The sequence below is a fragment of the Paenibacillus sp. sgz302148 genome (assembly GCF_056120465.1).
In genome coordinates this window covers 115343-173013 of sequence record NZ_JBVYOJ010000007.1, presented here as the reverse complement: position 1 = coordinate 173013, position 57671 = coordinate 115343, and the positions used below count along the sequence as shown (strand labels likewise).

Genomic DNA, 57671 nt, shown 5'->3' with positions numbered 1-57671 from the left:
CGACCGATCGTTTCACCTGCGCGGAACGTTTTCTCAACAACGTTGCCGTTGCGCAGGTTTTTCAATTTGGAGCGCACGAATGCCGCGCCTTTGCCCGGTTTCACGTGCTGGAAGTCAAGAACGGTGAAGATATCGCCGTCTACCTCTACTGTCAAGCCTGTTTTAAAATCGTTTACTGAAACCAATGTAATGACCTCCTACATCATTTGCCAGAGAATCCGTTCTACGGCCTCTAGTTCAATTCGATTAGATTTTTGTCGGAATGCGTTAATATTTTAATCCCGGATTCCACGATGAGCACATCGTCCTCGATCCTTACGCCGCCGAATGCGGGCAAGTAAATGCCGGGTTCGATCGTGACCACCATGTCGGGCTTTAAAATCATATCACTGGAATGAGCCAGCCACGGGCCTTCATGAATATCTTGCCCGATGCCGTGCCCCGTGCTGTGACCAAAGTTATCGCCGTAACCGTAGCGGGTAATAATATCCCTAGTCAATGCGTCGGCTTCTTTGCCCGTCATGCCCGGCTTCAGATGCTCCAGCGCATAGAGCTGGGCCTCAAGAACGATATTGTATATTTCCTTCTGCTTCTCGCTTGCCTTGCCCAGTACGACGGTACGCGTAATATCGGAGCAATAGCCTTGATACAGCGCCCCGAAATCAAGCGTGACAAAATCGCCGGCTTGCATTACGCGTTCGCTGGCGACACCGTGCGGCAAAGCCGAACGTTCGCCGGAAGCGACGATGGTCGCAAACGACGTCGAGGTTGCGCCTTGCTTGCGCATGAACATTTCCAGCTCGAAGGCGACTGCGGCCTCAGTAACGCCGGGACGCATCACCGTCAAAATGTGGGAGAACGCCGCATCCGCAATGTTGGCGGCCGCTTGAATGATCTCGATTTCCTTGGCGTCCTTTACCACGCGCAGCTGCTCCACAATCCCCTTGACCGGTTTCAGCTCGATCCCGCTCAGCCCTTCTTGATAGGAAGCATAATTGCCGTAAGTCATAAAATCTTGTTCAAAAGAGAGAACGCGAATATGTAATTCGGTTAACAGCCTTTGGATCGTCACCGCAACTTTCGGATCGTGTTTCACGATTTCAAAGCCGATCGCTTGGCTCTCGGCTTGTTCCACATAACGGAAATCGGTCAGAAGCATCGCTTTGTCCGGCGTTACGATCACATAACCCGCGGAACCGGTGAAGCCGGTAATATACTTCCGATTGGTCGCCCCTGTAATCAGCAGCGCCTCAATCCCTTGTTCTCGAATCGATTGCTGCAGTTGAACGAGTCGGTTGTTCTCCATAAAATTCACTCCTATCGATGATGATACGATGGGTTCAAAATCGGCGTGCCGGCGCTGTTGCTCCGGTAAGCCGCAAAGTCGAACGACCGAATTATTGCTGCTGCAGATGACGGCACAGGGCAATCAATCCCAGCTCATAGCTGTCCGCGCCGAATCCGGAAATTTGGCCGATGACGACGGGAGCCGTCACGGAAGTATGACGGAAAGTTTCGCGCTTATGAATGTTGGATAAATGAACTTCTACGGTCGGAAGGTTAACGCTGCTGATCGCGTCGCGAATGGCATAACTATAATGGGTGAACGCCCCGGGGTTTATGACAATACCGTTCATTACGCCGAATGCCGCGTGGATCCGATCGATCAATGCGCCCTCGTGATTCGATTGAAAGAAATGCACCTCTACGCCAAGCTCTTCCGCTTTACGCTCCAGCATTTCATTGATCGCAACCATCGACATCGTACCGTAAACGCCAGGCTCGCGAATGCCGAGCATGTTTAAGTTCGGGCCGTGCAGCACTAATATTTTGTTCATGATCATACCACCTCAAGGATAAACGGCTTGCGCCGTCTATCGGTGCATTAAATAAAACCATGAAACATTGTACCATATCAAACGCCCGTTTGAGAAGCGCGAGTTGCCTTACTATCGTCGCGGTTCCCTTATGCGCTCGTCATTGAACTCGATCGCGACCGTATAACCGATAAAAATTCCCCATAACAGAAACAGGCATAGCTCCGTCCAGAACGTATCCCATCCGAGCAGCTCGATGCGCAGCGTCATGCCAAGCGGCGGCCCGATCAGCAAATAGATGACGCCCCACCAGAACAAACCGTAAATAACGCCAGGCCAAGGCCCTTTCGCCTTCTTAAACAAAAATGTATATAATAATGAAGCGATAATCGAGAATACGATAAAATACGCCCACCCGACAAATTGCCCGGGCATCGTTCGCAAGTACTCCGACGTATAAAACATGTCCGCAATGAATCCGGGCAGCACCTTCGTAAAATGAAACATATAACAAATCCATCGAACGGCCCCCCATAGCAGCCCGGCAAAAAATCCAAGCTGTACCGCGAATAAGAACGGATTCGTCCGACGAACGGTTTGCGTCTGCAGCTGTCCCGAATGCGCCCCCGCTCCGGACTTGGACCGGACGTTCATTTCCTGCCCGCCGTCTTGCCCTTCGACTTGCCATGCACCGCGGCCACCGGATTTCCCTGCTCCTTGTCCCGATTCATGTGCTTCACGACTCGACATACGCAACCAGCCTCCAGGTTTGCATTTTCCTTAGTATGCGCAGCACGCCTGAATGTAACCCATAAAATCGACTCAAGAGCGCACGACAGGTAGAAATCAAACGCAGAATCCGATACAATAGACATATATTCGGGATCATCCGTTACCAGCGGTCTCATTCGATTAATTTGATATAGGGATGGTGTTTTATTTGTCGCAAAAAACGGCCAGTGTTTACGGAGGTCAAGCCGTCATTGAAGGCGTGATGTTCGCCGGCAAAACGGTGAACGTAACGGCGGTGCGCCGCAAAAATGAAGAAATTACGTTCTATGAAGTACCTCGAAATGACAAGCCTTGGGTGACCGCGCTCAAAAAAATACCGCTGATTCGCGGCGTTGTCGGCATCGTGGAAGCTAGCGCCAAAGGCTCCATGCATTTGAATTACGCGATGGAGGCATACGCGGATGATATGGACGAACCGGCTGAGGAGAAAAAACCATCTTCCTCCAAGTTCAATTTGACGCTCATTCTCGGCATAGCGGTTGTCGGTATTCTTTCGTTTATTATTGGCAAGCTCGTCTTTACGCTTGTTCCGGTTTTTATTGAAGATTTGCTGTTCGGACGGGCATTTGACAATAAAATTTTGCATAACCTCATTGAAGGAGTCATCAAAATTATTTTTCTGTTGGCCTACTTATATGCCATATCGCAAACTCCGATTATCAAAAGGCTGTTCCAGTACCACGGCGCGGAGCATAAAGTGATCAGTGCTTATGAAGCCGGCATGGATTTAACGGTTAAGAACGTACAGCGCTTCAACACACTGCATTACCGTTGTGGCAGCAGCTTTATGATTTTGACGGTCATCATCGGCGTCATCGTATACTCTTTTGTCCCTTGGGATACTTTATGGGAACGTGTTTACCAACGCATATTGCTATTGCCGCTCGTCATCGGCGTATCGTACGAAGCGCTGCGCGCTACGAACGCGATGCGGGACATCCCTGTTCTGCGTTATCTCGGATACCCGGGACTATGGCTGCAGAAACTGACGACGAAAGAACCGACAGACGATCAAGTCGAAGTATCCATCGCCTCCTTCAATCGGATGCGCGAGCTGGATACCCAAAAAACGAGTGCATAACCATCCTTACGAGTAGCGGAGGAATGAAACATGAGGAGACAATTTCCGATTTTCGCTTACGTCATTTTTGCGCTTATCGCAATCGGAATTTTTGCATCCATCAGGCAATTGATCATTCCGATTATCGTGTTCGGGATCATTATTTTGCTTTACTTGTACCCGCCGAACAGATGGCGTTTCGGGTCTAACCAAAGCGGGACGAACAAACGGAAAACGAAAACGGCGAAGTTTCGCGTGATCAAAGGCAATAAAAAAGACGAGGACGATACGCCTCGTTATCATTGAGAAATCGATGAGAAAAAGGCATCCGGCGATGCCTTTTTCTTTTTTTATGCCAATGCTGAACCTGTACCTAATCTTCCATCTATTAACCGATACTCGCTTCATCAAGCCGAAATTTATGGAACTGATTCTCGTAAGCCGAATAGCTCCACCGGTCGAAAAACCGACTTGCCGCCACAAATCCGGAATCATACAATTTCATCGCCATATCGGGCGATATATCGAATTGCGTCGTGGATACACCAAGCGTCGGTATTTTAATCGTACGAAAACGGTTATGTTCTTCGATATACCGTTCGTCGTGCGCCGACATCATCGTTTCGAAAATCGCCTGCAGCATCGTAATCGGACCGCGAATCGGGTGCGGTTGATGCTCCCCGCGGCCTACCATCTGGAAGCCGACGGTCGGAATCATTTTTCCTTTGGACGTGCGAGGCTCTCGATCGAACAACCATAACGGAAAATTACTCAGCAGCCCTCCATCTACAATGTAAACAAACTGTTTGGAAAAAGGTTTTACGGCACCTTTCCCCATCCTGCCTGCATTGTTCTCCCGAATCATGACAGGATCGAAAAAATACGGAATGCTCGTGCTCATTCGAATCGCTTTTGCGACCTCGAACTTGTTCGGCTCGATGCCGTAATTCGAAATGTCTTGCGGCAGCACAAGCAGCTTGCCGTTGGAAATATCCGATGCGATAATTCGCAATTGATCCGGCTCTAAATCGCCGAATGTCCGAACTCCTTTCGCCTCCAATATTTGTTTGATCCAATGTTCCAGCGCTTCGCCCGAATACAGCCCTTTCTTCAGAAATAAACGGACTGCCGGGCCGATTAGCCCAATATTAAATATAGGCGCACGCTGCATAAATGAGGAAAATGGCGTTTGTTGAATAATTTTTTTCATTTCTTCCGCATTGTAGCCTGCGGCAATTAAAGATGCGACAATCGATCCGGAAGACGTTCCGGCTACCCGATGAAACTGGACGCCCTTCTGCTCTGCGCTGCGAACCGCTCCGACAAGGGAAATGCCTTTTACCCCACCTCCTTCAAATACGGCGTTGATCAACATGCGCGCATCAGCTCCCGGCACCTCGAATTGTGCATCCACTGATTATGTATGCGGCTACAGGTTGTCACTATGACACACATCCCCACAAAGTGGAGCTTAGCTTCGATGCGAATTCAGATACTTGGAAGTTTGTGAAGCAAACTTGCATCGGGAGCGTTACTCGGGGGCCCCGAAACACCATATACACAAAAAACGCACCGGCTTTCGCCGATGCGTCTTCGTTCGTTGATCCTATTCCATTTCCAATTCGCCGCGGATGCTCTGCAGCGTGTTGATTCGCTCCGGATCGCGCCGGAAATATTCGACCAATGTTTCGATGCAAGTGATCGAATCCCAACTGAGATGATGCTCGATCCCTTCGACATCCTTGTAAATATTATCGTTATGAACACCGATGATCGTCAAAAACTCCTCAAGCAGCTGATGGCGGTCAACAAGCCGTTTGCCCATTTTTTTGCCTTTGGAGGTTAAGACGAGACCGCGATATTTTTCATAAATCAAATAATTGTCTTTGTCGAGCTTCTGAATCATTTTTGTAACGGAAGAAGGATGAACCTCTAGCCCTTCAGCAATATCGGATACGCGTGCGTAACCTTTCTCGTCGATCAGCTTGTAGATTCGTTCTAGATAATCCTCCATGCTGGGGGTGGCCATCGATTCGATTTCCCTCCTTTTCCCTGCCGATTGTTTTTTACTTCTTGTATGATACACTGTTTCGTTTGGGCAAAGCAAGTTATTTCACGTTTTATTCACATCGTTCTGCCAAGCGGTTCAGTTGAATTTACCGGGAGTAGAGCGGACCGGGCAATACAAACTATACATATCAACTTTACAAGGAGGTTTATCCATCGATGGCCACAACGAGCGTGCTTACGCCTTCCAAGAATACGCTGCTGTTCATGCCTGAACTTGTTTACTTCGAGCCGGACGCGCTCCATTACCCGAAGGGCGAGCGTATTTTCGAATGGGTAAAGCAGCAAGGCATTCCTTATAAAATGACCACTTCGCACAATCGCATTACCGGATTGCCCGGTGAAACGGAGCTGGAACAATATAAAATCGCCAAACAAACGCTTGTCGTCGGCATCCGCAAAACGTTGAAATTCGATACGTCCAAGCCGTCGGCGGAATATGCGATTCCGATCGCAACCGGCTGCATGGCGCATTGCCATTATTGTTATTTGCAGACGACCCTTGGCGCTAAGCCTTACATACGGGTTTACGTCAATACCGATGAAATTATTGCCGCGGCCAAACGATACATCGACGAGCGCGCGCCGGAAATTACCCGCTTCGAGGCAGCCTGTACGTCAGATCCCGTTGGGATCGAGCACATTAGCGGCTCGCTTGCGGAACTGATCGAATTTATGGCAACTCAAGAGTACGGGAGATTGCGCTTCGTAACGAAGTTTCATCATGTGGACTCGCTGCTGCCATTGAAGCATAACGGGCATACCCGCTTTCGGTTCAGCGTGAACGCGGATTACGTTATCCGTCATTTCGAGCCCAAAACGTCGAGATTCGAGGAAAGAATCGAAGCGGCCGGCAAAGTGGCAAAGGCGGGTTACCCGCTCGGTTTTATTATCGCGCCGATTATTTGGCATGACGGCTGGGAAGAAGGGTATGCGGAGCTGCTGCGCAAGCTGTCTGTTGCGCTGCCCCCGGAGGCGGGCAAAGATTTGACCTTCGAGCTGATCCAGCACCGCTTTACGAAGACAGCGAAAACCGTGATCGAGCAGCGATATCCGAAGACGAAGCTGGAGATGGATATGGCGAAGCGCAAATACAAGTGGGGACGCTGGGGGCAAGGCAAATATGTATATCCGGACGAGCAGGCGCAGGCGCTGCGGGAGTGGATTACCGAGCAAATATTCGCCTATTTCCCCCAAGCGACGATCGATTATTTTACGTAACTAGAATTTAAGCCAATCCGGTGTTTTCGTATTCAGCCAAATCGTAATTTGCGTCATTTGATCGGTGAACAGCAGAATGCCCATAATGATCATCAGCGCTCCGCCGATCTTCATCATGATGGACGAGTAACGAAGTATCCATTTCGTCGAGCCGATAAAAAACGCAAGAACAAGGAATGGAACGGCAAATCCGATCGAATAAGCCGATATCATCTGCAGCCATATTCCCGGTTTCGTCGAAGCCAGCGTAATGATGGAACCGAGTATCGGCCCAACGCAAGGAGACCAGCCTGCGGCAAAACCGATGCCGAGAATGAGCGAACCGAGATAACCCGCAGGCTTCCATTTGATTTGCAGCTTCCGCTCGCGCATCATGAACTTCGGTTGGAAAATGCCTAGCAGGAACAAGCCCATCAGCATAATAAGGATAGCCGCTAACTGCCTGATCAAATCTTTGTAATCGATAAATACGTTGGCAAGTACACCGGCCCCGGCCCCTAACGCGAAAAATACGATGGAGAAGCCCAGCACGAAAAAGAACGAATGCGATAGCGTTCGGAACCGAATGGCTTTGGCATTCTCCTGGCTTTTCAGCTGACTGACGGAGATGCCTGTAATATACGATAGATAGGATGGGTATAAAGGTAGGCAGCACGGCGATATAAACGACGCGAGCCCGGCCCAAAACGCGATCCAAACGTTAACTTCCATGATAGCCTCCTCGTTTTTTGCGTTTGTATGCTATACTTTTAAACCACGTTTGGCGATCAACGTACCGATCAGGAATAAAATCAACAGCAAAACGATGGTTCCGCCCGGCGCCAAATTCCAAACCCCTGCAACCATCAGTCCCACGATGACTGCGGCTTCGGAGAAAATGACGGCCCAGACGACGGCGTTCCGGAAGCTTCTTGCAATCAGGAGACTGCATGCAACCGGGATCGTCAATAAAGCCGATACGAGCAAAGCGCCGACAATTTTGATCGCCACGCTGATGACAAGAGCGGTCAGCACCGTAATCATCGTGTTCAAATACCGGATCGGCAAGCCGCTTACTCCCGCCGCATCTTCATCGAAGGAAATCAGAAACAGCTCCTTGAAATGAAACAAAACGGCCGCGAGCACAATTACGGTAACGCCTCCGACGATCCATAAATCCGTCGCGTTCAGCGTATAGATGCTTCCGAACAAGTAGCTCATAACATTCATGTTAAAGCTCTTCCCGAGCGTAAATAGCAAAGATGCGAGCGCTACGCCGCCCGACATGATGATGGCGATGGATAGCTCCGCGTACGTCTTGTACGCTTTTCTCAGCTTCTCGATCGCAAAAGATGCGATCAAGGCGAACACAAGCCCTACTCCAAGCGGGTATACCTGGATCAGAAATCCGAGCGCAACCCCGGCGATTGAGACGTGGGCCAGCGTATCCCCGATCATCGACAGCCTGCGCAGAACAAGGAATATGCCCATAAGCGGGGCTGTAATCCCGATCAAGATGCCTCCGAGAATCGCCTTTTGAAAAAAACCGCTAAATAAAATGTCGAACAATTCCAACGGAACGGCTCCTTTCAACAATAAAACGGCAGCGCCGTTCGATTAATAAACCAAATGCGGCTCCAATTTTTCCCGCAAATCCCTTAAGCTATGCGTTAAGTTCGTTTCACCGCAATTTTCAAGATCGTGGGAATGCTTCACGAAAAATTTCAGCTTGCCGCTTTCCTGCAGCGGTTCGGAGCCGATATACGAGCGTATCATGTCCAAATCGTGCGATACGATCAGAAATGTAATGCGATGATGCTGATGCATATGCTTGATCATATGAAAAAAGCCCATCTGCGTTTCGATGTCGATGCCTACCGTAGGCTCGTCAAGGATGAGCAGATCCGGATTGTTGATCAGTGCACGCGCGAGAAATACGCGTTGCTGCTGCCCGCCTGACAGCTGGCCGATTCGCTTATCGGCCAAATCCTCAATGCCCATCGCATGCAGCGCGTCGATGCCCTTCTGGACATCTTCCTTGGACGACTTGCGGAACATCCGCTTGCGGCCGTATAGCCCGGATTGAACAACCTCTCTTACCGTAGCGGGAAACAAAGGGTTAAACGAGTTTTTCTGCGGCACATACCCGATCCGGTCCCAAGCACTGAACTCCCCGAGCGGCGTTCCGAACAAACGAATTTGTCCCGACGTCGGCCGAAGAAGCCCTACGATCATGCGCAGCAGCGTCGTTTTGCCCGCTCCGTTGGAGCCGACCAACCCGACGAAGTCGCGTTCCTTGATTCCGAAATTTAAATCGCGGATCACCTGTTGATTCTGATAAGAGAACGAAACGTGATCCATCGTTATGATATCGGCATGGCAGCTTGCATTGTTCGTCATTTGCCCGGACATTCGCTTCGTACCCCTTTACATTCATCCAAATTGCTTGTTCCTTCTTATTGTAATGCCTTCATTAAATTTTGCAAATTGCTTTCCATCAACGACACATAATCTTCACCCTTTTGCTCTTCTTCCCCGGTTAATCCTTCGATCGGGTTCAATACAAGCGTTTCGGCGCCGGTTTCTCCCGCAATCGTCTTGGCAATCGTATCCGAGACAAGCTCCTCGAAGAAAATGTATTTGACGTCATGTTCCTTGACGAATTTCGAAATGTTCACGATATCCTGAGATCGCGGCTCGGCGTCAGGCGACAATCCCATAATCGGCATTTGCGTTAACCCGTAATCGCGGCACAAATAACCGAACGCCTGGTGCGAAACGACGATTTCTTTGCGCGGTGCGCTTGCAATCGAAGAAGCGAACTTCTCGTCAAGCTGTTTTAGCTTATCCGCAAACACTTTGTAGTTTGCTTCATAATCGGACTTATGCGCGGCATCGACTTCGATCAAGCTGTTTTTGATATTTTCTGCCATGATCAGTGCCGACTTCGGGCTCACCCACGTATGGGGATCATAATCGCCATGATCGTGCTGCTCGCCGGCCGCTTCGTCGTGCCCCTCGTCGTGCCCTTCCCCATGGCCCTCCGCTTCCTCCGGGTTGCCGTGAATGAGCTCGATTCCTTTGCTCACCTCAACGGTGACCGGCTTCGACCCGGTGTCCAGTCCTTTAAGGAAATCGTCAACCCAGCCTTCCAGACCGGCGCCATTATATAAGAATAGCTGCGCTTTGGAAGCATTGTCGATATCAAGGCTTTTCGGCGTCCAATCATGCGGCTCGATACCGGCAGGAATCATGTTGATGACGTTGACGTGCTCCCCGCCTATATTTTTGGCAAAGTCATATAACGGATAAAAGCTCGTCACCACATTCACTTTGCCTTCGACAAGCGTCGAGCCTGGTTTACTGCCGCAGCCCGACGCCATCAAAACGATCATCGCGATCGTGACGCCAAGGATGAGAAGTTTAAAAGATGATGCAGTTCTGTTCAAGACAGGAGTATACTTATTCATAAGACCTGGTCCCTTCCTTTAATTCCATTTTCATGTAAATCGTAATTATACCTATTTACAACAAGGATTATACTTGTGCCCGATGAAAGCTGTCAATAAGAAATGTTAAACTTTCATGATGAAGGAGACTCCGCCTGTACATGTCCAAGGATCACCTGTTGCTAACCATCAAACAAACTCACGATGAAATCGTGCCTATATTGACTCGTTCCGGACAACTATTCACCGTGTTCGACAAGCAAGATTCGGGTTGTATTTCTTACGGTGTCCAAATCAATGCGACTTCAAAGCTGTTCGTCAAATATTCGGAGCGAACCGATGCAATCGCCTATTTACATCGATCGATCGCTTTTTATTCCGAGATTGAGCATCGCGACATTCCGAAGCTGCGCAATTATTTTCATACACCGAAGGGACTCGCCTTGGTCTTCGATTGGGCCCACGGCGAAGTCTTGGGATCGCCCGACTTCCCAGGTGAGGAAGGCCGAAACAGGCCGGAATCGCCATTCTATCGTTTTACTCGTCTATCCTTGGACCACATCATCAACGCATTAACAGCCGTATACGATGTCCATGCGTATTTGGAAGCGAAAGGTTACGTTGCCGTAGATTTTTATGATGGCAGCATGATATATGACTTTGACCGCCATTCGATTCATATTTGCGATTTTGACTACTACAGCAAAGGTTCTTTTGTGCTTGAAATGGATCGGCTTTATGGCTCCAGCCGTTTTATGGCACCCGAGGAATTCATCCGGGGCAGTACGATCGATAACCGGACCAATGTGTATACGATGGGCGCTGCCGCTTTTGTCTTCCTCGCGAATAACAGCCGCAGTTTTCGGGATTGGCGGGCATCCGAAGCTTTATTCGAAGTGGCGAGCAAAGCGGTTTCCGCCGATCGGAGCAGCCGGTTCGACTCGGTGCGAAGCTTCTATGAGGCTTGGCGGAACGCTATAGAGGCAAATAAGTAACGAAGTGATGCTCGCTGCAAAAGACAACAAAAGCCGCCCGTTAAGTCGGGCGGCTTTTTGCTTTATTATTTCACGATGGCGCCGTTCGGCATGCCTTCAGGCACGGTCGCAAGCGCCAGTTGATCGCCGTGCGAAGCGGCAAGAATCATGCCTTGCGACACTTCGCCGCGCAGCTTCGCCGGCTTCAAGTTCGTGACGCAAATGACTTTGCGTCCGACGAGCTCCTCCGGCGAATAAAACTTGGCGATGCCGGAGACGACCTGGCGGCGCTCGAAGCCGAGATCAAGCTGCAGCTTCAGCAGCTTGTCGGCACCTTTGACCGGCTCCGCCGCGACAACCTGCGCCACGCGCAGCTCGACCTTGGCGAAATCGTCGATGCCGATTTCCGCTGCGCGCTCCGCCGGCGCAGGAACTGCTGCCGCCGCTTGCGGCTCGGCCGCTTTGGCCGCATCCGGCGCCGTAGTCAGCGTGGCCGCCGCGCCACCCATCGATTCGACGATGTAGGCAATCTCCTGCTCGACGTCAAGACGCGGGAAGATCGGTTCACCCTTGCCTACTCTCGTACCGGCCGGAATCGCGCCGAACGTGCGCAAGCTGTCCCATGCCGTCAGTTCGCCTTCGGCAATACCGAGCTGAGCCCAGATTTTGTGCGGCGCTTTCGTCATGAACGGCTGCAGCAGAATCGAGCTGATGCGCAGCGACGCCGCCAGATGGCTCATCGCGGAAGCCAGCTCCGCGCGCTTCGCTTCATCCTTGGCGAGCGCCCAAGGCTGCGTTTCGTCAATGTATTTGTTCGTCCGGCTGATGAGCTGCCAAGTCGCCGCCAGCGCAACGGAAAACTCCATGCCTTCCATCGCTTCTTCGACCTTATCCACCGTTTGGCGAGCCGTCTCAACGAGCGCATCGTCAAATGCCGTAACGTTTGGTTCATAGGCCGGAATTTCGCCGCCAAAATATTTGTCGATCATCGCAACCGTCCGGTTGAGCAGGTTGCCAAGATCGTTCGCAAGATCGAAGTTGATCCGTTCGACGAATCCTTCCGGCGTAAAGACGCCGTCCGCGCCAAACGGCACTTCGCGCAGCAAATAATAACGAAGGGCGTCGAGCCCGTAGCGGTCGATCAGCGTGACCGGGTCCACGACATTGCCTTTTGATTTGGACATTTTGCCGTCCTTCATCAGGAGCCAGCCGTGTCCGAACACTTTTTTCGGCAGCGGCAAATCAAGCGCCATCAGCATAATCGGCCAATAAATCGTATGGAAACGGACGATTTCCTTGCCTACGAGGTGAACGTCGGCAGGCCAATATTTGTCGAAGTTTTCCGGATTCGCCGTATCATAGCCGAGCGCCGTTACATAGTTCAAGAGTGCGTCAATCCATACGTAGATGACATGCTTCGGATCGCTGGGCACCTTGATGCCCCATTCGTACGTCGTTCGCGATACGGCCAAATCTTCAAGGCCCGGCTTGATGAAGTTGTTGATCATTTCGTTCTTCCGCGATTCCGGCTGAATGAAATCAGGGTGCTCTTCATAATACTGCAGCAGCCGGTCGGCATATTTGCTCATGCGGAAGAAATAGCTTTCCTCTTTCACAAGCTCGACGGGACGTCCGCAGTCCGGACAATTGCCGTTCACGAGCTGGCGCTCGAGGAAAAACGATTCGCAAGGCGTACAGTACCAGCCTTCGTACGCGCCTTTATAAATATCGTCCTGCTTCAGCAGCCGATCGAATACGCGCGCAACGACCGTTTTATGACGTTCTTCCGTCGTACGGATAAAATCGTCGTTGGAAATGTCCAGTTTGCGCCACAAATCTTGGATCCCTTCAACGATATGGTCGACGAACTGCTGCGGCGTTTTCCCCCGCTTGTTCGCTTCCCGCTCGATCTTCTGACCATGCTCGTCCGTTCCGGTCAGGTAACGGACGTCGAAGCCGCGAAGCCTCTTGTACCTTGCCATGGCATCCCCGGCAACGGTCGTATACGCATGGCCGATATGCAGCTTGTCGCTTGGGTAATAAATCGGCGTAGTAATATAAAACGATTTTTTCGGTTCAGACATCTCTATTGTCCTCCTCAAGTTTATTCCATACAAAAAGCTCCCGTCCGTATGGGACGAGAGCTGCGCTCACGTGGTACCACCCAAATTCCCTTCGCTCTCGCGAGACGTAAGGCTCATTCAGTCATGTCGACCGTCCGATAACGCCGGAACTGCGTCGCCCCCTTACTCGCTGCCTATACAGCCTGCTCGAAGGCAATTCCTCCAGGACCATATTCCAAAGCCGCCTCATACCGGTTTCCAGCTACCCCGGCTCTCTGCGATGACGCGATCGATGTACTTATCCGTTCAACGGAATTTATTATAGATAGAGTATACCCAAGGACAAACGGTTTACGCTTTCCTAGTCGGTACTTATACTCCAAAATATACCGAACATATCGCGCCACTGTCAAGTTTCATTCGCCGGGTCGCCTTGCTTCGGAGGTACCGGGTCGTACCCTCCGGGATGAAACGGATGGCATTTGCCGATGCGCTTCAAAGCGAGCCAAGAACCTTTGGCGGCGCCATGCACCTCGATCGCTTCCAGCGCGTACGCGGAGCAGGTCGGGTAAAACCGGCACGACGGCGGCTTATGCGGCGAAATGACTTTACGGTAAAAGTGAATCGGCGCTTGGGCGATTTTTCTCATCATTTAGGCATGTTCTTCCTGGCGGCAGTTTTCGCAATATCCGAACACTTCGAACTTATGCTGCACGACCTGGAACTGCTTCGGAATCCCGGCGACCTCGTTCATCGGGCAGAAGGCTAGCGGGTACGTCTTCTCGCATTGCAGGCAAATGAGATGATGGTGATGATGATGCTCCGAACAATGCAGCTTGAACTTGACGCCCTCCTCGAACACGATCTGCTCCAGCACGCCGAGCTCGGACAATACGCGCAAATTACGGTATACCGTGTCGAAGCTTAATCCGGAATACTTTTTGCCCATGAACTCGTATACGGCCTTGGGAGACAAATATCCGTCGGCATCCGCGAACAATTGAGCGAGCGTCCTTCGCTGGTCGGTGATACGCAGCCCTTGCTTCGACATCACGTCAATGATCTCTTCCGTTTTCACCGGCCATCCTCCATTCCAACCTTTTCTTCTATAATGCAATATAAACGAAGGTTCGTCAATTCGCGCGGCAAATGGATAAAAACAGCACCGTTTGCGAATTTTAGGTATAGCTCTTTTGCACGTTCACGATTCTGCCATACACTTGGAAAAAGGACAAAAAAATAGCTTTACAAATTCTTAACAAACGATAAACGATTGTGCTAATATGAATGAGGTTCGATATTTCGCCATATTTCGCCCAAAGGGGAGTAACTAATGTTTAAGAAGAAGGACATCTTTTTCGAAACGCTCGAAAATATTTCCGAAAACCTGCTTGCGACCGCCGAATTTTTTGCCAAAGGGCTTAACAATTTGAATGATTTAAGCGGCTTCGCCAAAACGATGAAGGAGTTCGAAACGAAAGGCGACCGCTTTACGCATACGATGATTACCGAACTCAACAAAACGTTCATCACGCCAATCGAGCGGGAAGACATTCTCGCCCTCACCACCTCCCTAGACGATGTCCTGGATGGGCTCGAAGCTTGCGCAGCACGGTTCGAAATGTACGAAATTCGCGAACCCGACACGCATATCCGTTTGTTCGCCGACATCCTTCTCCGATCTGCCCAAGAAATTCGTTCCGCGATCAAGCTGCTGACTACGAAGAAGCTGCTGGCGATCCGCGAATACAATATCCGCGTCAACGAGTTGGAGAACGAAGCGGACCAATTGCTCCGTACCGCCATTAAAGAACTGTTCATTCAAGTTAAAGATCCGATCGAATTGATCAAGAAAAAAGAAATCTACGAAATGCTGGAGTCGACGACGGACGATTGCGAGGATGTCGCCAATACGCTCGAAAGCATCATCATGCTCAACTCCTAATGGGGGGAGCTCCACAAAACTTAAGCTTATGCTTCCGATGAAAGTTTTGTTGCGGAGAAGACGCTTCGCAGCATGGCTCCACAAAACTTTAAGGGGGAACAATTGCGCTTACCGGCTTGTGAGACAAGCTCCGGCGCATACATTCATGGATCACGCCATCATCATTATCGGTTTCGTCGTTTTTCTCGCACTGGCCTTCGACTTCATCAACGGATTTCACGATACCGCAAATGCGATCGCGACTTCCGTATCGACACGGGCGCTTACGCCGCGAGTTGCCATCATTCTGGCTTCTACGCTTAACTTCGTAGGAGCGTTGACTTTTACCGGCGTCGCCAAAGCGATCGGCGGCAAGGTCGCCGATCCCGCCAAGCTGGAGCACGGCGTCGAAATCGTCATCGCCGCGCTGCTTGCCGCGATCGCCTGGAACTTGATTACGTGGTGGTTCGGCATTCCATCCTCGTCATCACATGCTTTGATCGGTTCGCTCGCAGGTGCGGTCATCGCGTCCGCAGGTTTTTCCGCCGTGAACGCTTCCGGGTTTACGTCCATCATTAAAGGATTGGTGTTTTCCCCGATTATCGCGTTTGTCGTCGGATATCTCCTGATGTCCTTGCTGAAGATCATATTTGCCCGTTCAAGCCCGCATTCCATCAACAAAGGCTTCCGAATCGCGCAAATCGCGACAGCGTGCTTCCAATCGTTCACTCACGGCACGAATGACGCCCAGAAAGCGATGGGCATCATTACGTTCGCGCTCGTTGCCGGGAACTTTCAGGACACCCTTGATGTTCCGCTCTGGGTAAAAATCGCAGCAGCTACCGCAATGGCGCTAGGTACTTCCGTAGGCGGCTGGAAAATCATCAAAACGATGGGCACGAAAATTTTCAAAATCGAGCCGATCAACGGTTTCGCGGCCGATCTTACTTCAGCCGGCGTTCTATTAACGGCGACACTTAACGAATTTCCTGCCAGCACGACGCACACGATAACGTCTTCCATTCTCGGCGTCGGCGCCGCAAAACGATTTTCAAGCGTCAGATGGGGACTTGCCGGCCGCATCGTCTTGTCGTGGATTATAACGATTCCGATTACGATGGTTCTTGCCGCGCTCATTTTTTACGTGATCAAATTGCTGTTCCTCTAGAACCATAACTCAAAACAAAGCATCAGGACCTCATTCATCCTGATGCTTCTTTGTTTTAACGGTAACGAACGGCATGCAGCTCCGGATTCACATCGCGTGCAGTGACGTATACAAGCCAGTTGTCCGAGAGCAAAGGCAAGATTTGCGGCTCATCGCCGGTCATCCGAACTTCGCTGTTCCGCGCAAGATCCAATAAATAAATATCCGAGTTCGGCTTTTTCCCGTTCTCGATTACATCGGCTGAGGAACCCCCTCTTCGCTCGTCCATCCACGCCACATAATTGCCGCTGATGACCGCCATGCTCTGATCCTCTTTTCGGTCCGTCAACCGTTTCTTCTGCTTCGTTGTCAAATCGCAAACGTACACATCGGCATTGTACGATCCTCTGCCGTATGCATTCCACACGATTCGGTTTCCGGAAATGTGGGGCTTCGCTTCCTTATAGGGCCCCTCTGCAATGGCGAGCGTTTCGCCCGACACGATATCGTACAAGTAAATGTCGGTATTGTTTTCCGGCAAATTCTCCCCCGCCCGTTTCAACTTGTCTACGACGTTGCGTCCGTCCTCCCAAACGACCTTTCCGTCTTGGATATCCGGATCGGTATTGGCGCCCGGCGTATTCGTTATCGCTTTCGTTACCCCGGTGTTCAGATCATAAAGCATAATTTGCCAGTCCGAAGGATATTCCTTGACGGCGTCTTGGCTGTTATCCATCCATACCACATAATGATCCCATATTTTGGGCCTGACTTGGGCGGACGCATCTTCGGTAAGTTGCCGCTCCTTGCCGGTTTTCAAATCGTATAAAAAAATGTCTGCGTTCGTTAAATCCATGCTGCCCAAATCGCCGATATTCCGTTTCTCGTGCCGCAGATCGGACCAGACCACGTAATCGCCGTAAAGATCAAATCCAAGCTGATCGGCAGGAAGCTTGATTGTCGCAAGCTGTGTATTCCTTGCCAAATCGACGACATTCAGCGCCTGGTCTCCGTAATAAACTAAACGATCGCCATCCAATGCCGCCGTCCAGCCTTTAAAGACGTGCTCTTCAAGCACTTCCCCCTGTTGATCCTCACCTATCCCGCCTATCCTCATAGAATCGCAGCCGGTTGCTAACGTGATGCATAACAGAACCATAAGAAAGGCCGAAATATACCGCGGACAAACGCCTTCTTTAACAATCATTTCCACATCCCCTTTTCGTCATAGACGACGTATGCCATGGCGAGGTTGCACTCCGGCGCAGTTCAATGTAAACGATTTTTATACTTCCCTTTAAGATTTGGTAAATCGAACCATATTGCGGATAAACTATGCTAGTATGGGCATGTGCACGACATCATTCGAGGAGGATATCCATGAAAAAGAAACTCGCAACCGGCGTTGCCGCCGCAACTCTGGCACTGAGCGTACTCGCATTTCCGGCCCTTCCTTCATCCGCGGAATCAACCGGATCACTTGTAAAGCTTCGCGTACTCGAAACGACCGACTTGCATGTCAATATGGTCAACTACGACTACTACGCCGATCAACCAACCAACGAATACGGCTTCTCCAAAACGGCGACGCTGATCAAAAAAGCGAAAGAAGAAGCCAAGAACAGCGTACTCTTCGATAACGGGGACTTGATTCAAGGCAACCCGCTCGGCGATTATGTCGCCAAAGTCGACCCGCTTAAACAAGGCGACGTTCACCCGGTTTACAAAGCGATGAATCTCGTCGGTTATGATGCAGGCAACATCGGCAACCATGAATTCAACTACGGGATGGACTTTTTGTTGAAATCGCTGAACGGCTCCAACTTCCCATACATAAACGCCAATGTGTACGTAGACGATCATGACAAGAACGAGGCGAACGACAAAAACTATTTTACCCCTTACAAAATATTGAACAAAGAAGTGACCGACGAATCCGGCAATAAACATACGATTAAGATCGGCGTGATCGGCTTCGTTCCGCCGCAAGTGATGCAATGGGATAAAGCGAATCTTGATGGCAAAGTGATCGTGAAGGACATCGTCAAGACGGCTCAAGCTTTCGTGCCGAAGATGAAAGCCGAGGGCGCGGACATTATCGTCGCGATCCCGCACTCCGGATTCGAGGATATTCCGCAAGCGGACAAGATGGAAAACTCCGTCCTCTACTTGAGCAAGGTTGCGGGCATCGACGCGATTTTGTTCGGGCATGCGCATAAAGTATTCCCTGATGCGTCTTTCGCCGGCAAAACGGGCGTTGACTTGACCAAAGGCACGATCAACGGTGTTCCGGCCGTCGAGCCGGGTTACTGGGGCAACAACCTCGGCATCATCGATCTGGACTTGCAGCAAGTGAACGGCAAATGGAAGGTCGTCGATTCCAAAGTCGAAGTACGAGCCATCTACGACAAAGCAAATAAGCAATCGCTTGCCGATGCCGACCAGGAAATCATCGATGCGGTGCAGCACGAGCATGACGCAACCGTCGCTTATGTTCGCGGACCGGTAGGCAAAACTACCGCACCGATCAACAGCTACTTTGCGCTCGTTCAAGACGACCCGTCGATCCAAATCGTCACGAATGCGCAAAAATGGTATGTCGAAAACCATCTGAAAGGCACAGATTACGAGAAGATTCCTGTTCTGTCCGCAGGTGCGCCGTTCAAAGCAGGCGGCCGCCAAGGTTCGTCCTATTATACGAACATCCCGGCCGGAACGATTGCGATTAAGAACGTCGCCGACTTGTATTTATATCCGAACACAGTGCACGCCGTCATGATCAATGGCGCTGAAGTCAAAGAGTGGCTCGAATGGTCCGCCGGCCAATTCAATCAAATCGATCCGAAGAAAACGACGGAACAGCCGCTGATTAACTATGACTTTCCGACCTACAACTATGATGTCATCGACGGTGTCAGCTACCAAATCGACGTCACGCAGCCGCAGAAGTACGACGGCAAAGGCGACATCATCAATCCGAAGGCGAATCGGATCAAAAACTTGACATTCAAGGGCAAACCGATCGATCCGAAGCAAAAGTTCATCGTCGCAACGAATAACTATCGCGCATCGACAAGCAAACTGGCGAACCCGGACGGCAAACGAATCGTGCTCGCCGCGCCGGATGAAAACCGCGAAGCGGTCATCAACTACATCCGCGAGTTCAAAACGATCAATCCAACCGCCGACAACAACTGGTCGCTTGCACCGATCAACGGCAAAGTGAACGTCACGTTCACGACTTCTCCGGATGCCAAATCGGCGGCAAAGGGCAATATGAACTACGTTTCCGCGACATCCGACGGTTACGCCAAGTTTAAGCTTGACCTGGTTCCGAAAAAAGCGAAAAAATAAAGGCCAATCTGCGGATCTATACAAATGATCATACGACCAAAATCCCCCTTAGCCATCAGATTTGACGGTATAAGGGGGATTTTGCTGACCATTTCTAATATGGAGTATCTAGCCCTTCCGCAACTAATTGCAGGTGCTCATCTTCCATTTCCATCCTCCCTTCTCTTATATAACGGTAGGGGGTGTTTTTAGTTGGTGCGATAGGATAATTCAGGTAAAATATGTTTGATTCACTATGAGGAGGAATAAACATGGATGTCTTACTTTATAACGACTCGCATGAAGTAAGTTTGTATGAAATGATTCGCAGCCATATTCGTCAAGTGCCACCCTACATTGAACTAAAATTCGAAGAGTTTGCCGATATCTTTCATTCCCCCTACCATATGACGGATAAGTATTGGGGATCATTTGATAGAACGATAGAAACGTATGTAGGGGTAGAAGACGGCAAGTTGGTCGCGGCAACTCAAATTGCTTTTCCTCACGCTCCGCAAAAGGAATGGGTTGAAATACTTTGGATATTCGGCGAACCGGAAAAATCCGACCCTATCAGCAGGTTTTACAATGAGATCATGAAATTAGTCATAGATCGTAATTATTCGAAAGTATCAATCACTAAAAATCCATATGGCATCGCATGGGGCGGCATTCCCGATTGTTGGCCGCATGTATTGGCCGCCGTACTTGCGGAAAGCTCCAACGAAACGGATCCATGGGACGGTTACTGGTCAGATGGAGCAATAAACAGAAGAAATCTTCCTAGCGGTTTTACCGTGAAAGTAACCGATAATTTGCAAGAACTTAAGCTCCAGTTTGATTTCTATCATGGAGAAGAAATTGCCGGAGAAATTGCGGTTTGGTTTCCATCGGACCGTTCTGTCGGTTTAACGGATGCCGGGATCGTCGATATCGAATGGATTGAAGTCTCTGACAAATTTAAAGGCCAGCGTTTGGGGCAAGCGATGATGACATATGTCCATGATCATTGTTCTACGCTCGGTTTTCGTCAGTTTATGTTGTGGACCAAATGGGATAACATGCGAAAGTTGGCCGGTAAGCTAGGATTAAAAAAAGGGCCGGTGTTTCATTGGATAAGAACATGAAAATCACATTGTGATTCGTATTCGAAAAAGCCCTCGATGACGTAAAGTTAACATTTATGCGATCTTCATGTAGAATAAGGTCATTCTGGCTGCGTTCGAATTTCGAATCGAATCCTACAAAAATTCAGCCCGTATGGAGGGAGAACTATAGCATCATGAATAGGCTTGTTTGGATGGGCTTTTTTTCATTTTTTATTACCGGTGTTACCTTGGTCATGCTAGGTGCCGTGCTGCCGGAGCTGCTTCATCACTATGGGCGAAGTTACCAGGACGGCGGCATCATCGTGTTTGCGCAATTTATGGGCATGCTGGCCGGCGTTCTGGCCATGCCGTTCCTGACGCGCCGTCTCGGACGGCGGAATTGTTTCGTGTTCGCCTTGATTTTGCTTGGACTCGCGGAAATCAGTTTGTTCTTGCTCCCGCCATGGCCGCTGATCGTCATGATCGCCGGGGCTGCGGGAGCAAGCGTCGGATTGGTCGAACCCGGCATCAGCTCTTTGATTCTGCTGGCCGTCAAGGAGAAGCAAGCGATCGTCATGAGCAAGCTGGAGGTCGCGTTCGGACTCGGCGCGCTGGTCATGCCTTTTCTCGCCAGCTTCCTCATTGCGATGGGCGCCTGGAAATATTCTTTTTTATTTCTGTTCCTCGATGCGATCGTCATGGCGCTTCTATGGAGCAGGTTGTCGGTCGGCGAAACCGATGCCCTGCTAACGAAGGAGAATGCCTTGCAGGCCGGCGGGATACAACAGCCGACCTATGCCAAGAAGCATATTCCTTATGTCCTTTTATTCGCCGGATTTTTCTTCTTGTATAGCGGCAGTGAAGTATCCGTCGTTCATTTCGTCCCTTCAATCTTTATGGAGAACTGGAATGTCAGCAGCTCGGATGCCGCTTTGACTGTTACGCTGTATTGGTTCGCAATGACGCTCGGCCGTTTCTTCTCGGGCATCATCGCCGAAAAAATGACCTATTACCGGTATTTGCGCGTATCTCTGCTGGGGTGTCTCGTCTCCCTTGTCCTGCTGAGTCTCACCGGCTTCGCCTGGAGCGGTTATGTCCTGCTGTTCCTGCTTGGCTTGTTCATGTCCGGTCTATTCGCCGTGGCGCTTATTCACGCCAATAACCGATTCCCCGGCATGACGGAGCGGACGACAAGCATACTTGTCGCTTCCGCGGGACTCGGCGGCTCGCTCATTCCGCTCGTCGCGGGATGGAGCATGGACGAGCTGTCGGTGCAAGCGACGCTATGGTTTTTTGTCAGCGTCATGCTGGCCATGCTCGTATTGATGCTGCTCACGCAGCAACGCGTCAAAACGGCGAACGACATCCCGCAATCCAATGCGGCTTCCTTTTAACAATGTTTGTTTCCGATGTCGCAATTTATGAGTACAAATGTCACTAATTCGTATTACTATTGTCCAACGTTTTATGATAACTTATCATTGTGTCGTATTTTTATAGTGAATTAAAGGAGTGGATAAAACCATGATTAAAGTAGCCATGTTAAGCTTTTGGCACGTGCATGCCGGAGATTACGCAAGACAAGCAAATGAGCACCCGGGTACGGAAATTGTCGCAATTTGGGATGAGATTCCAGAGCGCGGACGCAAGGAAGCGGAAAACCGCGGTGTCCGTTTTTACGAGTCGCTCGACGATCTGCTAGCCCAGTCGGATATCGATGCGGTCATCGTCGATACGCCGACAAACATTCACCGTGACGTGATGGTTAAAGCGGCGCTTGCCGGCAAACATATTTTCACGGAAAAAGTAATCGCGCCAACGCTAAAAGAAGTCAACGAAATTCTTGCCGCCGTGGAGAAAACAGGCGTGAAGCTAACCGTTTCCCTGCCTCGTCTGAACGACAATTATACGCAGGCGATTCAAAGCGTACTCGCCGAAGGCATTCTCGGACAGCTGACGCTCGTTCGCGTTCGCCTGTCGCATAACGGCGCTACGGCAGGCTGGCTGCCCGCACACTTCTTTAGCCTCGAGCAATGCGGCGGCGGCGCCCTGATCGACCTGGGCTGCCATCCGATGTACTTGACGCGCTTGTTCCTCGGCCTTCCGGAAAGCGTCAGCGCTCATTACGGATACGTTTCCGGCAAAGAAGTCGAGGACAACGCCGTATCGGTGCTCAAATATCCGAATGGCGCACTCGGCATTGTAGAAGCCGGCTTCGTCAACGCCCACTCGCCGTTCAGCATCGAGCTGCACGGAACGGACGGCTCGTTGTTCTACGGTACGCCGGAAGAGACGATGGTTTTCCGCAGCAATAAGCTTGAAGGCGAAGGTTCCAAGCAATGGAACGTGAAATCGCTGCCGGACAACGTGCCAAGCGCTTTCCACCAATGGGTCAGCCACATCGAGAACAACACGGTCGCTACGGAGAACATTCAATATGCCGTAGAATTGACGAAGCTGATGGAAGCTTCCAACCTGTCGGTTCAGCAGAACAAAGCAATTCGACTCGACGAGCTTGCGAAATAATACGTTTACAGGAAGGCGGTGAGTCAGATGGCTGCAAACGATCAATCCCGCGATTCGAAAACAACTGCCGCGAAGCGAGGCGCAAAGCCGTTTCCCTTCTCCGTCATGGAACAGAAACCCGGGGCGCTCGACCGTCTCGATATCCGGTTCCGTTGGGGCAATTTCGGCATCCGGGTGTTGCGCTGCCATCTGACGACTTTCCCGCCGGGACGAATCGTCGGTTTTCATAAGCATTCCGAATATGAATTCCATTTCATCCCTCGCGGGAAAGGCATCGTCATCCTTGAAGATATCCCTTATGCCCTGCATGAAGGGATGTTTTATTTAACGGGTCCCGGCGTCATGCATTACCAAGAAGCGGACCCCAGCGAGGCGATGGACGAATTGTGCCTGCACATCGATATTGTCCGGCTGGAGGACAAGCGGCGTCAAGCCGGAACGCAGGACGGTATGGACGACTGGGAATCGGAATGGGAAGCGAAAGAAGCCGAGGAATGCGTTAGAAGGCTGCAGGAGATGCCGGTCCGGCCGACGGTGGATCAATACAACGCGATGCAGTGGTTCCTGACCGCTTACCGGGCCTGGAACGAAAACCAGCCCGGCGTGTTTACGACGATCAAGCAATCCGTCATCCAGATGCTGCTTCGCGCGACGCGCGCTTTTGCCGACAAGGCGATCTGGCATTCGCTGCCTCCGCGGGACATGAACGCCTACCGGTTCCAATTGGCGGTCCAGTTCATTCAGGACAATTACGCGAGCCCGATCACGCTGGAGGAGGTCGCCGAAAAAATCCAAATCAGCGGCCGGCAGCTGCAGCGTATTTTCCGGGAGCAATCGAATGAATCGTTCAGCGAATATGTCGAGAGCATCCGCCTGGCGCACGTATGCGCGCACCTGCTGGAAAGCGAGCTTACGATCGAGCAAATCGCCGCCGAGCACGGGTTCCCGAACAGCAATTATTTGTATTACGTATTCAAGAAAAGATTCCAAATGACGCCCAAACAATATAAGGAACAGAACGCGACAAAGGAGACTTGATTGGCAATGACGAGAAAAATACGGGTTGGCATTATCGGCAGCGGCGGCATCGCCCGCGCGCATGCGCAAGCCTACAAAACGATACCGGACGTGGAAATCGCCGCCGTGGCGGACGTCATTCCCGGCAAAGCCGCGGAATTTCTGGCGCTCGAGCAGCTGACGAACGCGCAAGCGTTCGACGACCACCGCCGACTGCTGGAGCTGGATCTGGACGGGATCAGCGTTTGTACGCCGAATATGGCCCACCACCAAACAACGGTGGATTCGCTTCGCGCAGGCAAACACGTGCTTGTCGAGAAGCCGATGTCCGTCACGCTCGAAGAAGCGGTCGACATGGTGCAGGTGTCGAAACAGACGAACCGTATGCTGTCGGTTGGCTTCCAGCCGCGTTACGACCCGAACATGAAAACGATCCAGAACATCGTTCAATCCGGCCAGCTCGGCAAAGTGTATTATGTTGAGACCGGCGGTGGCCGCCGCCGCGGCATTCCGGGCGGTACATTCATCCGCAAAGACCTGGCGGGCGCAGGAGCGATGGCCGATATCGGCTGCTATTCGCTCGACATGGCGCTGAACACGCTCGGCTATCCAAAGCCGCTGACCGTATCCGCGTACGCGTCGAACTACTTCGGGACGAACCCGAAATATTTCGGCGAAGCTTCCAAGTTTGACGTGGAGGATTTTGGCGTGGCGATGATCCGTCTCGAGGGCGACATCGTGCTGAACTTTAAGATCTCGTGGGCGATGCATATGGACACGCTCGGCGCCACGATGTTCCTCGGCTCCGAAGCAGGCCTCAAAATTACGCCTGCGGGCCAAGGGCCTTGGAGCGGCGTATGGGATGGCAGCGTGGGCAGCATTACGATGTTCCACGACCTCATGGGCCATAACACCCAGAGCCCGATTCCGGTCCAAACGCACAACATCAACCTGTTCCACGAGAAGGTGCGCGATTTCGTTGCCGCGATTCGAGACGGCAAAGGCGCTCCGATTCCAGGAGACCAAATTTTGATCAACCAGGCGATCGTGGATGGCATTTTGCGTTCCTCCGAGCTGCGGCGCGAGGTGGACATCGTTATTCCGCAAATTTAGCGCTTTGTTCTATTCCAGAAAGATCCTCTTTGCGACAAGAAGCGTCGCGAAGCGGATCTTTTTTGCGCCTTTCCGACTGTCGAAGGCTGCCGTAACATTGCTATTTTTGCGCTTCCCCGGGAAATGATCGCGTATTTATTGCCTGTATCCTCTCTCTCTTTTTTTATGGATCGGCATCTCGACTTTCATTGCCTGCCCTGTCCTTTCTCATCAGGATTGAATAAAGTATACAGACATGTTGTGGACCGGACATGCGGTCCTGTACATTCGACCTCGAATATGGAGGATACTTGAATGGAAATGAACGAACGGCTCGTCTATGAGATGATCAAGGAACTGCAAGAGATGAATGAACGATTAAAAGAAACGATGCATAGCTTTCAGCGGATCGAAGCGCGTTTGGAAGACATTCGTCAACTTCACCGGCGGCAAAACGATACGTTTTCCGATATATTCGCTTACTTGAAAGATTATCAACGGGTCGCCGATTATCAGTTGGAGCATCCCGATCGGCAAACCAGTATCGACTTCAACAATCTGAAGTCACTTTTTGCGCTGCCCCACAAGATATTTGCCGATCCATTGTCCAGGGCAAGCGTGCTCAATAACGTGCCGATATCGTCGAACGATAAACCTGTTTATACGAACGACAAATCGTTCCTGCAATATTTGGCCGAGCAGACGTTTGCGGAAACAACGACGACAAGCCGGTTGTATTATCGCGTTGGATTTTTGAACAACGTTTCCACAACCGTTTATCAGTATTTGGATGAAGGTTTCACAACCGAACCGGCCAACGTGGTGCCTGCCGGCATGCTGCTGCGCGTCGTTTCGACTTCGGCGAACGATACGGCTGCCGGGACAGGTGCGCAACGGGTGTTAATTAGCGGCATCGACGCCACCGGAAGCCGGGCGAATGAAACGGTGATCATGAATGGCACGTCCGGCGTTACGACGGTAACGACATGGAAGTGGCTCGATTTTTTCTGTATCATCGCCGTCGGAACGTACAACGGTACAGCCGTGGGCACCATTAGCTTGACCAATACAGCCGCAACGACGACATTCGCGCAAATTGCGGCAGGTCGGCGTTCGTGGCGTTCCGGACGAATTCATGTCCCGACCGTCGGCAGAGGTTATCTTCATCAATGGGTGATCGGATCGTTCAAGAGCGACGTCAGCTTTGAACTGCTAGTTTCGCCAACCTCGGATAAAAACACGATCATCGCCCGGTCGGCGACGAATTCGACGGGACAAAGCACGAACATTCTTTTTCCGGCTCCGATCTATATTCCGTCCGACGGCCGGGCTGTGGTGGATGCGTTGGCCAACGGGACGGTGAATCAAGCCGACACCAGCTTCAGCTGCCATATTTCGCCTACTTAACGCTGCAAAAAAAAGCCCGAATCGGATTTTCTTCAAACCGAATCGGGCTTTCATATGGGACGAATACGTATTACCGTTCATCCGCCACTTGCATTGCTTTGATGAACTGTTCTTCCGGCTGCGCGCCGGATACGGCCACTTTGTTATCGAAAACGAAGAACGGCACGCCCGTAATTTGTAGTCTGCGCGCTTGCTCCAAGTCGTGAGTAACCGAGCCAAACGCTTCGTTCGCTTGCAGAGCGCGGCGTACTTCCGTTCCGTCCATTCCGGCATCTTCCGCAATGTTTACAAGAACGTCGAGCTTTCCGATATCCTGCCCTTTCTCGAAATAAGCGGCCATGACACGGTCGAATACGTCACCTTGCTTGTCTTCAGGAGCGAGCGCAATCAGTTGATGAGACAACTTCGTTTCCGGATAAACCTCGATCAAGTCGAAATCAAACGGAATCCCAAGCGAGTCGCCCGTTTGAATCAGGTGCTGGTTCATTTGATCGAATCGCTCCAAGCTGCCGAACTTTCGGGCGAGCGTTTCGCGGAAGTTCACGCCTTCGGCTGGAATCGTGCCGTCAAGTTGAAAAGCTCTGTGGCGAATTTGGACGTCGGTGCGTCCGGATTGCTTCAGGGCGTTCATGAGCCGTTTTTTGCCGACTCGGCACCATGGGCATACCGTATCCGAATAAATGTCAATGATCATAGCTAGTACCTCGCAATCGTAAGTTTGCTATTTTTTATTGATGTCGAGCGCATTTTCTTTCGATTTTATAGTATTACACTTTTTGTAAGTTGTCAAACCGGTGGCCGTTATACATTCTCTAGCTAGTCTCGAATCTCCTCCCGCAGAGGCTTGGCATCCAGCGGCAGCTTGTCCCCCGGCAACTCTCTGTATTCTACGTCAAAAACGCCCCGATATTCGAACAAAGTCCCGTACCAACGGTTCTGCACATGTACGTGAATGCGGTACTTGTCCAACGATTCGTCAAACCACTCGCGAACATTCGCCACGCCGGACAAAGCCATGGGAAACCGGAAGCCTAACCAGCCCTCATAAAATCGCTGCTCGCCTGAGCGTATCCGAATTCCACCTTGGTCGTCGGCCTCAATATCGATATCAACCGCCAAGTGCTGCCGATTGCCCAAATAATCGATAATTTTACCGCGCCGTTCGCTGTAAATCATCGTTGCATCGAACCGGCAGATCGACCCCGGAAAGCGAAATGAACGGTTCCATGTAACGGTCTCGCGGCCGTGGCCGTCGGTATAAGCGTAATTCTCTATCGAAAATGGGACATTCTCTCCGCTCCTCGGGATGAGAATATGCCGCCGGCTGCCGAGCCATAAAAAAGGAGCGACCGGTTTGGAATAACGCACGTATTCCATCATCCCCGTCCCGATGCTCGCCGTATTGTCCCGGCTGCTCAAGCCGAATCTGCGCCGAATGGCGGGATGCAGGTTGTGGAAATCAGCCCCTAATGCTTTCTGGTAAATCGATTCCATCGACTTCCACTCCTTGTTCAATTTGCGAAGCTTGGACTCCGTCGGCTCCCCCGCTATTCTCAAGGTGAACCGCAGGTTTTCTTGCACACCTTGCCGCGCATGGCAAATCTTCGCACGTGGCATACCCGGTCCAGCATAAAGCGAGCATCGCAAACGTCAATGCAGCCGGATTAAAGGGAGCGGCATATACCGAAGGATCACTCCAAGCCGCTCCTGCAGCCAGCAAGATTAACATGCATGCGTTCAACCAATATATCCATCGTTTGCGATGGAATAACAGACAAGCGAATCCAAACGCAAGTTCCATCGCGCCGATCAAGAGGATTGCCGCGGATTCCATCCCCTGCACAAATGGCAGCCGGGACAACATGTCAAGTTCAACGGAATGCCGCATCAACAGCTTCGGCACGAGTCCTTCGTAGCACCAAATGAAAGCGAGCGCTATGACTGCCGCAAAGTGCGTTAACGTCTTTACGATCGAATACGCCGGCTTCACGCCATTCTCCAGCCATAATCGCAAGCAATCGAAGCTCCAAGCCGTCGCCCAGCCGATAAGCGGTCGAAAAGCAAACCGATCCGCGACAGCCCCTATACGTCCGAACCGGGTCGTATAATCGTATCTTGTAATAAAACGAATTCCCTCATTTGTCGGCGTATATTTCCAATAACCTCCGCCTGTCCGTATCAAAGATATGGCTTGATCCGACCAGAAGCGCAGCCCGGATAAACGCGTACCGGATTCTGAAATCACGTGGCCGGCGGTTTCGCCTTCACCGGATACCGTTATGCCGAAGCCGATTTTCGTCGTATATCGGAACCGCTGGACGCGTTCTCCGTCCCGCCGCTGCACATAATCGATGCTTGAAAAGCGCAAATCCCACTTCTGATGATGCGCGGGCGTTTGCGTAGCCTCCCATAATCGCTCCATGTCCGTCGCGATCACCGTTTCGACATAGACAGGCTTTCTGCGAATCGTTAACATCGTTAATCACCTCGTGTTGGGTTGGGAGATAGGCTGGAACCTTCCCCCGCTTCAAGGAACCGCGATTTTATTTCCGGCGTCGGGACGAGGCATTGCTCCGTTCGACCGAACCAGCGATAGCGGTTTGCCGCGACCCAATCATAAACGGCATCGCGTACCGGCTTCGGACAGATGATGAGTCCATATAATAAAGGCCATAATCCTTTCAGCTTGCGGATGACGCGTAATGCTGCGGATGATTTGACGTATGTCCGGCCGTCCTCCACCATAACGAACGTGTCGAGCTCTGACAGGAGATGGGCACCGTTCACCGATTCAAGCAATCGCCGTGCTTCCTCGGACTGCAGCGACGCAAACTTGAAGTTTCGCCGCGGATCCCGGGGAATGACGAACCTGACGAAAAAGCTGCACAAATTGCAGTGTCCGTCGAACAATAGGATGGATGGCTGAACTTGTTCCTGTTCCGTTTTCATGATGGCCACCTCGTCTCGATAATTAATGCGATTAATCTTTATTGCCATGAATCATGCAATAATGCAAGTACCTTTACCCTTTTCGTATGAACAGTTTGTAGCGTAATAACTCGTCGATAGCCCAATTAATCCCGGCACCTGCCGTGGCCGCCAAGACGAACCGATCTGTAATGAAGTCTAACCAGTTTATCTCGCTAAGCACTCTCGCGCCGAAATAAAATCCGACGAATAACATAAATCCCATGCCAAAAACAAGATGAACCATACATGCCGCCGCGCTCCGGAATTTCCCAAGCCGCTTCGTCACGAGGTCCGAAAATAACGACACAGGCAATCCATAAAAAAGCAGGACCGGAAACGTATAGATCGGGACGATCAGCAGCCAGCTTAGCATGCCTGCATCCCATACATCCTTCATCAGCCATGCCATCATGATCGATACCATGATTGCCGAGCCGGCTGCACTCATTATTTTCCGCAAAATCAGCATCTCGATGCTCACGCCCTCTCCTTGCCGTATCTGTATTGTAGCTTGAAGATACGAAAAAAAGCAGTTCCAACTTTCGTAGAACCGCTTCACAAGGAGTACTATGTTTTATAGAACCTGCCGCACGCAGCTAAAGCCCTTTTTTCCTTACCTTCTCGACCGCTTCTTTGCCGCTGCGCACGCCAAGCTTCTTGAGCAGCTTGTTGATCTGGTTTTTCAACGTGCTTTCGGCCTTATGCAGCTTCGTTTCGATTTGCGAATGCGTATAGCCTTGTTCAAGGAGATCATAGACTTCACGCTCTGCGGGCGTAAGGCCAAGCAGCTGCTCCTCCTGCTTCAGCCGTGCGAATTCCTTCATTAAGACATCATAGGACGAACTACGGCTCGCCGTGAGCCTTATTGCCGACGGAAGCTCTTTGTAGTCGGATTTCGCGATATATTGCACCGCCCCGGCGGTGAATGCTTTGAGCATGACGTCTTCGGCCGTCAATGAAGTCAGCATGATGACTTTTACAGTCGGGCGCACATCGAGGATGTCCGCTGCTGCATAGATGCCGTCGATATGATTTTCCGACAAATTAATGTCCATCAGCACGATATCGCATTCAACCGTCTTGGCCAGCTCTACCGCCTGCTCCCGTGTCGAAACCGCTCCGACGATCAGCATATCCTCTTCTTTTCCGAGAAAACCGGAAAGCAGCTTGATCCAATCGGGATCGTCTTCTACTAGCAGCAATCGGATCATTTCGTTCAACTCCTTCCGTTTCCGCACCGAATTCGAGTTGTCAGCGCGCATACCGTACCTTCTTGCGCGGCCAGGCAATCGATAGGGTTGTCCCTTTGCCGATTTCGCTGTCCGCTTCGATCGTGCCTCCGCTTTTTTCTACGACATGATAACAATAGCTGAGACCGAGACCAAAGTTCAAACCGCGGTGTTTGGTCGTATAAAATGGCTCGAACATCATCCGCAGGTCGGCTCTCGACATGCCGACTCCGGTATCTTGAATGTGCAACACGGCATGTCTCTTTCGATTCGTAATGCCGATATGCAGCTCGCCGCCGGCCGGCATCGCTTCGATTGCATTTTTCAGTACGTTCACGAGCACTTCCTTCAAATGAATCCGATCGCAGATGAACATGATGTCTTCCGGCCAATCTTCCGCAATGACAACTTGAACGTCGCCCTTATCGAGCTGTGGCCTGACATGCGCAATGCATTCATTGATTAATGCCGTTAATGAACAGGGCTCTTCCATCAGCACAATATCTTGCATTTGGCTTTGGATCCGCGATACCATCGCTTGCAGATGGGCGGTCGAATGGGCGATGATCCGCAAATGGTCTTGTACGTCGGCATCTTCAGCCGCGGGCATTGATTCGATCGCTTCGGTGCACATCGATATTTTGGCGACTTCGTTCTTGATCGTGTGATTCAAGATGGCGGTGCCCGAGCTGACCGCTTTCATTGCCGTATCGAATCGGTCCTTCTCGAAACGCAGCTTTATGCCGAGCGTGCCGCTTGCAAACGTAAATATGATGCCGATTAAAAACGAATATACAATAAAGACGGAAACAAACCGAAAAAAATCAAATTCCGGGTCGAAAATCCGGGCAATATTGATAAAAACGAGCGCAGATAAAATGGTAGGTACGATGATCAGCACAGTCACAAGGCGGTTTAGTCTGCGTATCCGATTGGTTTCCTTCACATATGCATAGATGAACATGGCACAAGCACCAATATAATATGGGCCTGCCCATAGGAGCAGCGTAAGCTGGTCGAGCTTCATTGCCGGAAATAACGGCGTCGTTGCCGCCATATACACAACCGGCAGCAGGAGCAGCACGCCGCTCCATTTTCGAAGCCGCCTCTTCCGAATGCAATCGCTGTACGCAATGGCGAACATGACAAGCGTATAAGGCGTAAGCACTTGATTCGCAAAGGCAAGGAGAGTCGCAAGGCGGTACAGCCATTCATCCGTCGCGCCTTCGGCCGCATTTTGCAATGAAATGGACAAGCCCCCGATACCGGCGCATAGCAAAAATACCGCAGCCCAGCGGTTCGACGCACTGCGCGGATGATTCCACAGCAAGACGACCGCAGCAATGGCAAACGCCGCAAAATAAATCAGCAAATCCGCTCGCTCCTTTGATGATGTATGTCTTATTATAACAGATGGCGCGTGCGACAACGACGAGATCCATGCAATCTTTTGTCTCCATAAAAAAACCACCAACCCGCGAGGGAGGATGGCTGTCGAGGCAGAGTTCTTTTGGAGCTTGGCACATTTATCTATGGCCTAGATTTGCGAGGCGGTGTCATTCGACCGCGACGCGTATTTTTATTGCTCATGAGACGCGGGCGCGAAAGCATCATCCAATGAGGCAACCGAAAAATCGTGTCTTTATGATCGGATAAAATGAGCGGAGCGATCGGACTCATGTAAGGAACGCCGAAAGAACGCAAGCCGCATAAATGCAGCACGATCGCAATAAGCCCAACAATGATCCCGAACAACCCGAAAGAAGCGGCAAGACCCATTAATGGAAAACGAAGCATACGAAAGGCATTCGCCATACTATACGAAGGAAATACAAAGCTGCTAATGGCGGTTACCGATACGACAATAACCATGGCAGGGGAAACGATTCCCGCTTCCACCGCCGCTTGTCCGATGACCAGCGTTCCGACGACGGATACCGCCGGCCCGATCGTCCTTGGCATTCGCAGTCCTGCTTCCCGTAATATTTCAAAGGCGATCTCCATCATGAGCGCTTCGATGAACGCAGGAAAAGGAACGCCTTCCCTTTGAGCCGCCAAGCTGATCAGCAGCGGAGTCGGCAGCATTTCTTGATGAAACGTAGTAATAGCGATATACAGAGGCGGGCCCAATAAGGAGATAAAAATCCCGACATAACGAAGGAAACGAACTAGACTGCTAATATCGGCTCGATGGTAATAATCTTCCGCAGAATTCAAAAAAGAAACGAACAAAGCCGGAACGACGAGAACGAACGGCGTACCGTCCACCATAATTGCGATTTTCCCTTCAAGCAGTTCCGCGGCAATGACATCAGGCCGTTCCGAATTGTAAATGGTAGGAAAAGGCGAATAGTTATTGTCTTGAATCATTTCCTCGATGTACCCGCCTTCCAGGATACCGTCGATGTCGATCCGTTCGAGCCTGGCACGTACTTCTTCGACTACTTTGTCGTTAGCGATCCCTTTGATGTACATGACGGCGACATCGGTTCTGGTCACCGAGCCGATCGTTTTCGTTTCCAGCCACAAGTTCGGATTTTTGATTTTGCGCCGAAGCAAAGCGGTATTCGTACGCAGCGTTTCCGTGAACGCTTCGCGAGGGCCGCGGACAACCGATTCCGTGCTTGGTTCCGTAACCCCTCGATCCTTCCACCCCCGCGTACTCGCAGCAATACCGTGCGAATGCCCGTCAAGCAGAACGACCGCTTCGCCGGACAATATCGAGGCGAATAACGTTTCAAAATCGGAAACGTCCTTAATGTCGCCGATCGTAAGAGCGTAATCTTTCAGAACTTGAACGGGATTCGGGCCGGAAGAAATTTGCCGGTCGGCCTCATCCGACATTTTAATGTCCAGCATGACCGACTCCATAATGAAGTCGGTAATTACTTTTTTGTCCGCCAGGCCGTCGGTATAAATAATCCCCATGTTCTGATCCCCGTTTTTGCCGATCCGGACTTCCCTGATAATAATATCCGTGCTGTATCCGAGTTTTTCACGAATATGCCGAATATTTTCCTGTAAACTGTTTTTCAACGTGTGCATAAGTCCATATCTCTGCTTCCTTTTGCAATTGGGTTTGAAACCATTATTTCCTTCCATTATTTTCATAAACATAGGAGAGCAAGATCGGCTGCGACTTAAATGGAAAAAGTTTATTACATAGAATCGTGGGAAATAATGGGTCCATATCGGAATGACGGAAAGGAGTTCAATCTATGGCTCGCAAAACCGCCCTTATCTTCTTTATCGTCGTCATGCTGTTTGTCACTGGTTGTTGGAATCGCCGGGAATTAAACGAACTTGCCATTGCCGTAGCGATGGGACTCGATAAAACGGGAAACCAATACAAGCTCTCCATACAAGTGGTCGATCCCGGGCAAGTAGCTGCAAAAAAAGGGATAGGTACCCGGACACCGGTTACTTTGTATGAAGCAACAGGCAGTACCGTTTTTGAAGCGTTGCGTAAATTGACGACCCTTTCTCCCAGAAAAATGTATTCTTCCCATCTCCGAATGTTCGTCCTGGATGAAACATTAGCAAAGGAAGGAATCGGGGAATCGTTGGATTTCATTTCGAGGGATCATGAATTGCGTACCGATTTTTATATCGTTGTGGCGAAAAATACGAGCGCTGCCAATGTGCTAAAAATATTGACACACCTGGAATCGATTCCGGCCAATTTTATGTTTTCTTCGCTTGAATCGTCTGAGAAGTCGTGGGCGCCTACCTTGACCGTGACATTGGACGATTTGATTGCTAACCTCGTAAGCGAAGGGCAGCACCCCGTCATTACGGGAATTCGCATCATAGGCGCGCAAAAAGATGGGGAATCGAAAAAAAATGTCGAGCTTATTGATTCTCCTTCCTATTTGCAATACACGGGGTTGGCGGTGTTCCGGAAGGATAAATTGATCGGATGGTTAAACGAAACGGAAAGCAAAGCATATAACTACATTCAAGATAAAGTGAAAAGCACGGCCGGGCACCTCACGTGCCCTGACGGCGGAAAGCTGACCGTCGAAGTCATTCGCTCGAAAACGAAAGTTTCCGGAAGTGTAAATAAAAATACGCCGCAAATCCGGGTCGATATACGAAGTGAAGTCAATGTCGGAGAGGTGGAATGCCATATCGACCTAACCAAATCAAAAACGATTGCCGAGTTGGAGAAAATAGGGAGCGATAGAGTCCGGGGATTCATCGAAGAAACGATTCATACCGTACAGAAGAAATATAAAGTCGATATATTCGGTTTCGGCGAAGTAATACATCGTTCGGCTCCCGCCGCTTGGAGAACATTAAAAGAAGATTGGGACAGGCATTTTGCCAAGATGCCCGTGAAGGTGAACGTAGAGATCAAAATACGCCGGTTGGGCACGATAAGCAATTCGTTCCTGGAGGAAATGAAAAAAACGAAGAAGGAGTGAGTCGGCCGTGGTTATTACCGGAATTATAGCGGCAACGATCGCAATCGCCATGATCGAAGTTCCTTCGTTGGTAAAAAGACGTTTACGAAAGGAGCTATGGGTATTTCTCACCCTTCTTCTATTCGGAGCGGGATTAAGCATTGCGCAAAGCAAGCATATCAATATTCCAAATCCGGTGGATTGGATTAAGACGATTTATATGCCGCTGAGCGATGCTTTAATGGGTTTTTTTAAGTAGAACAGGAAAGGAGGACCATCCATGCTTGAGCACGGTAAAATCGCAAGCCGTCAATTTACGTTTTTAGCGACTTTATACATGATCGGCAGTTCCATCTTGATCAGTCCTTCCATCCTCGCTTCCGAGGCCAAACAAGACGCCTGGATTTCCGCAGCGCTAACTGTTGCTTGCGGATTGTTGGTCTTGCCTCTGTACGTTGCGTTAGGAAGCCGCTTTCCATCGATGACCTTTGCCGAATATAGCGAGAAGCTGCTCGGGAAATGGATTGGAAAAACGGTTTCTCTTTTGTTTCTTGCCGGCCTTCCTTTCATGATTGCTACCCTCACGCTGCGCAACATCGGAGATTTTCTGACAACGCAAGTGATACCCGAAACGCCGATACAAGCGATCCATATCATGATCATCGCCGTTGTCATTATGGGGGTGCGTCTCGGATTGGAGCCTTTGGCGCGCGCGGCGGAGCTGTTTTTTCCTTGGATCGTTCTGCTTTTTATTATTTTGGTCCTTTGCGTTGCGCCGCAAATCAAATTTGAGAATATTTTGCCGGTATTGGAGAAAGGGATGAAACCTGTGCTGAAGGGGGTAATCCCGTTTCTCAGCTTTCCGTTTCTCGAACCGGTCATTTTTTTAATGCTCTTCCCTTATGTGAACCGAAAGGAAAAGGTCGGAAAAGCTTTATTCAAAGCCGTTCTAATCGGAGGAATCATGTTATCCATCATAACGCTTTTGGCTATACTCGTTCTTGGCGCCGATTTTACGGCAAGAAATATGTTCCCAAGCTACATGTTGGCCAAAAAAATAAATATCGGAAGATTTTTGACACGGATCGAAGTGATCGTGGCCGTCATATGGTTTATTACGATTTATTTTCGATTAAGCATTTTGCTTTATGTAACGGCTTTAGGTGTCGCCCAATCCTTGAATCTAAAAGATTACCGGCTCTTTACGTTTCCACTCGGCATGATCCTGATTGTGCTTTCCCTGCTAACCGTTCCGAACAGTTCCTATCTTATTGAATTTAATCGATTGATATGGCCGGTTTACGTTCCAACATTCGGTCTTGTTTTGCCGCTTCTGCTGCTAGGTACGGCAATCTTTCGGAACAAACGGGTTCAAGAGACGGCTGATCCGAATGATCCATCCTGATCAAGCTTCAAGTGAGCGCCACTACTTCCTATACGGATTCGTTCCGCGAAGCTTGTCGGGGTTCACGACAATATACACGTTGCTAAGCCGGTTGCCGGCGTAATCGAAGCTGATGACGCCATTCACCTCATCGCCATCATAGCTAATGATGCCCGGGGCGCCATTCACCGTTATCAGCTCGTAACGGAAATCAAGCGCAGCCTTTTTGAGCAGTCCCATGAAGAAGGCCGTAATTTTCTCCGAGCCGACGATCGGACGAATCGCGGCCGAAACTTTGCCGCCGCCGTCCGAGACGAGCAATGCGTCTTCGGCGATCGTCTGCAGCAGCAAATCAACATTACCCGATGCAAGCGCAGCGACAAATCGCTCCAACACGGCGCGTTGCCGGGCCGCCTCTGCCATACGCCCAACCGACTTTTCCCCAGGCTCGGCAACCGTCCCGGTCACTTGCTTGGCAGCGGCTTGCGTTAGCGCGTCGCCTTCGTCATCACGCGACAATTCAAGCCGCTTCTTCGCCCGGCGCAAGAGCTGGCGGCAATTGGCTTCCGACTTGCCGATCATCTCGGCGATTTCGCCGTACTCGAAGCCCAGCACCTCCCGCAGCATCAATACGGCCCGTTCGCTTGCGGTCAACCTTTCCAACAGGATCATAAAAGCTGTGCCTACCGATTCCTTCACATTCGCGGCTTCGGCCGGATCCGCATCGACTGTGGCGCCGATCAGCGGTTCGGGCAGCCAGGGACCGACATACAGCTCCCTTCGTTTGCGCGCCGACCGCAAATAATCGATGCATCGGTTCGTGACGATTTTGCACAAATAGGATTTCATTTGATCGACATGGGTATCATCGACGCGGCTTGCGGCGATAAACGACTCCTGCACGATATCCTCTGCATCCATCACGCTGCCCAGCATGCGATAGGCCAGCATGAACAGCATCGGCCGGTAGGCTTCATAATGCTGCAGCACTTGTTGCATGGCTTTCACTCCTTTATGTTCACGAGCGATCCGCTGAGTAGGCGTAACGCCGCTTGTTTGGCACTGTTCATCGCCCGATCCGCGATCATTCCGTCCAGTCCGACCCAATCCCCGGCCACATACAACCCTCGAATGCCAGGTACATCGACGGTAGGTACCGCCGCGCCGCGGGCATAATCGGAGGCTTTGGACAAATCGTGACTCACCGTGATATTCGGCATATATCTTCTCGCTGCAAGCTCTTCTCGCCATCCTGGCTGAAGCGCGTCGAGCATTCGTTCCATTCGCAGCTCATCTTGCCGTACGTCTGCGGGGTCGGAGGTTCCGTGATATTTGATCAAATGTATGACCATTATACCATGCTCGCTTAGCATCGCTGCACCCGAGTGATTCGAATAATACAGCGGTTCGTCCAAGCCCAAGGCAAAATGCTGATGCGGCTTCGGCAGACGCCGGAGCCCGATATCGAGACATGCGGCCTTCACCGGTACGGCACGGCGACTCCACGTGTCCAGCACCGTTCGTTCTCCGCCTTCAACCAGCCTGACGGCCTCCTCCGGGGCTGTCGTCAGAACAACGGCGGATACATCCGCGCTATCGCCATCGGTAAGCTCAATCGACTGCACACGACCGTCCATATGCCGAATTGCGCTCACCCGCCGATCGGCATACAGGGCGACTCCGGCTGCTTCCGCCATCGATCTCAGCTTGGCCACGATCGTCCCCCAACCTCTGTCGACGTAAAGTACCGAGCTTTTCATCGCCATCTGGCCTTGCTTGATGACCGCGCCAGCGCTTTGCAGATGAGGTTCGTTGCCATAGGTCCAAGTGCGGCACAACGCATATACGACACGCTTGACGACATTGTCATGGAAACGATGCTCCACCCAGTCTTGCAGTGTGACGGTCATGAGCTCATCCGTACGAATCTTGCTCAGCCCGGCCATCAGCTTCACAAACTCGGACTTGCCCGGCCAGGATAATCGATCCGACAGCAGCAAGCTAAGCGGTTTCGTCGGAAACAAATATGTCGCGTCATCCTCGTATGCGAGCAACCGGGTTCCCGGCATGCCGCCTTCCGGCTCGATTCCAAGCTCTCGCAAAATGCGCAGCGCTTCTCCCGACTTATATAGCGCATGGGCGCCAAGATTAAGATGGGCTCCATTCCTTAATTCCGTCTGTGCCCGGCCTCCGAAGCCGTTCGCTTTCTCGAACAACGCCACGCGAGCTCCTCCCCGCGCGGCATAAATTGCCGCGGTTAGTCCCGACAAACCGCCGCCGATGACCGCCGTATCCCATCTTCGTTCCATAACAAAAATCACCCCATCCTCGTCGTTACCCATAAGACGAAGGAGGGGCGATTTCTGTGACACGATGATTTATCCGATGCTGCTGGCGTTTTTCTTGAAGTTGGATGGCGAAACGCCCGTATATTTCTTGAATGTTTTCGAGAAATAGGTCAAGTCGTTAAAACCAACACCGTAGCATACATCGGTGACCGACAATTCGGGCTTGAGCAAAAATTCGGTCGATTTACTGATCCGCACTTCGGTCAAATAATCGTTAAACGTTTTTCCTGTAAAATATTTAAACAAATTGCAAAAGTACGTTTTTGATATTTTCGAATATTTGCAAATGTGATCTAACCGGATTTCTTCGCCGTAATGCTCCTGGATGTATTCCACCGCCTTATCGATATGCGAACGATATTTGTCGGTTTTATCCTCCTGCGGCGCAACACGGCAATTGTTGTTCTCCCGGATGATGAAGGAGAGCAGCTTGAGCAGGTTCCCCTTGAGCACATACTCATAATAAGCCGTTCCTTCCTCGTATTCATCAACCATTTCCTGAAACAGCGATTGAAACCGGTGCACGCTTGCTCCCGCTAATGCCAGTTTCGGGATCTCGTTCAGCTCTTTTTTGCCGAACGGGTCTTCAATGGAATCCAGCCGGAATTCACACCCATAAATTTCCAGTTTTTCGCCGGGAACGAATTTAAAGCGGTGCACCGTATATGGCGGAACGACAAACAGACTGCCCATCATCAAGGTGTACTCCCGACCATGCATGATATGTTTGAACGTCCCTTTGCTCACGTACCAGATCTGTACATAATCGTGTGCGTGATCCAATTCGACACACTCGAATTTTTCGTCGATTTTGTACAACTTACAAGGCACGTTCTCCAGCAGCTCGAATTTAGCAGAGAAAAAACGGACTCCGGGCATACGTATCACTCACCTCGCATCTTTCCAGGAATCATTGCGCCGGGCTCCGCGATTAGGTTATTGCTTCACATATGTGCCCTTGATAAATTGATACATGAAATCGTAGTTCGCCCGAATATTCGGGTCGTTGCTTTTAGCGCTGTCCAGGATGGCCGTATTGCCTTGATAATACGCTTTGAACGAGCCCGACATATAACCGTAGTCAACCCCGCCGTTCAAATATTCGATATATTTTTGACGTAATGCAGCATCCGTGAACATATTCTCGTCGAATTCCATTTCGATACCCTCGCCGTACCAACGGGCGAGCTGCGCTGCGTCCTGTACGCGAGAAGCGTCGGTGCTGCCGAAGTAATGGTTCGGCTGCAACGCGGCCGCGTCGAATCCAAGCTCCTTCATCGCAAAATTGCGATTGCCTTGGAAGAACGGAATCCAGAAGTACTTCAGTCCTTGCTGGTGCGCCAAATCGCCGGCATAATGGATGAGCTCGTTCTCATGCGGCACGCCGTGCGATACCCCTTCGCTGAGCCAATACATCCCGGTCAGCTGCAGGTTCGCATAATTGCCCGCATTCCAGCGGCTCATCACCTGATTCATATACCATTGCAGCGCTTTTTGCTTGTTGGCGTAGGCCACCGCATCGCCTACCGCCGCCGAACTCAAGTTTTCCGAAATTCCGTCCCCGTCGACATCGCCGAAATTGGTTTGATCCTCTGCCGGATACGGAATCATAAGAACAACTTTTACTTTATGGTTCGGCTGGCCAAGCGCGCTTCCGGCATCCGCAGCCGCTGCATTGAGCTGTGCCATGTCGCCGGTTGAGGCGGCGAACGTTTTATCCAAATACCATAACCAGTCGCTCTTGTTCGAGGAGATGCCAAAATTGCTTCCCCATGGCGTCCAGAGCCCGAGATACAGCACGCCGTCGAACATCCAATCCGTCGGTTGCCCCTGCCCGTTGACATAGCTGATATAAGGCATGATCTTATCCTTCGTCCAATCGCCTTTATTTTGCGTGTAATAACCGTTATACAGGAGCACTAGGTCATGAATACCCCCAGTTTGGGTGCCCGGAGCCAAATAAGCCGGAACGGTCGGCGGAAGGGTAGCCGCCTGGCTGCTCTGGCCATCGACTCCCCAAACTTCGATTTCGTCAATGAACGTCCACACTTCCTTCGTAAACGTCACTTTGACATACCGGGCATATACCATTGAAGCACTCGGAAAACCCGGTACGCCGTTAACCGCTCCATCCCAGACGTATTTCTGCGTTCTTGCGGGAACCTGCTGCCACATCGGGTATTGCGAAGACATGTTGGAGACCGTACTCCAGTCTATTCCGTTCGTGGATACGTATACGGAGACCGTATTCGGAAATTGGATGCCGACCGGATTGTCTTCGAGAAAATTCGCTGTCACTTTGCTGATCGATTTACTTGCGCCGAGGTCGAACGTAACGGCACGGGTCATTCCGCCGGAATGTCCCTGCCAAGCCCCATTGGAGTAACTTGTTCCTCCATATAGGCCATTCGTCAGCTCTTTGCCGCCGCTATCGGGGTAACTCGTCGAGGCAGACTGTGACACCGTGTAACCGAGTTTCGATACGAGATTTTTGGGGGTGCCGGCTGCGCCCGCCTTGGCACCGTACACACTCGTGTTCATAAGCAAAAGCATTGCCACCAACATGACCATCACCAATTTTGCACGAAACATACGAATCTTCCTCCGTTCATTTTTTGAATGAGTACCGAAGATTTGTAGGATGTCGTTTGCGGCATTTGGGGTATGATTGTTGTTCTGGTCGAAGCTTTCTCTGAAAACGTTTACTTTCTCATATTATAAAAAGATATATGACTTCGCTTCTATATACTATTCTTTACATTCCATATACATTTGCTGCACAACGAACATCGACAACGATTCTCGCTACATGCTCATCACACTTAGTTCGAACCGACCGTAAATGTCGCCCGCGCCAATTCGACATAGCCGTCATCGATGAGAAGCACGGCATCATAGGTTCCGGCGGTCAAGTTCGATGTATCGAAGCTGATCGTGCCGTTAGGCTGCGTACCTGTGCTCGTGTATTTCCAGACAATCGACGGATTGCCGAGGCCCGGAGTTATGCCGGTCTGGTATATGCCGATCCAGTCCTTGGTGCCCGATGCACCCGTATACGTTGTGAGAACCTGTTCTCCTTGCACGTATGCCGGTTTATTCGTAATGATCGTTGCACCGTTCGACAAATTTGGGGTCGGTGCGAGCTGCGCGCGGAATGTGGAAACAACGGCACGATGATCGGACGGCCAAGGTGTCACTGTAATATCTGTATAAGGCCCGTTTTCGCCTACGATTTTGCTGTCCAGCGTAGTCGAAGAGCCAGCCGCATAAACGAAATCGATGCGGTCATGCACTTCGTTCGGTTCAATATGCCCGTTTAACCCCGGCGTCCATGTATTGGCGGGATGCGTAGCAGGGTTCGGACGAATTTCACGATAAGAATCGCGAAAATTCAACTGCTGCAGCTTCGCTGACACGGGCCATTTGACAATGGTGCCAAAATGGATGCTTTTTGTCGCATTCGTCCAATCGAGATGGGACGGCACGTTAAAATCGCCGGTGAGAAATACGGGAATTCCAAGACTCGCAAGCTTCGGCAGCGAATCGAACCGGCTTTTCATCTCAACCATATGGTAATTCTTTTCATTGTTCAAAACGTAATTTACGGATTTACCATCCCGTATGTCATAAGGCCCATACGGCGTATAGGAAAGGTGCACGTTGCTCATCGCGACAACTTTGCCGGGTTTTACTTCGATGTACACATAATCCCTCTGGTGGGCGTTGATGATCGGAAACCGGCTAATGATTTCATGTCCTTCGGCGTAATAAAAGCCGAGCTTTTGCGCAAGCGCGGCAAGGTTGCCGCCTGCCTCCTGAATTCCAACGATGTCGGCCCCGGCGGTTTGAATCGCTAGAGCCGTTTGATCGAGGGAGACAGCTCCTCCCCCCAAATAAATGTTGAAGGTCATAACCTTCAGGTCAACCGTTTCTGCTTGCGCTGCGCCAGCGCCTTTTGTTTTGGCCATTGCCGGACTACTAAAGCCGGCCAGCAGCATAACCGCAGCCAAGCAAACAACAATAACAGCTATACGGAACCGATTGTGACGCTGAAACAAGCTGCTTTGAAAGGAAAATACCATAGATGCAACCAACCTCTTTTCCATTGATTTTTATGAATCAATTAAGGTGTGCATGTCAAAGCTGCGATATTGACGACACAAGATCAGGCCGATAGCGATATGAAATTGGTTTTGAGCTTATATAAAATCGTATCAATGATTGCGATATTGGGTGCAAGGCCTGATCCGAACATCCGGAACTTCCGGAATGAACTAGTTACCTTCATTTGATGCGATTCAGCTGACCTCCCATTGATTCCTAGACCCGGCTTACGTTTATGGTAGCCGGGTCCAGGTGTGCTTTTGCTTCAGTTAGTTTCTCTAGCCGCTCACTTGCAAACCGTTATACAAGGTCTTCGTACCAGGTATTACGGTGTCGTCTGCAAAACTACGGCTCCGTTCGCCATGCCGTCAACGCCGAGGACCTCAATTTCATCGATGAATGTCCAGATGCCGATTGGGAATTCAACTTTAACGTAACGGGCATACACTTTATCCGCTCCCGGATTCCCCGGCACGCCGTCCTTTACGCCGTTCCAAGTCATGAACTCGGATTTGGCGCTATTATCCATTTGTGGTGCCGGGGATGGCACGGTGGCTAATGTACTCCAAGATTGACCATCCGACGAAACGGAATAGACGACGTTCTGAGGGAAAAGGATGCCAGGTCCTTTATCCTGCAAAAAATGGGCTTTAATTTGGCCGATCGATTTGTCCTGCCCTAAATCAAACGTAATCGTGCGGCTTCGATCCTGAGGGTTATCGCTACCGGCATGCCCCTGCCACTCTGCATTACCAAAATCCGCGCCGCCGAATTGGCCGTTGGTGAGTTCATTCCCGGAATCGGGATAGTTGCTGTTAGCCGGATGGGAAATCGTATAGCTTTGACCAAGAACTAGGTTGCTAAGTCCCCAACCATCGGACCAAGCGTGAATGAGAACTTGCGCATAGGAATCAAGCACCGATGCGACCCCGGCAGATATCAATTTTTGCGCTTGGACGGATGGGTCGTGTATATGCGCGAGAAAATCCTTCATATACGTAACGGCTTCATTCGGTTTGTTCTCATTCAAGAGCTGATTGATGATCTGCAAGCGATACGTTAAGTCATTGCCGAAAGATGATTTGATCCCCTTCGACGCGACATACCGGTTTACAAGGTCCGCCATCGTATCCGGCGATACTTGTGTATCCGATTTTTGATAATTTTTCGTTACGAATTGATACATCCATTCATACAAAATGCGATTATTCGGGTCATTGCTTCTTGCACTGTTGAGCAGCGCAACATTGCCTTGATAATGAGCTTTGTACGCATCATTCATATAACCGTAGTCGACGCCACCGTTCAAATAATTGATATATTTGTCGCGGTACGCCGGAAACGAATTCATCCGTTCATCGAGTTCCATTTCCACGCCGACGCCGTATTGCTTGGCAAGACCGGCCGCATCCTGAACCCGGGACTTATCGCCCGGCTCGTCGAAGAAATGGTTCGGCTGATACGCCACAGCGTCAAAGCCCAGTTTTTCCCATCCGGAAACGCCGGTACCATAGAAATTCGGAATCCAGAAAAACTTCTGTTTTTGCTGGTGGACAAGCTCGCTAGTATGTTGGATGATCTTGACGTTGTTCTCATCATAGAAGTTGGCGCTTTCTGCCATCCAATACATACCGGACAATTCGAGGTTCGAATAATTTTTTTCAGCCCAGCGTTGCTTCACCTGATTCATATACCAATCTATGGCTTTTTGCTTGCCGGCATAAGCCGCTTCCGCACCGACTTGATTCGGATTAAAATTCTCCGGCATGCCGTCGCCGTCAACATCGCCGAACTGGCCAGTCCCGTCAGCCGGGCTCGGAACCATCAGCACGACTTTGGTCTTGTGCTTCGTTTCGCCCAATTTTGCGCCGACCTCTTTGGTCGCTTCATTGAGCTGCCACATATCGCCTTGCTCGCCAAAGTTTTTGTCCAGATACCACTGCCAGTCCGCGAGCTTAGCGTTCATCCCAAAATCCCGTTGCCCGTCCTGCGTTCGGATGCCGAGATACAATACGCCGTCGTAGAACCAGTCGACCGGTTCGCCTTGTGCGTCCACATAACTGATGTACGGGATGATATTTTCTTTAGTCCAGTCGCCTGCGCCGCTGTCATAATGTCCATTGTACAACAGCGCGAGGTTGCTGATACCACCCGTAGCTTTGCCCGGCTGCAAGTACGCCGGTTGCTCAGGCTTCAGCTTAGTGGCGTGCTTCGCTTTGCCGTCGACGCCCCAAATCTCGATTTCATCGAGAAACGTCCAAACTTGGGTCATGAACGTAACTTTTACATATCGTGTATAGACGGATTCCGCCTTGTTACGATCCTTCAGCAAACCGTCGGCCGCGATGTCCCAGGCAAAAGTCTGATCTGTCGGCGGTCCCGGCTGCCATAGCGGAATGGCGGTATCTTTATGCAACAGAGGCGCCCAATTCACGCCATCCTCCGACACGTACATGGAAACCGTTTTTGGATAAAAAATACCGTTGCCCGTGTCCTGCATAAAATGCGCCTTTACGGCATTAATCGATTTAAAATCCCCCAAATCAAACACAACTTCTCGGGTAATTCCCCGCAGGTGCCCCTGCCAGGCATCGTCCCAGAACTCCATCGATGCGTACTTGCCATCGGTCAATTCATTTCCGGAGTCAGGGTAGCCCTCATAAGGTGGGGCAGAGAACTGGTAGCTTAAACCTGCAGCCAGGTTTCTCGGATCTTGCGTTTCTTGCTTGGCAAATGCGTTTGGAGCAGTTGATAATAGCATGGCAGCGGCTAACATGAGGGTGAATCCTGTTTTTTTGACAGAAACCATTACAAACCTCCTACAATCCATAATGACATGCATTGTCTTCCTTTGACCCACTACGCTCTTTGTCGTTACGTGATCATATCACCTCCTTTCGATGCCGAATTGCTTCCACGAAACGCTTCGTGATCTCTTGCGGCCGCGTAATCGCCGTGCCGATGACGACGGCGTGCGCTCCCGCTTCAAAGCAGCGCAAGCATTCGCTTGCCGTCCAGATGCGGCCTTCGGCAAGAACTGGTGTCCGCTTCAACTCCGCTAATTGGCGCACCAGATCGATATCCGGCGCTTGCTGCTGCAAGCTGTATGGCGTATAGCCGGATAACGTGGTGGATACGAGATCAACCTGCAGGTCCATCGCTTGGACGCCCTCTTCGAACGTTGATATATCCGCAACGATGCCGACCGCCGGAAACCGGGAACGGATGGCTTGGATAAACTGCTCCAGGGTAAGGCCGTCCGGCCGCGGTCTAGGCGTCGCGTCAATCGCTACAAGATCGGCCCCGGCCAATACGATTTCTTCAATTTCTTTCATCGTTGGCGTAATATAAATGTCGGAATTGTCGTAGATTTGTTTGTACAAGCCGATGACCGGCAGCGAACAACGCTTTTTGATGACCTCAATGTCCTTCGGCGTATTCGCGCGGATGCCGACGGCACCGCCCTCCTCCGCTGCGACGGCCATCGCCGCCATCATATCCGAGCCGAATAACGGCTCGTGCTCTAATGCTTGGCATGATACAATACAACCTGCTTCTAATCTCTTTATCAGTTTGGTTTCCATTCGGCTCCACTCCTTCTTCTTATTCATTCATGCAAGATCAATCTTTATCCGACAATACCGGTACGCTCGACGCTTTCGACGAAATATCTTTGCGCGAACATGTACAACAGGAAGATCGGGGCTATTGCAAGCAAGCCCGCCGAGTTGGTGATCAGCGCCACATCCGCGAATTCATGCTGGATGCCGAGCAGATTAGTCGGCAAAACATATAGCATCTTCGCCAAAGTTACCGAATTGGCCATATATAAATTGGTGAAATAATCATCATTCCATTGCCAGACGAAGGAGAACAAAATGACGGTCGCCATAGCCGGAATCGCATTCGGCAGCATGACCTTATAGAATGTTTTCAGTACCCCCGCTCCGTCCACATATGCCGCTTCCTCTAGCTCTTTAGGCAGTCCGCGGAAAAATTGCCTGAAGATAAAGATGTATAATCCATTCTTCATTCCCATCGCCGTCGCCGATGATATAAAGAACGGCCAGAAGCTTTCAAGCAAATTCACGCCCGGTTTACCGGTGAACAGCTCATACAGCCCGAATACGTCGAAGAAACGGAAGTGCAAATACGTCGGTGCCATGATCGTTTGCGGCGGAATGACAATCGTAAACACAACGAGCGCAAACAAGATGCCGCTACCCTTGAATTTTAATCTCGCAAACCCGTAACCAGCCAACGCACAAGAGATGACTTGAAGAATGGACGTTCCCGCACTGAGAATAAATGTGTTCGTCGCTGCCTTGTAGAAATCAATCATCTCAATGGCCTTATAAATATTGTCCATCGTTAAATGCCGGGGGATCCATACGATGGACGAATCGAAAATATCTTCCCGGGTCTTGAAAGCAACCGATAATTTGGTCAATATCGGATATATAATGATGAAGCAAATGCCGAACAACAAGATGAACCTGGAAATCACCCATAACCAATGCTTGGCCTTATCGACCGGACGATGCCGTCGGCTCCACTTCTTAACGGCGGTTGCAGCTATGATCGCACGGTTATTCGTTGTTGCTGCTTTCATTCGTATCCCCCCGCCCTAATCATGATAGAACACCCGCTTGGAAATGAAGTAAGTCGAGATCAGCAAGATGACCGATACCAAGATAAAGTACGCCCACGCCATCGCCGAGCTTAATCCGAAATTCAAATTACGGAATGCGATATTTTTGATGTTGTTCGTGACGCTGTTGTTATAAAACGAGTCGACGATGGAATATACGGTGTTCGTCAATATAAGTGGGGTCATCATTGGAAACGTGATTTTCCAGAACGATTCGTAGCCTGTCGCCCCTTCCATTTTGGAAGCCTCATATAAGGAAGGCGGTATGGACTGAATTCCCGCAAGGAATATAAGAATTTGCACGCCCGATGAAGTCACGATTTGATAGATTCGATCGATCGCCCCGGCAAAATAGAAGACAATGGACCTACTCATGCCGGCGTCCAGCAAGAATGGAATCAAATCGAATCCGCTGAGTCCCGTATAATTGCCTTCCATGTCGCTTGCGGCGCCTCCCATCATTCTCGCCAAATAGTTGGAGCCGTCCAATCCGGCGATAACGCCCGACGCCATGACGACGGGCAGGAATATAATCGCCCGTGTCAGCATCCTTCCCCTGAATTTTTGAGCCAGCAGCGTTGCCGTAAACAAGCTGAAAAAAATAATCAGCGGCACATTTAGCAGCATTTTGGTAACGGCTTCCGTCAAACTCCGGTTAAAATTCGGATCGATAAAAAACGCTCTGTTGAAATTTTCCCAACCGACAAATTTCAGAGAATAGCCGGTTGTATCAATCGTTAATTCACTAAAGCTGAACCGAATCGACTGAAACAACGGCACGGCCATCAAGAGCACGAATCCGATCAGCCAGGGGGAAACGAACAAAACGCCAAGCATCGATTTTTTCCTTTCCAAGCTGAGCAGACGTTTATTGGCCATTTGCAATCACCCCTTCACATCATATTGTTCGGCATCAATCGTAACGCCATTAACGACAACCGGTTTGGCGTTATAATTGACGATGACCGAAAGGCCGTTTTCGTAAGTCGTCTTGTAGACGCCTTCTTCCAGCTTGTTATGATTGACGATACGTTGTCCGCGAACCTGTTTCAGAACACTGTTGACTTCCTTGTACGCCTGCATCGCTTCGTCAAACCAAACTTTGTAATAGGTCGCGTACAATTCTTTGAATTCGAGCGGTTTAATGGTACCAGGGTCTGCGTACATCCATTTGTAGTACACGTTTGACCCTGTCTCGAGCGACTTGAGCACCAGCTTGCGGACATTCTGATCATCGGCATAATTGAATGGCTTGCCGGCATAATCGACATAGCCGTGCAACACCATTTCATAGAACGGAATCGATTCGTCCGCGATTTGATACTGGTTGCTATCGAGCGGTACATTCAACACATTGGTCGCATAAGGCAGCAGAAACGCATTGCCCCCGCTGACCATCATATCAGGCGCTTCTTTGTGAAGGTGCTCAGCCTCCGCGGCATTGATGCGCAATGATTGTTGTCTGTCCACCGTCTCCCCGAATGTGAAGTCCGAATTGATATCATCACCGAGATCGTGCAACGACACGGCGCCAGGGTTGAGATCCTTGTAATCCTCCAGAAAATCGGTGACGACGCCGTTCAGCTTGTTTGGAGACAAAATATAATGGGAGAAATTATACGAATCTCTACGGTAGGTCGCCAAGTCATACGTAAATATTTTCGTGATCTTCCGCGACAAAAATTGCGCGGCATCCCTTGAAGGGCTAAACCCGGTATAGCGGTATACCTTCAAGAAGGATACATCCGGATATAATCCTCCGCCGTTCTGCTTCAGCCGATCGCCCAAGGCTCTCCATTCTTTGCGGGAACCGAGCACGCTTTCGAGCTTCACGCTGGTCGGCACGCGATGGTTAAGACCTCCGTTAAACCAACCGTTGTAATTGACTCGAATATTACGAACGTCCTTGCCATTCATTTCGTCGAGCAGCTGATTCGCTTGCTGGAAATCGGTTAATGGTTCCTGTGAATCGTAAGGAATCCCGAGAAAACTGTCCTCCTTGGACATACTCCCCAGCAGCTCAAGATAAAACGGGGCATCGCCTTGCGACTTTAGCTTTTTCAAGCCGTACTTCTGTTCCAAATAATTGCGGTAATACGCGGCCATCCCGGAATAGTTAGCTTGGTCGCCGCTTAGGAATCCGTATCGGATTTGAAGCTTGCCTTGGTACATCTGATTCGGCGTTTTGATCGTCAAATCGGTCGCGGTCAGCTTTATCGTATCTTTCGCCATAACTGTAAACATGTTGCCGACCGTGTTGTACTGATGCAGCCTGCCGCTAATATCCGCCGTCATTTTGGCGAGTGCCTCGCCGTCTTCGATGATCGCGAAAAATGCGGCATCGCCACGTTTCATTCCGAAAACCGGCATTCGGTTCACCTCAGGGGTTATGGACTTTTCATCCTTATAGAACGTCCCGTCCTCCCCATAAATTGGAATGATAATCGGCTGAGATAACAGCTTTCCGTTGTTGAAGTTCACCAATGCGCCGGATCCGTCAGGCACGAGCATATACCCTTGATCGTCCACGCCCGCTGCTCCGAAGCTGTTCAAGAGCCCTATGGCATTGATATGGTATGGCTTGCTTTCTTCGATTTTGGTCGTATCGACCGAAGCAACCAGAGTGTCACCTTCCAGTCTGTATTGCAGAGGAACGGTAAACTTGGCGGGCCCGCTCCCCTCTTCCGTGCCTTCTATGCCGTTTTCTTGATTGTCGGCAGCAAGGTCTTCATCGGTATATCCCGCTTTTTCGAAAAGATCGATCAACCGCTTCAAAGCAGCCTTCGGAATATCCCGCCGCTCGTAGATTTGCGTTTCCTTATTGAACTTGAACCTTGCGTCGACTTCATCCTTATCGTTCGGATCTTCAAGCTTATTCAGGAGTTTTTCGTCGAATCGGGCTTTGCTGATCTTCTGCGGAATCGATTCGATCCCTTTCTCCGAGCTTCCGAAATGATAGGTTACCGTAACGCTGTTGTCCGTTTGCTCAATGTCAAACTGTTTGTATAGCACACTATCCGAATAGCTGTCGTAGTCCTTCGACTGATTATTTCGGACAAAATAAGTCAGCTTAAGCTGCGAAGACAGATTGGACTTGATTTGCGGCGTCGCCAGCGGATCCTTGTCGCGGCCCTCCGGATTCGATCGCCAAATTTGTCCGCTGCGTTTGTCCATGACGGCAACTTCGGCTGTCGTCTTGTTCATATACAATCGAAGCGATTCGTTCTCCAGCACGGGTTCCATGCCTTCCGGTGCCTTCACATCAACCGATGCGATCGATACCGATTTGTCGCCGGTCGAAACAAGCTTCAGTTCTGTTCGATCGTTGTTCATCGCGGGCGGTCCGCTGGACCGAATCGGTTCCGGTGATAGCATCGTTCCGAAAGCGATGACCGCTACAAGAACAACAAGCAAAGACAATACCGCGATGATGCGTTTCCAGTGAGCTGTCACCGTTTCACCCCTCCCCAAGACGGAACATGATTTCTTGATAGATCGTCGTTCCGAAATCTAAAATTTGTCGCAGCAAGCTGACAATCAACATGCCGAGGAAAACGATAACCGCCATGGCCAATAAGGTGAACACGATCGTTAGAATCGTCTTCGGTACATTGTACTGATGCACGGTCATCATGCCGATGAATAACAAATAGACGAACCACATATATCCGAACGATTCGATCAAACCGTAGAAGGATACTTCCTTTAGCGTCATCACTCTGGAAAATATAATAAGCGGACCTTGCACAAGCACTAGCGGAATGAGCGCCAGTCCGGTCGCCATCACAATTTCCTTGAATTTACCTTCGCCGTCCATGAGCGTCGTGATCGACCAGTTGGACACGCACCACAGGAAAAACGGAATGACTATAAATTTGAGCTCATCCAAGCTATTGACGACGAAATAACTGAGTGGATTTATGACAAACCCGGAGTATTGCCGCTTCAAAATAAAGAGAATGGTGAGCACCAGCAAAATGAGAAGTGTGAGCCACACTCTGCCCTTTTGCTCGTATTTCATCACCCAAAATCCGTTAAAAGGCCGGAATATCGTCTGCCAGGCCGAGCGAATCACACCCGGTTCGGCGTTGCCAACCCGTATGAACTTGAAGGCTACGATCAACAGAGCGATGCAAATGATACCAACGGTTGCAATTGTCGGAAAATGGTTCCACAGCCATTCTTTCCGATACCGGTCGAAAGCCTTGGAATAGTAATCCGGATGAACCCCGATTTTGAAGTTTTCCATCGCCTCATAGTTGTTGTTCTGCAGGAGCTCCGCTTTACCGATACCGAGATAAGCCATTTCAAGATTTCGGTTTAATTTCAATGCTTCTTGCCAAAAGCCGACGGATTTGTCTTCGTTGCCCAGATCATTGTTAATGACTGCATCCCGGATTGCTTTCCCGTAACGCGTCGGTTCGAATACGGTCAGATGATTCAAGCCCCGATCCAATACAACGATGGAATCTCCCAGTACGCTGATTTCGACGGGGGTCTTGAACTGTCCGAATTGTTCGCCCAGTCCGCCGAACACATACAGCAGTTTACCGTCCTTATCGTAGGTGAAAACCCGTCCGCGTTTTGTATCCAATATGCTGTAGATGCCGTTCACATCGTGCGCCACGCTAACGATCGTGGAAGGTCCTTGTCTTGTTCCGCTGAACGTGATTTTGATGTCGCCCGTTGGCGGAAACCAGCCCTCGCGGCGCAGCACGTCGCCTCCCGAAGGGTTCAATCGTCGAACCGGCTCTCCCGAACTGCCATCGCTTGTCGTAACGTACAGAAAGTCTTCTTCATCGATATCGATATTGTTGAATTCGACGGGGATGAATAAGGCCATAGCATTCCTCTGTGCCTTGGTTGTTAGATATTGCTTCCAGAACAATTCGACTGGGTCGAACCTGACCGGGTTTTTGCCGATAAATCGAGTGAATTTGCCGTCCGCATCAAACTCGATGACGCCATCGAAGACCCCTTTGCTGACGACATACAATCGCCCTGCCGTATCGACGACCAGCTTGGTCGGCACATATTTAAAATTGTCGCGAAGAATATCCGACTTCGGCGGTCCGATCTCGCGAATAAACTGGCCGTCTATCGTCAATTCCACAACCCGAGTGTTACCCGTATCGGCTACGAACAAATGGTTGCTGTCACTAACAAAGATGCCTTGCGGATCATTAAAGGTATCCTTTTTGTCGCCGTTAACGAATCCTTCGATAATATTTTGGACGTTCCAATTTTTGTCCATCTCGACAATCCGGTGATTGCCTGTGTCCAATACGAAGATGCGTTGATCCTTTGTAATATACATATCTTCCGGCGTTTTGAAAGAACCGATATTCAGTCCCGTGCCGGTGATTTGCCTTGCCGGTAAATAGGGAACCGGAGCCGAGTCGGCCGTGCCTTCGACAGAATAGTTGTACCCGTCGTATGGGGCGGCATACGCTGCAGGTGCAGCTCCGACAACGGTAAGCAAGAATAGGAAAAGCGTCACAATTTTTCGCATTCGCTTCACAATAGGCTTCTCCTTTCTTTTTAATCTTTCATGCCCGAGGTCGACATCGTCTGCAATACGTTGCTCTGCGTGATCACGAAGATGATGATCGGAACGCATATCATAAGCAGCGTCGCCGCCATCGAAGGACCTGTGCGGATGATGCCTCCGGCAAGAATTTGACCGAGCGCGTAATCAATTGTTTTCAGTTGTTCGCTGTAAATATACATCGATCCGGCGGCGCCGCCGGCTCCCCACAAGCCTTGGAACGAGAAAATGATTAGTGTCAGCCACGCCGGCTTAACGACCGGCATGACGATGCTCCAAAAAATGCGTGGTTCGCTGCAGCCGTCGATTTGCGCCGCTTCGAGCAATGCTTCCGGAATTTGTTCCATGAACTGCTTCATCAAGTACAATCCAAGCGAAGATCCGATGGCCGGAACGATGACCGCCCAATACGTATCGATCATGCCGAGCCATGACATCGTCATATAGTTCGTGACCTGGGTCACTGTTCCGGAGAACATCAGTGACAGGACAACGATCGTAAACAGCACCGACTTGCCCGGAAACTTTCGCTTGGCCAGCGGGTAAGCGGCAAGCGAGGCAATAATGACGTGGCCTGCCGTTCCGACAAAGGCGATGAAGAACGTGTTGAACACATATCTTGTGAACGGCACCCACGTCCCCGACATCAAATAATACAAATCTTTAAAATTGTTCAAAGTTGGGTTCCGAACGAAAAATTTCGGCGGAAACTGCAATATTTCGTTAATTGGTTTAAAGGCGTTGCTGATGACGAATACAAGCGGCAGCGCCATGAAGTATCCGAGGGCCGCAATGAACAGGAACAGCAGAATATCGCCTACGCGCGACCGATTGACTTTTTTCCCCCGCAACAGCTTAACTGCGAAATTCATCTTATTCACCGACCTTCTTGAGCAGCTTTTGCACGAGCAAGTTGGAGCCGAGCATGATGCCGAACAATACGGTCGCGATCGAAGAAGCATATCCCATCTCGAATCGGATGTTGCCGTAGTCCATCAGATGCGTCACGATCGTATGGCCTGCATACTGCACGCTCGGAAAACCTGCAAGTGTTGTCGCGACCTCGGCGACGGCAAATGACGACGTTATTTGGATTACAGCGCCGAACATGAGCTGAGGCCGCATCGAAGGCAGCGTAATGAACCATAGCTCCTGCCAACGGTTGCGGATCCCGTCGATCGCTCCCGCTTCGAACAACGTTTTGTCCATGCTCTGCAAACCCGCGATAAAAGCAAGGAAGCTGGTGCCGAGACTGAGCCAAAGCTGTACGATAATAATGATCGTCATAATGTAATTCGCATCTTTCAGCCATAAGATCGGCTCCATGATGATGCGAAATTTCAGCAGGAAGGAATTGATGTAACCGTAGGAATCCCCGCTGAACAATAACGTCCATACAATGAATGCGTTGCCGGACAATACCGGCGCGTAGAAGATCAGGGTCGCCACCGCCCTGACTTTTGGCGACAGCTCGTTAATGACCCAGGCAAGTACGAAACAAGCAATATAACTGACCGGTCCCGTAATGGCTGCAAAATAAATCGTATTCTTCACGGCGATCAGAAATATGTCGTCCCTTACGAACAATCGCGCGTAGTTTTGCCAGCCGATCCAATCGGGAAATTCGAGCATGTTGAAATTCGTAAAGCTGACCAAGAGCGACAAGAAGACGGGAAAAACCGTAAAGACGAAGAAAATCAAAAAATATGGCGCAATCATCATATATAACGTTCGGCTTTGTTTCATCTCGCTTAGTTTTCTTGCCAGCTTCGATGGTTTTTTCGGATCAATTACCAATTCTCCCGTTTTCCGGCTTAATGGAATCATGTGTCGCCCTCCCTTCTATTCTGTCGGTAACTTGAATTCTTTGCGTTTAATCGTAATTTCTTCATTAATAATGCGTGCGTAATCCAGAATTGTTTCCCTTTGGTCGGCTTTGTTGGTAATTACCGCATAATAGGCGTTGTTTAAATGCCTCGTTAGCGAATAACCCCCTGGAACTTCCGGCATCCCGCGAATCCACTTCCACTGCGACAGCAACGTATTGTATTCTTTGGCAGACCAAGGAAGTTGTTTCATCGCTTCAACATTCGCAGCCGCATATCGGCCGGATTCCCCGAGGAGCGCTTCCAATTCGCGTCCGAACGTCACCTGCGCTTCGGTATCGGTCCACCAGTCGATAAACTTCCATCCCGCATCCTTGTTTTTGGCATTCTTGAACATCACCGTTCCGGTCGTCGTCGACAGCGCCTCGCGATGAACTTGACCGTCATCGCCCAATACACCTGGTAACGGAGCGAACCCCCATTGCCCGCGAATTTCCGGCGCGAAGACCGTCAGCGTGTTGTAAGTCGTATAGTCTGCAATTCCAAGCGGCATTTCCCCCGTTCGGAACCGGTTCACAAAATCGAATTCCGCAGGAAGCTTGTAGTTGTTGTATAAATCCGTCCATTTCTTGAACGCTGCAACCCCGATCGGAGAATTCAGATCTGTCGCCATTCCGCCGTCCTTGTAATATTGACCGCCGCTTTGGTATAAGAGCATTTCAAACACGGGCGTCGGCGTAAAAGCGACCTGCATATTATGCTTCTGTATTTCGGGAATGACGTGATACAAGTCTTTCCACGTATCCGGAACATCCAGCTTAAGTTCGTTCAGAACGTCCTTACGGTAGAACAGCATCGGGAAGGACTGCTTCTCCGGAATCGCAAAGATTCCGTTCTGGTACGTGAACCCGACAAAGGCACTGTCCATAAACCGCTGCTTCACTTTGTTGAAACCGGGATATGTCGATAAATCCTCAAGCGCATGCCGCATCGCGAAGTTGATGACGTCCGTGGCCGATATAGCAACGTCGGGACCCTTGCCCGCCAATGTCGACGGCAGCAAAACTTTACTGTCGACTAACTGCAAGTCAACCTTGATTCCAGTCTGCGGCGTAAAGGAGTTGTCGATCATCGCTCGCAGCAGTTGCGCCTGATCCCGGCCGCCGCTCAACCAAACGGTTACCGCATCGTCTTTGAAACCGCTCCCGACATTGTTGTAATCTTCGACGAACGAGTACCAGAATGAAAGAATGTCGTGCTTCAACCGGCTGAAAAATCCCGTCGTGACCGGAGGCGTATCGACATTCGGCGATTTCAGGAACAAATAATCAAGCTCAAGGGGCTGTTGATTGATCGTTAACAGCCATGTTCCCAGTGAGGTAACATTATCCTTGAATTTCCCCAGTCGGCTCGTGAGCGTTTCCGGGTAGTTGCCAAGGTCGTCCAGCTGGAACGAAGTTGTTCGCAGAATCGTTGCGCTTTCGCTTGTGTCCCCAATCAATTTGTCCATTTCATCGGCAGCGTCGCTCAGTAATTTGCTATTGTTAAGGAATTTGTCCGCCAATCCCGGAATGAGCTTCTCCAGCTGATAATCGCGGAAGCGATCCGGCTCCGTACCGGTGATCATGATGATTTTTCGATATAGGGCATTCAGTTCCAAAATGCTATTCCGTACGGACTGGATCACTTCCGTAAGATCGCCCATCGTCACCTCAAGCTTGATTTCGTGCTTGCCCTTGGTCAGATAGAACAAATACGGCTGATCTTCTTGCCCGGCCATGCCAACCTGCCATGAACCGTCGTATTGGAAGGAGACTTGCTCCGCTTCTTTGAATGGAATTTGACCGTCGATGTACATCTTCCGTACAACGTTAACGCCGCGAGACAAATTCTGCTTGTAGCGAAAACCGATCTGGTACAAGCCGTCTTCGGGAACATCCGCTTCCCAAGAAATCCATTGTCCCGGGTTTTTCCAATTGACGCCGCCGATCGTATTCATCCGAATTTTTGAAACATGGTAAGGTTCAGTACCCGGACTGGATCGATCGTTAATTGGATACAGCGATGGGCTCGATTTGTAGACAGCGCTTTCACCCTGGATCTTTATCAGAATATCTTTTGTTTCCCCGTAGCCTTGCGAAGTATATTCATCGGCCACTTTCTTATAGGAAGGAAGCGGTTTTTCCTGGAATAACTGCAAATAATCGATGACCATCGGTTCACGAAGGGAAACCAATTCGATGCGGTGC

At 50.4% G+C, this 57671-nt stretch carries 52 protein-coding genes (2 of these 52 running past the window's edge); 16 read left to right on the top strand and 36 right to left on the bottom strand.

Features of this window, described 5'->3' with window-relative positions:
- The 4 genes from efp to AC0LWM_RS12310 form a co-directional block, all read right to left on the bottom strand.
- A protein-coding gene (efp, locus tag AC0LWM_RS12325; RefSeq protein WP_474675239.1) for an elongation factor P crosses the window boundary here: on the bottom strand, window positions 1–185 show its beginning. 373 nt of this gene lie to the left of the window's left edge; only the first 185 of its 558 coding nucleotides appear in the window; it begins with the start codon at window positions 183–185; its stop codon lies beyond the left edge, outside the window.
- 47 nt (window positions 186–232) lie between these two features.
- Window positions 233–1306: a M24 family metallopeptidase gene (locus tag AC0LWM_RS12320; RefSeq protein ID WP_474675238.1), complete on the bottom strand. Its 1074-nt coding sequence runs from the start codon at window positions 1304–1306 to the stop codon at window positions 233–235.
- Between the two features lie 91 nt (window positions 1307–1397).
- On the bottom strand, window positions 1398–1838 hold the full coding sequence (aroQ, locus tag AC0LWM_RS12315; RefSeq protein WP_474675237.1) for a type II 3-dehydroquinate dehydratase: 441 nt from the start codon (window positions 1836–1838) through the stop codon (window positions 1398–1400).
- A gap of 111 nt (window positions 1839–1949) precedes the next feature.
- The gene (locus tag AC0LWM_RS12310) at window positions 1950–2567 is read right to left on the bottom strand and encodes a YqhR family membrane protein (RefSeq protein WP_474675236.1); all 618 of its coding nucleotides are present in this window, start codon (window positions 2565–2567) and stop codon (window positions 1950–1952) included.
- A gap of 244 nt (window positions 2568–2811) precedes the next feature.
- On the opposite strand from AC0LWM_RS12310, the gene AC0LWM_RS12305 reads away from it, so the two are divergent.
- Together AC0LWM_RS12305 and AC0LWM_RS12300 are read left to right on the top strand one after the other, a co-directional pair.
- The gene (locus AC0LWM_RS12305; RefSeq protein WP_474675408.1) at window positions 2812–3690 is read left to right on the top strand and encodes a DUF1385 domain-containing protein; all 879 of its coding nucleotides are present in this window, start codon (window positions 2812–2814) and stop codon (window positions 3688–3690) included.
- 30 nt (window positions 3691–3720) lie between these two features.
- Complete coding sequence (locus tag AC0LWM_RS12300) at window positions 3721–3975, top strand: hypothetical protein (RefSeq protein ID WP_474675235.1); 255 nt, start codon at window positions 3721–3723, stop codon at window positions 3973–3975.
- Window positions 3976–4057: 82 nt separating this feature from the next.
- Here the strand turns inward: AC0LWM_RS12300 and AC0LWM_RS12295 are convergent, their stop codons facing one another.
- Together AC0LWM_RS12295 and mntR are read right to left on the bottom strand one after the other, a co-directional pair.
- Window positions 4058–5044: a patatin-like phospholipase family protein gene (locus AC0LWM_RS12295; RefSeq protein ID WP_474675234.1), complete on the bottom strand. Its 987-nt coding sequence runs from the start codon at window positions 5042–5044 to the stop codon at window positions 4058–4060.
- Window positions 5045–5275: 231 nt separating this feature from the next.
- On the bottom strand, window positions 5276–5698 hold the full coding sequence (gene mntR / locus AC0LWM_RS12290; protein WP_474675233.1) for a transcriptional regulator MntR: 423 nt from the start codon (window positions 5696–5698) through the stop codon (window positions 5276–5278).
- Between the two features lie 197 nt (window positions 5699–5895).
- On the opposite strand from mntR, the gene splB reads away from it, so the two are divergent.
- The gene (gene splB / locus AC0LWM_RS12285; RefSeq protein WP_474675232.1) at window positions 5896–6957 is read left to right on the top strand and encodes a spore photoproduct lyase; all 1062 of its coding nucleotides are present in this window, start codon (window positions 5896–5898) and stop codon (window positions 6955–6957) included.
- Here the strand turns inward: splB and AC0LWM_RS12280 are convergent, their stop codons facing one another.
- Genes AC0LWM_RS12280 through AC0LWM_RS12265 form a run of 4 tightly spaced genes read right to left on the bottom strand, consistent with a single transcriptional unit; the run spans window position 6958 to window position 10406 of the window.
- On the bottom strand, window positions 6958–7668 hold the full coding sequence (locus AC0LWM_RS12280; protein WP_474675231.1) for a cytochrome c biogenesis CcdA family protein: 711 nt from the start codon (window positions 7666–7668) through the stop codon (window positions 6958–6960).
- Between the two features lie 30 nt (window positions 7669–7698).
- The gene (locus tag AC0LWM_RS12275; RefSeq protein WP_474675407.1) at window positions 7699–8505 is read right to left on the bottom strand and encodes a metal ABC transporter permease; all 807 of its coding nucleotides are present in this window, start codon (window positions 8503–8505) and stop codon (window positions 7699–7701) included.
- Window positions 8506–8553: 48 nt separating this feature from the next.
- Entirely contained in the window at window positions 8554–9348 is a 795-nt protein-coding gene (locus AC0LWM_RS12270; protein WP_474675230.1) for a metal ABC transporter ATP-binding protein, read from the bottom strand.
- Between the two features lie 44 nt (window positions 9349–9392).
- Entirely contained in the window at window positions 9393–10406 is a 1014-nt protein-coding gene (locus AC0LWM_RS12265; protein WP_474675229.1) for a metal ABC transporter substrate-binding protein, read from the bottom strand.
- 140 nt (window positions 10407–10546) lie between these two features.
- Between AC0LWM_RS12265 and AC0LWM_RS12260 the strand changes: the two genes are divergently transcribed.
- The gene (locus tag AC0LWM_RS12260) at window positions 10547–11380 is read left to right on the top strand and encodes a serine/threonine protein kinase (protein ID WP_474675228.1); all 834 of its coding nucleotides are present in this window, start codon (window positions 10547–10549) and stop codon (window positions 11378–11380) included.
- A 65-nt stretch (window positions 11381–11445) separates the two neighbouring features.
- Here AC0LWM_RS12260 and metG read toward each other — a convergent pair whose 3' ends face one another.
- From metG to AC0LWM_RS12245, 3 genes are all read right to left on the bottom strand, one after another.
- The gene (gene metG / locus AC0LWM_RS12255) at window positions 11446–13443 is read right to left on the bottom strand and encodes a methionine--tRNA ligase (RefSeq protein WP_474675227.1); all 1998 of its coding nucleotides are present in this window, start codon (window positions 13441–13443) and stop codon (window positions 11446–11448) included.
- A 388-nt stretch (window positions 13444–13831) separates the two neighbouring features.
- Complete coding sequence (yidD, locus tag AC0LWM_RS12250) at window positions 13832–14074, bottom strand: membrane protein insertion efficiency factor YidD (protein WP_474675226.1); 243 nt, start codon at window positions 14072–14074, stop codon at window positions 13832–13834.
- Window positions 14075–14473 carry a Fur family transcriptional regulator gene (locus AC0LWM_RS12245; RefSeq protein WP_474675406.1) on the bottom strand — a complete coding sequence of 133 codons (399 nt, stop codon included), beginning with the start codon at window positions 14471–14473 and terminating at the stop codon, window positions 14075–14077.
- 282 nt (window positions 14474–14755) lie between these two features.
- Between AC0LWM_RS12245 and AC0LWM_RS12240 the strand changes: the two genes are divergently transcribed.
- Complete coding sequence (locus tag AC0LWM_RS12240) at window positions 14756–15367, top strand: DUF47 domain-containing protein (protein WP_474675225.1); 612 nt, start codon at window positions 14756–14758, stop codon at window positions 15365–15367.
- 145 nt (window positions 15368–15512) lie between these two features.
- Complete coding sequence (locus tag AC0LWM_RS12235) at window positions 15513–16514, top strand: inorganic phosphate transporter (protein ID WP_474675224.1); 1002 nt, start codon at window positions 15513–15515, stop codon at window positions 16512–16514.
- Window positions 16515–16569: 55 nt separating this feature from the next.
- Here the strand turns inward: AC0LWM_RS12235 and AC0LWM_RS12230 are convergent, their stop codons facing one another.
- Window positions 16570–17700, bottom strand: a complete 1131-nt coding sequence (locus AC0LWM_RS12230; RefSeq protein WP_474675223.1) for a hypothetical protein — start codon at window positions 17698–17700, stop codon at window positions 16570–16572.
- Between the two features lie 173 nt (window positions 17701–17873).
- Here AC0LWM_RS12230 and AC0LWM_RS12225 point away from each other — a divergent pair, with 173 nt between their 5' ends.
- The 7 genes from AC0LWM_RS12225 (at window position 17874) to AC0LWM_RS12195 (ending at window position 26956) form a co-directional block, all read left to right on the top strand.
- Window positions 17874–19847, top strand: a complete 1974-nt coding sequence (locus AC0LWM_RS12225; RefSeq protein WP_474675222.1) for a bifunctional 2',3'-cyclic-nucleotide 2'-phosphodiesterase/3'-nucleotidase — start codon at window positions 17874–17876, stop codon at window positions 19845–19847.
- Between the two features lie 251 nt (window positions 19848–20098).
- The gene (locus AC0LWM_RS12220) at window positions 20099–20953 is read left to right on the top strand and encodes a GNAT family N-acetyltransferase (protein WP_474675221.1); all 855 of its coding nucleotides are present in this window, start codon (window positions 20099–20101) and stop codon (window positions 20951–20953) included.
- Window positions 20954–21108: 155 nt separating this feature from the next.
- The gene (locus tag AC0LWM_RS12215) at window positions 21109–22308 is read left to right on the top strand and encodes an MFS transporter (protein WP_474675220.1); all 1200 of its coding nucleotides are present in this window, start codon (window positions 21109–21111) and stop codon (window positions 22306–22308) included.
- Between the two features lie 130 nt (window positions 22309–22438).
- A complete protein-coding gene (locus tag AC0LWM_RS12210; protein ID WP_474675219.1) occupies window positions 22439–23440 on the top strand; it encodes a Gfo/Idh/MocA family protein in 1002 nt (333 codons plus the stop codon).
- A gap of 27 nt (window positions 23441–23467) precedes the next feature.
- Entirely contained in the window at window positions 23468–24478 is a 1011-nt protein-coding gene (locus AC0LWM_RS12205) for a helix-turn-helix transcriptional regulator (RefSeq protein WP_474675218.1), read from the top strand.
- Between the two features lie 6 nt (window positions 24479–24484).
- Window positions 24485–25570: a Gfo/Idh/MocA family protein gene (locus AC0LWM_RS12200; protein WP_474675217.1), complete on the top strand. Its 1086-nt coding sequence runs from the start codon at window positions 24485–24487 to the stop codon at window positions 25568–25570.
- A gap of 294 nt (window positions 25571–25864) precedes the next feature.
- Window positions 25865–26956: a hypothetical protein gene (locus AC0LWM_RS12195; RefSeq protein ID WP_474675216.1), complete on the top strand. Its 1092-nt coding sequence runs from the start codon at window positions 25865–25867 to the stop codon at window positions 26954–26956.
- A 70-nt stretch (window positions 26957–27026) separates the two neighbouring features.
- On the opposite strand, the gene AC0LWM_RS12190 is transcribed toward AC0LWM_RS12195, so the two are convergent.
- The 8 genes from AC0LWM_RS12190 to AC0LWM_RS12155 all read right to left on the bottom strand — a co-directional run bounded on the left by AC0LWM_RS12190 (window position 27027) and on the right by AC0LWM_RS12155 (window position 34200).
- Window positions 27027–27650, bottom strand: a complete 624-nt coding sequence (locus AC0LWM_RS12190) for a DsbA family oxidoreductase (RefSeq protein ID WP_474675215.1) — start codon at window positions 27648–27650, stop codon at window positions 27027–27029.
- A gap of 122 nt (window positions 27651–27772) precedes the next feature.
- Window positions 27773–28450 (bottom strand): DUF4166 domain-containing protein, encoded by a 678-nt coding sequence (locus AC0LWM_RS12185; RefSeq protein ID WP_474675214.1) that lies wholly within the window; start codon window positions 28448–28450, stop codon window positions 27773–27775.
- Window positions 28416–29432, bottom strand: a complete 1017-nt coding sequence (locus tag AC0LWM_RS12180) for a DoxX-like family protein (RefSeq protein ID WP_474675213.1) — start codon at window positions 29430–29432, stop codon at window positions 28416–28418. The genes AC0LWM_RS12185 and AC0LWM_RS12180 overlap by 35 nt, the downstream gene beginning before the upstream one ends.
- Window positions 29433–29434: 2 nt before the next feature.
- Window positions 29435–29905, bottom strand: a complete 471-nt coding sequence (locus tag AC0LWM_RS12175) for a thiol-disulfide oxidoreductase DCC family protein (protein ID WP_474675212.1) — start codon at window positions 29903–29905, stop codon at window positions 29435–29437.
- 73 nt (window positions 29906–29978) lie between these two features.
- Complete coding sequence (locus AC0LWM_RS12170) at window positions 29979–30407, bottom strand: hypothetical protein (RefSeq protein WP_474675211.1); 429 nt, start codon at window positions 30405–30407, stop codon at window positions 29979–29981.
- 115 nt (window positions 30408–30522) lie between these two features.
- On the bottom strand, window positions 30523–31188 hold the full coding sequence (locus AC0LWM_RS12165; protein WP_474675210.1) for a response regulator: 666 nt from the start codon (window positions 31186–31188) through the stop codon (window positions 30523–30525).
- A complete protein-coding gene (locus AC0LWM_RS12160; protein WP_474675209.1) occupies window positions 31178–32527 on the bottom strand; it encodes an ATP-binding protein in 1350 nt (449 codons plus the stop codon). The genes AC0LWM_RS12165 and AC0LWM_RS12160 overlap by 11 nt, the downstream gene beginning before the upstream one ends.
- 158 nt (window positions 32528–32685) lie before the next feature.
- Entirely contained in the window at window positions 32686–34200 is a 1515-nt protein-coding gene (locus AC0LWM_RS12155; RefSeq protein WP_474675208.1) for a spore germination protein, read from the bottom strand.
- A 173-nt stretch (window positions 34201–34373) separates the two neighbouring features.
- Here AC0LWM_RS12155 and AC0LWM_RS12150 point away from each other — a divergent pair, with 173 nt between their 5' ends.
- The 3 genes from AC0LWM_RS12150 to AC0LWM_RS12140 are packed head-to-tail and all read left to right on the top strand — an operon-like array spanning window position 34374 to window position 36966.
- Complete coding sequence (locus tag AC0LWM_RS12150) at window positions 34374–35582, top strand: Ger(x)C family spore germination protein (RefSeq protein WP_474675207.1); 1209 nt, start codon at window positions 34374–34376, stop codon at window positions 35580–35582.
- A 7-nt stretch (window positions 35583–35589) separates the two neighbouring features.
- Window positions 35590–35820: a hypothetical protein gene (locus AC0LWM_RS12145; RefSeq protein WP_474675206.1), complete on the top strand. Its 231-nt coding sequence runs from the start codon at window positions 35590–35592 to the stop codon at window positions 35818–35820.
- A gap of 21 nt (window positions 35821–35841) precedes the next feature.
- Entirely contained in the window at window positions 35842–36966 is a 1125-nt protein-coding gene (locus AC0LWM_RS12140) for a GerAB/ArcD/ProY family transporter (RefSeq protein WP_474675205.1), read from the top strand.
- A gap of 21 nt (window positions 36967–36987) precedes the next feature.
- Here the strand turns inward: AC0LWM_RS12140 and AC0LWM_RS12135 are convergent, their stop codons facing one another.
- The 14 genes from AC0LWM_RS12135 to AC0LWM_RS12070 form a co-directional block, all read right to left on the bottom strand.
- A complete protein-coding gene (locus AC0LWM_RS12135; RefSeq protein WP_474675204.1) occupies window positions 36988–37944 on the bottom strand; it encodes a sigma-70 family RNA polymerase sigma factor in 957 nt (318 codons plus the stop codon).
- Window positions 37945–37949: 5 nt separating this feature from the next.
- Complete coding sequence (locus tag AC0LWM_RS12130) at window positions 37950–39254, bottom strand: phytoene desaturase family protein (RefSeq protein ID WP_474675203.1); 1305 nt, start codon at window positions 39252–39254, stop codon at window positions 37950–37952.
- 69 nt (window positions 39255–39323) lie between these two features.
- Window positions 39324–40172 (bottom strand): AraC family transcriptional regulator, encoded by an 849-nt coding sequence (locus AC0LWM_RS12125; protein ID WP_474675202.1) that lies wholly within the window; start codon window positions 40170–40172, stop codon window positions 39324–39326.
- Window positions 40173–40229: 57 nt separating this feature from the next.
- Window positions 40230–41885: a DUF4855 domain-containing protein gene (locus AC0LWM_RS12120; protein WP_474675201.1), complete on the bottom strand. Its 1656-nt coding sequence runs from the start codon at window positions 41883–41885 to the stop codon at window positions 40230–40232.
- Window positions 41886–42115: 230 nt separating this feature from the next.
- A complete protein-coding gene (locus AC0LWM_RS12115; RefSeq protein ID WP_474675200.1) occupies window positions 42116–43375 on the bottom strand; it encodes an endonuclease/exonuclease/phosphatase family protein in 1260 nt (419 codons plus the stop codon).
- Between the two features lie 347 nt (window positions 43376–43722).
- On the bottom strand, window positions 43723–46206 hold the full coding sequence (locus AC0LWM_RS12110) for a DUF4855 domain-containing protein (protein WP_474675199.1): 2484 nt from the start codon (window positions 46204–46206) through the stop codon (window positions 43723–43725).
- 73 nt (window positions 46207–46279) lie between these two features.
- On the bottom strand, window positions 46280–46981 hold the full coding sequence (locus AC0LWM_RS12105) for an N-acetylmannosamine-6-phosphate 2-epimerase (protein ID WP_474675198.1): 702 nt from the start codon (window positions 46979–46981) through the stop codon (window positions 46280–46282).
- A 44-nt stretch (window positions 46982–47025) separates the two neighbouring features.
- The gene (locus tag AC0LWM_RS12100) at window positions 47026–48009 is read right to left on the bottom strand and encodes a carbohydrate ABC transporter permease (RefSeq protein ID WP_474675197.1); all 984 of its coding nucleotides are present in this window, start codon (window positions 48007–48009) and stop codon (window positions 47026–47028) included.
- A gap of 15 nt (window positions 48010–48024) precedes the next feature.
- Window positions 48025–48927, bottom strand: a complete 903-nt coding sequence (locus AC0LWM_RS12095) for a carbohydrate ABC transporter permease (RefSeq protein WP_474675196.1) — start codon at window positions 48925–48927, stop codon at window positions 48025–48027.
- A gap of 6 nt (window positions 48928–48933) precedes the next feature.
- Window positions 48934–51501 (bottom strand): DUF5696 domain-containing protein, encoded by a 2568-nt coding sequence (locus AC0LWM_RS12090; protein ID WP_474675195.1) that lies wholly within the window; start codon window positions 51499–51501, stop codon window positions 48934–48936.
- A 4-nt stretch (window positions 51502–51505) separates the two neighbouring features.
- Window positions 51506–53560, bottom strand: a complete 2055-nt coding sequence (locus AC0LWM_RS12085; protein WP_474675405.1) for a YIP1 family protein — start codon at window positions 53558–53560, stop codon at window positions 51506–51508.
- A 29-nt stretch (window positions 53561–53589) separates the two neighbouring features.
- Window positions 53590–54468 (bottom strand): carbohydrate ABC transporter permease, encoded by an 879-nt coding sequence (locus AC0LWM_RS12080; RefSeq protein WP_474675194.1) that lies wholly within the window; start codon window positions 54466–54468, stop codon window positions 53590–53592.
- Window position 54469: 1 nt separating this feature from the next.
- Window positions 54470–55423: a carbohydrate ABC transporter permease gene (locus AC0LWM_RS12075; RefSeq protein ID WP_474675193.1), complete on the bottom strand. Its 954-nt coding sequence runs from the start codon at window positions 55421–55423 to the stop codon at window positions 54470–54472.
- A 15-nt stretch (window positions 55424–55438) separates the two neighbouring features.
- A protein-coding gene (locus tag AC0LWM_RS12070; RefSeq protein ID WP_474675192.1) for an extracellular solute-binding protein crosses the window boundary here: on the bottom strand, window positions 55439–57671 show its 3' portion. Its footprint extends 653 nt past the window's final position; 2233 of the gene's 2886 nt are visible here — the last part of the coding sequence; the start codon falls outside the window, past its right edge; the stop codon is at window positions 55439–55441.

What these genes read in the sequence shown, in the direction of transcription:
- AC0LWM_RS12280 (WP_474675231.1), bottom strand. Translation starts at nt 7,668, where the DNA reads ATGGAAGTTAACGTTTGGATCGCGTTTTGGGCCGGGCTCGCGTCGTTT.
- AC0LWM_RS12110 (WP_474675199.1), bottom strand. Translation starts at nt 46,206, where the DNA reads ATGGTTTCTGTCAAAAAAACAGGATTCACCCTCATGTTAGCCGCTGCC.
- AC0LWM_RS12200 (WP_474675217.1), top strand. Translation starts at nt 24,485, where the DNA reads ATGACGAGAAAAATACGGGTTGGCATTATCGGCAGCGGCGGCATCGCC.
- AC0LWM_RS12270 (WP_474675230.1), bottom strand. Translation starts at nt 9,348, where the DNA reads ATGTCCGGGCAAATGACGAACAATGCAAGCTGCCATGCCGATATCATA.
- AC0LWM_RS12135 (WP_474675204.1), bottom strand. Translation starts at nt 37,944, where the DNA reads ATGCAACAAGTGCTGCAGCATTATGAAGCCTACCGGCCGATGCTGTTC.
- yidD (WP_474675226.1), bottom strand. Translation starts at nt 14,074, where the DNA reads ATGATGAGAAAAATCGCCCAAGCGCCGATTCACTTTTACCGTAAAGTC.
- AC0LWM_RS12235 (WP_474675224.1), top strand. Translation starts at nt 15,513, where the DNA reads ATGGATCACGCCATCATCATTATCGGTTTCGTCGTTTTTCTCGCACTG.
- AC0LWM_RS12105 (WP_474675198.1), bottom strand. Translation starts at nt 46,981, where the DNA reads ATGGAAACCAAACTGATAAAGAGATTAGAAGCAGGTTGTATTGTATCA.
- aroQ (WP_474675237.1), bottom strand. Translation starts at nt 1,838, where the DNA reads ATGAACAAAATATTAGTGCTGCACGGCCCGAACTTAAACATGCTCGGC.
- AC0LWM_RS12310 (WP_474675236.1), bottom strand. Translation starts at nt 2,567, where the DNA reads ATGTCGAGTCGTGAAGCACATGAATCGGGACAAGGAGCAGGGAAATCC.
- AC0LWM_RS12215 (WP_474675220.1), top strand. Translation starts at nt 21,109, where the DNA reads ATGAATAGGCTTGTTTGGATGGGCTTTTTTTCATTTTTTATTACCGGT.
- AC0LWM_RS12190 (WP_474675215.1), bottom strand. Translation starts at nt 27,650, where the DNA reads ATGATCATTGACATTTATTCGGATACGGTATGCCCATGGTGCCGAGTC.
- metG (WP_474675227.1), bottom strand. Translation starts at nt 13,443, where the DNA reads ATGTCTGAACCGAAAAAATCGTTTTATATTACTACGCCGATTTATTAC.
- AC0LWM_RS12295 (WP_474675234.1), bottom strand. Translation starts at nt 5,044, where the DNA reads ATGTTGATCAACGCCGTATTTGAAGGAGGTGGGGTAAAAGGCATTTCC.
- AC0LWM_RS12175 (WP_474675212.1), bottom strand. Translation starts at nt 29,905, where the DNA reads ATGAAAACGGAACAGGAACAAGTTCAGCCATCCATCCTATTGTTCGAC.
- AC0LWM_RS12185 (WP_474675214.1), bottom strand. Translation starts at nt 28,450, where the DNA reads ATGGAATCGATTTACCAGAAAGCATTAGGGGCTGATTTCCACAACCTG.
- AC0LWM_RS12265 (WP_474675229.1), bottom strand. Translation starts at nt 10,406, where the DNA reads ATGAATAAGTATACTCCTGTCTTGAACAGAACTGCATCATCTTTTAAA.
- AC0LWM_RS12260 (WP_474675228.1), top strand. Translation starts at nt 10,547, where the DNA reads ATGTCCAAGGATCACCTGTTGCTAACCATCAAACAAACTCACGATGAA.
- AC0LWM_RS12125 (WP_474675202.1), bottom strand. Translation starts at nt 40,172, where the DNA reads ATGCCCGGAGTCCGTTTTTTCTCTGCTAAATTCGAGCTGCTGGAGAAC.
- AC0LWM_RS12140 (WP_474675205.1), top strand. Translation starts at nt 35,842, where the DNA reads ATGCTTGAGCACGGTAAAATCGCAAGCCGTCAATTTACGTTTTTAGCG.
- AC0LWM_RS12195 (WP_474675216.1), top strand. Translation starts at nt 25,865, where the DNA reads ATGGAAATGAACGAACGGCTCGTCTATGAGATGATCAAGGAACTGCAA.
- AC0LWM_RS12085 (WP_474675405.1), bottom strand. Translation starts at nt 53,560, where the DNA reads ATGCGAAAAATTGTGACGCTTTTCCTATTCTTGCTTACCGTTGTCGGA.
- AC0LWM_RS12095 (WP_474675196.1), bottom strand. Translation starts at nt 48,927, where the DNA reads ATGGCCAATAAACGTCTGCTCAGCTTGGAAAGGAAAAAATCGATGCTT.
- mntR (WP_474675233.1), bottom strand. Translation starts at nt 5,698, where the DNA reads ATGGCCACCCCCAGCATGGAGGATTATCTAGAACGAATCTACAAGCTG.
- AC0LWM_RS12305 (WP_474675408.1), top strand. Translation starts at nt 2,812, where the DNA reads ATGTTCGCCGGCAAAACGGTGAACGTAACGGCGGTGCGCCGCAAAAAT.
- AC0LWM_RS12205 (WP_474675218.1), top strand. Translation starts at nt 23,468, where the DNA reads ATGGCTGCAAACGATCAATCCCGCGATTCGAAAACAACTGCCGCGAAG.
- AC0LWM_RS12100 (WP_474675197.1), bottom strand. Translation starts at nt 48,009, where the DNA reads ATGAAAGCAGCAACAACGAATAACCGTGCGATCATAGCTGCAACCGCC.
- AC0LWM_RS12155 (WP_474675208.1), bottom strand. Translation starts at nt 34,200, where the DNA reads ATGCACACGTTGAAAAACAGTTTACAGGAAAATATTCGGCATATTCGT.
- AC0LWM_RS12225 (WP_474675222.1), top strand. Translation starts at nt 17,874, where the DNA reads ATGAAAAAGAAACTCGCAACCGGCGTTGCCGCCGCAACTCTGGCACTG.
- AC0LWM_RS12180 (WP_474675213.1), bottom strand. Translation starts at nt 29,432, where the DNA reads ATGTTAACGATTCGCAGAAAGCCTGTCTATGTCGAAACGGTGATCGCG.
- AC0LWM_RS12240 (WP_474675225.1), top strand. Translation starts at nt 14,756, where the DNA reads ATGTTTAAGAAGAAGGACATCTTTTTCGAAACGCTCGAAAATATTTCC.
- AC0LWM_RS12220 (WP_474675221.1), top strand. Translation starts at nt 20,099, where the DNA reads ATGGATGTCTTACTTTATAACGACTCGCATGAAGTAAGTTTGTATGAA.
- AC0LWM_RS12300 (WP_474675235.1), top strand. Translation starts at nt 3,721, where the DNA reads ATGAGGAGACAATTTCCGATTTTCGCTTACGTCATTTTTGCGCTTATC.
- splB (WP_474675232.1), top strand. Translation starts at nt 5,896, where the DNA reads ATGGCCACAACGAGCGTGCTTACGCCTTCCAAGAATACGCTGCTGTTC.
- AC0LWM_RS12150 (WP_474675207.1), top strand. Translation starts at nt 34,374, where the DNA reads ATGGCTCGCAAAACCGCCCTTATCTTCTTTATCGTCGTCATGCTGTTT.
- AC0LWM_RS12245 (WP_474675406.1), bottom strand. Translation starts at nt 14,473, where the DNA reads ATGTCGAAGCAAGGGCTGCGTATCACCGACCAGCGAAGGACGCTCGCT.
- AC0LWM_RS12130 (WP_474675203.1), bottom strand. Translation starts at nt 39,254, where the DNA reads ATGGAACGAAGATGGGATACGGCGGTCATCGGCGGCGGTTTGTCGGGA.
- AC0LWM_RS12230 (WP_474675223.1), bottom strand. Translation starts at nt 17,700, where the DNA reads ATGATTGTTAAAGAAGGCGTTTGTCCGCGGTATATTTCGGCCTTTCTT.
- AC0LWM_RS12210 (WP_474675219.1), top strand. Translation starts at nt 22,439, where the DNA reads ATGATTAAAGTAGCCATGTTAAGCTTTTGGCACGTGCATGCCGGAGAT.
- AC0LWM_RS12075 (WP_474675193.1), bottom strand. Translation starts at nt 55,423, where the DNA reads ATGATTCCATTAAGCCGGAAAACGGGAGAATTGGTAATTGATCCGAAA.
- AC0LWM_RS12115 (WP_474675200.1), bottom strand. Translation starts at nt 43,375, where the DNA reads ATGGTATTTTCCTTTCAAAGCAGCTTGTTTCAGCGTCACAATCGGTTC.
- AC0LWM_RS12320 (WP_474675238.1), bottom strand. Translation starts at nt 1,306, where the DNA reads ATGGAGAACAACCGACTCGTTCAACTGCAGCAATCGATTCGAGAACAA.
- AC0LWM_RS12080 (WP_474675194.1), bottom strand. Translation starts at nt 54,468, where the DNA reads ATGAATTTCGCAGTTAAGCTGTTGCGGGGGAAAAAAGTCAATCGGTCG.
- AC0LWM_RS12120 (WP_474675201.1), bottom strand. Translation starts at nt 41,885, where the DNA reads ATGTTTCGTGCAAAATTGGTGATGGTCATGTTGGTGGCAATGCTTTTG.
- AC0LWM_RS12165 (WP_474675210.1), bottom strand. Translation starts at nt 31,188, where the DNA reads ATGCGCGCTGACAACTCGAATTCGGTGCGGAAACGGAAGGAGTTGAAC.